A 55,228-nucleotide genomic window follows, 5' to 3' on the forward strand; every position below is an offset into this window, starting at 1 on the left:
TCCCGCGCGGTCCTGGCGGCAAAAGAGGCAGGAACTCGTAATTTTTTCTCTTGTCGAACATTCTCATGGCACTAACATGTTAGTCGAGCCGATGGGCGGACGCCAGAGCCCGTCGGGTTTCTCGGGCAGGTGAAAGCGCCTGCCGACACAATCCAACCGGCCGGAGAGAGCCGGACACATTGGGAGGAATGCCAGCATGTTCGCTGTGACACGCCGTCTCGCGCTCGGCCTTGCGGCCGCCGCTACGCTGACTCTTCCTGCGCTTCCCGCGAGCGCGCAGACGAAGCTGAAATGGGCCCATGTCTATGAGACCTCGGAGCCTTTCCACACCCAGTCCGTCTGGGCCGCGCAGGAAATCGCCAAGCGCACCAATAACCGCTACCAGATCGATGTCTATCCTGCCTCCCAGCTCGGCAAGGAGAGCGACATCAACCAGGGCCTGTCGCTTGGCACCGTGGACATGATCATTTCCGGGCCAAGCTTCGCCGCACGCAGCTATCCGCCGATCGGCATCGGCTATTATCCCTATATCTTCCGCGATGCCTCGCATCTCCTGGCTTTCGCGAAGAGCGACGTCTTCAAGGAGCTGGCCGCCGGGTACGGCGAGAAGACCGGGCACCAGATGGTCGCGCTGACCTATTACGGCATCAGGCATACGTCGACCAACAAGCCGTTCAAGACCTGCGCCGAGATGAAGGGCCTCAAGATCCGCGTGCCTGACGCGCCGGCCTATCTCGCCATGCCGCGTTCCTGCGGCGCGAACACGTCGCCGATCGCCTTCGCCGAGGTCTATCTTGCGCTTCAGAACGGCACCGTCGACGCGCAGGAGAATCCGCTGACGACGATCGAGGCCAAGAAGTTCTTCGAGGTTCAGAAGAACATCGTGCTCACGGGTCACATCGTCGATCATCTCGCCACGATCTTCTCGAAGCAGCTCTGGGCCAAGCTCTCCGACGAGGACAAGAAGATCTTCACGCAAGTCGCCCAGGAGGCTGCCACCCGCGCCTCGGCAGAGATCCTGTCCAAGGAGAAGGAACTCGTCGAAGCCTTCAAGCAGAAGGGACTGACGATCACCGAGGTGAACAAGGACGAGTTCAAGGATGCGGTGATGAAGAACGTCACCCTGGAATCTCTCGGCTATCGCAAGGCCGATTACGACAAGATCCAGGCGCTGAAGTCGGAAGGCCTCTAGCCCTCCATGCGGGGTCGTCGAGCGGCGACCCCGCCTCTTTTCGGCTCGGAGCCGATCCGAGACGCCGCCTCATGATGCCGAGGGGAGGGACATCGACCGATGGCGACTGAAATCCATACCCAAGTAACCGCCAAGGAGCTGGCGCAGACCTTCGAAGAGAACGAGCATGCGCCGGTCGATCTTTCGGAATACGCATTCGAGGACTGGCTGGCCCTCGCCCTGTTCTGGGCCATGGCGCTGGCGGTTTTCGTGCAGTTCTTCACCCGCTATGTCCTGAACGACTCCTTCGCCTGGACCGAGGAGATCGCCACTAACCTCAACGTGGCGCTCGTGTTCGTGGGTTCTGCCATGTGCGTTCGGCTGAACCGCCACATCCAGGTCGACTTCCTCTACCGGTACCTCCCACAGCGCGTCGCCCGGGTGCTTGCCACAGTGATCGACCTCGTTCGCGTCGCCTTCTTCGCCTATGCGGCGACCCTCGTCTGGCGCTTCATGGGCATCGTCGCCGACGAGCAGATGACGACCATCAACCTGCCGAAGAACCTCGCATACGCATTCGTGTTCATCGGCTTCGTCCTCATGTGCTTCCGCTCCGTTCAGGTCGCCGTCGCCAATTGGCGGCGCGGCTATTCCGTTCTCGAACGGCCCGAAGCTTTTGATGCACCTATAGTGGCAGAAACCTGATGTGGATTTTGATCGGTTCTTTTCTGGCCCTGATGATACTCGGGCTTCCGGTCGCCATCTCGATGGCGGTCGCCTCGCTTCTCTACATCCTCGCCACCGGGATGGTGCCGGACGTGATCGTCGCGCAGCGCATGATCGCCGGCGTCGAAAGCTTCCCGCTCCTGGCGGTTCCGTTCTTCATCCTCGCCGGCAACCTCATGAACATCGCTGGCGTGACGGGGCGGATCTATTCCTTCGCGGTCGCCCTTGTGGGCTGGATGAAGGGCGGGCTCGGCCAGGTGAACATCGTCGGTTCGGTCGTGTTCTCGGGCATGTCCGGCACGGCGATTGCAGATGCGGCCGGGCTGGGCACCATCGAGATCAAGGCCATGAAGGATCATGGCTACTCGACCGAGTTCTCCGTCGGCGTGACGGCGGCATCGGCGACCCTCGGGCCGATCATCCCGCCGTCGCTTCCCTTCGTCATCTACGGCATGATGGCGAACGTCTCGATCGGCGCGCTCTTTCTCGGCGGGCTGATCCCCGGCATCGTCATGACCCTGCTGATGATGGGTACGGTGGCCTATTTCGCATACAGGAACGGCTGGGGCTCAGACACGCCTTTTTCCTGGCGCCAGCTCGGCAATGCCAGCGTCGAGGTCGTCATCGTCCTCATGTTCCCTGTGGCGGTCTGGCTGATGACCCAGGCGGGCCTCAGCACCAACGTGGCGATCGGCATCGCTCTCGCGGTTCTGCTCGCCCTCGACTGGTACTTCGACTTCTCGGCCGTCATGGCCCTGATGGCCCCGGTCATCCTCATCGGCGGCATGACCCTCGGGCTGTTCACGCCGACCGAGGCGGCGGTCGCCGCAGTGATCTGGTCGCTGTTCCTGGGGTTGGTGCGCTACCGCTCGATGACGTTCAGGAGCCTTGCCAAGGCGACGTTCGACACCATCGAGACGACCGCGTCCGTGCTCTTCATCGTGACCGCGGCATCGATCTTCGCGTGGCTTCTGACCGTCAGTCAGGCTGCCCAGATCCTCTCGGACGCCATCCTCAGCTTCACCCAGAACAAATGGGTGTTCCTGCTGCTGGCCAACATCCTGATCCTGTTTGTCGGCTGCTTCATCGACACGATCGCGGCGATCACGATCCTGGTGCCGATCCTGTTGCCGATTGTGCTCAAGCTAGGGATCGACCCGGTCCATTTCGGGCTCATCATGACCCTCAACCTGATGATCGGCCTGCTCCACCCGCCGCTCGGCATGGTCCTGTTCGTGCTGGCGAGGGTCTCGAAGATGTCGGTCGAGCGCACCACGATGGCGATCCTGCCCTGGCTGGTGCCCTTGATGCTTGCCCTGATCGCCATCACCTATATTCCCGAACTGACCCTGTGGCTGCCGCGGCAGATGGGATTGGGGCGGTAACGATGATTGACCCGCTCGCGTGCGGCAGGTGCCGGATTTCGGACGAGATCCGGCATGGTTCGAACGATACAGACAGATGTGAGACACCATGACATCCCCGCGTACCATCCGCCTCTCCGCCGACGACAACATCGTCGTGGCCATCGATCTTGTGAACCAGGGAGATACGGTGTCCGGCCTCACCGCCCGGGAGCGCATCCTCCGCGGCCACAAGATGGCGGCACAGCCGATCCGCGAGGGAGAGCCGATCCGCAAGTTCGGCCAGATCATCGGCTTCGCGAAGCAGCACATCGCGCCCGGCGAATGGGTGCACGAGCACAATGTCGGATTGCACGATTTCGAGCGTGACTACTCTTTCTGTGTCGATGCCCATGACGACGGGCTGCTGCCGCCCGAGATGCGCGCCACGTTCCAGGGCTATCGCCGGGCTTCCGGGAGGACCGGGACCCGGAACTACATCGGCATCCTGACCTCGGTGAACTGCTCCGCTTCCGTAGCGCGTTTCGCGGCGGCCGAGGTGGAGCGCTCCGGGCTCCTGCGCGACCATCCGGGCATCGACGGCGTCGTGGCGATCGTCCACGGAACGGGCTGCGGCCATGCGGCCTATGGCGAGGGGTTCGACATCCTGCGGCGAACACAGTGGGGCTATGCGAGCCATCCCAACTTCGCCGGCATCGTGATGGTCGGCCTCGGCTGCGAGGTCTTCCAGATCGGCCGCATGAAGCAGGAATACGGTTTGGTCGAGACCAACACGTTCCGGACCCTGACGATCCAGGAAACCGGCGGCACCCGGAAGACCGTGGAGGCGATCGTCGACGCTGTGCGTGGCATGCTTCCGATCGCGGCGGCGGCCCGGCGCGAGACGCGGCCAGCCTCCGAGCTCGTGCTTGCGCTCCAATGCGGCGGCTCCGACGGATATTCGGCGCTCACGGCCAATCCGGCCCTCGGTGTCGCGTCCGACATTCTGGTGGGCAACGGCGGCACCTCGATTCTGTCGGAGACGCCGGAGATCTATGGTGCCGAGCACCTGCTCACCCGCCGGGCTGCGACCCGCGAGATCGGCGAAAAGCTCGTTTCACGCATCCGCTGGTGGGAGGACTACACCGCCCGCAATGGCGGCGAGATGAACAACAACCCATCCCCCGGCAACAAGGCCGGCGGCCTCACGACCATCCTCGAGAAGTCGCTCGGCGCTGCCGCGAAGGGAGGCCGGTCAACGCTGCGGGCCGTCTACGAGTACGCGGAACCCGTGCGCGAGCATGGCTTCGTCTATATGGACACGCCCGGCTACGATCCGGTCGCGGCCACCGGGCAGGTGGCGGGTGGCGCGAACCTCATCGCCTTCACCACGGGCCGGGGCTCCGCCTTCGGAGCCAAGCCCGTGCCGTCTCTCAAGCTCGCGACCAATTCCGACATTTACCGCCGCATGATCGACGACATGGACATCAATTGCGGCGACATTCTCGACGGCGTTTCCCTGGAGCAGAAGGGGCAGGAGATCTTTGACACGATCCTGCGCGTCGCCTCCGGCGAGCACACCAAATCGGAGGATCTCGGCTACGGCGACCTCGAGTTTGTGCCTTGGCAGGTTGGCGCGGTAATGTAGGCGGGGGCCAGCCTCGAGCCCACCAAGGGAGCAGCATGTCGATCGAAACTCTGAAGGCCGAGGTTGCGCGCCGGTTCGGCACGCCGGCCGTCGTCGTTGACCTGGACGTTGTCGAGCGCAACATCGCGCGGGTGCAGGCGCTCTGCGATGCCGCCGGCATCGCGAACCGCCCGCATATCAAGACGCATAAGAGCCCTGTCATCGCGGCGATGCAGCGAAAGGCGGGAGCCCGTGGGATCACCTGCCAGAAGCTCGGCGAAGCCGAGGTTATGGCGGACGCGGGCCACGACGACATCCTGATCGCCTACAATCTCCTCGGCGAGCAAAAGATCGACCGGCTCGGGGCTTTGCTGTCTCGCGTCGATGTCGCGGTTGCCGCCGACAATCCAGTCGTCGTCCAGGGACTTCCCCGTGCGGCAAAGATCGCGGGCAGGGATCTCGAAGTCCTTGTGGAATGCGATACGGGGCGCAAACGTGCCGGCGTCGCGACCGTTGCGGAGGCCATCGCCCTCGCCAAAGACATCGCGGAACGCCCCGGGCTGTCGTTCGCAGGCTTCATGTTCTATCCGCCTGAGAAATCGGCCGCGGAAACGCAGGCCTTCCTGGATGCTGCAAGAGCGGGCGTCCGTGAGGCAGGACTTGAGCCGCGCATCGTGTCGACGGGCGGAACCCCAAACTTGGTCAATCTCGGGAAGATCGATGGGGTCACCGAGCATCGGGCCGGGACCTCCGTGTTCAATGACCGCATGATGCTGGCAGCGGGCGTGGCAAGCCTGGATGACTGCGCCCTGACGGTCTATGCGACCGTGGTCAGCAGGGCCGAGGCGGATCGCGGCATTCTGGATTCAGGCTCGAAAACCCTGACGAGCGATACCGGCGGCGGGCTCGACGGCTACGGCCTGATTCTCGAGCATCCCCAGGCCAGAATTGCGCGCTTCGCGGAGGAGCACGGGTTCCTCGACCTCTCCGCCTGCAATGATCGGCCGAATATCGGCGACGTGGTGCGCATCATCCCCAATCACGTCTGCGTCGTGGTTAACATGGTCGACCGGCTAGTCACCGTCAGAAGCGGAGAGATCGTCGGCGAATTGCCGGTCGCGGCACGAGGCCATCTGACCTGACGGAGCAGGTGTCGCGATCTCCAAAATCCCGGTGGACATTCGCAACAATATGTAATTGACTGCGTCGACTTGCACTTCGGGCAACCGGTCTGCTCGCGGCGTCGCCGTCAAGGCCGGGTGACCCTGCTCGCCATAAGCAAGGTCCGCACCAGTCCACGACGTGAATATGCCGTGGTCTGATGCGACGAGGCGTGACGGATCCTTTCCGTAACGGTCGTGGTTGTCGATCCGAGTACCGCGCATAAAAGGACCTTCGATGATTTTGCCGTGGATGAAATTGGCCTCCGACACGTCCCTTCTCGCGATGGAATCGCAAGCCGTGATCTGGGCTCGAATGACGCAGATCGCTATGGGCCGGGGTACCCCGGCAGAGACGATGCTGATGGTGACGGAGAAGGTCAGCGCCTTTGCCGAGGCGGCGGCAACGATCGCGACGGGCGGCTCGGCCCATAAGGTCGTGAGGGGCTATCGCCGCCACGTCCGGGCGAACGTGCGACGGCTCAAGCGGAAGTGATGCGCCACGCTTCGACCGGCAGGGATCTCATCGGCACATCGACGTGAGGAGAGCCGAGGAAAGGAATCCTCAGCTGATGCCCTCCTGGCGCTTCTCGCAATCCCGTCTCGGGGCGGCCTGAGGGGGCGTCTGCTGCTGTTGCTGGGCGATCACGGTGGCATCGGGTGCGTCGGCGGCGACACCTGGGCCGGCTGCAACCATCAGGATGGCGAGGGAGAGCGCGCGAAGCATCGTCTGTCCTTCCAAGATGAATTCGCTCGATGCTAACGTCGTGCGGCCGGAATGGCCAGTGCGCCAATCCGCAATCCCAACCCCGAACGGGTGGGGCGTCGGGAACGGTGACGCTTCAGCCGGAGTTGATCCGGCATGGAGCCCTCCACAATCCCGAGAGGGCGGAGTCGATATGCCCATGCGCCGGAACCCGGCCCCCTTTGTCGTCGGAGGGCTGCTCAGCCTTGCACTCGCGGCTGCACAGGCCGCGGAGGACGTCGTTCCCCCGCTCCCGCCGCCGCGACCGGACAGGGCGGCGCCGTCTGCGGCCGAGCCCTCGAAGGACAAGCCCGCCGGGAGCGAGGCCCAGGCGAAGCCGGAGGAGACTTGTCCGGAGCGCCTGACCCGGCTGGGCGTCCGCTTCGAGACCCGTCCTCCGATCCAGGACAATGCCTGCGCTGTCCAGGACACGGTTCTCGTGTCCTCCCTGCCGGACGGATTCGAGGTTTCGCCCGCATCCCTCATGACATGCCCGCTGGCGGAAGGCCTCGTCCGATGGGCGCGCGAGGTGGTGGCGGTCGAGGCGGAACGTCACCTCCAGACCAAGCCGAAGAAACTTCTCATCGGAACCTCATACCAGTGCCGTGACCAGCGCTCCGGCGGAAAGCTGAGCGAACATGCCTTCGGTAACGCGGTCGACGTCATGGGGCTCGAGTTCGACAAGAAGGGGCCGTTGACGATCGGAACCCATGCGGAGGGCTCACCCGAGGCTGCCTTCCAGGATGCGGTCCGCAAGGGCGCCTGTCCGGTGTTCAACACCGTGCTGGGCCCAGGCTCGGATTCAGACCACGGCGATCATCTCCATCTCGACATGCGCGCCCGCAAGAACGATTACCGCATCTGCCAGTGACGCCTGCGGAACAGAGTGGCGCCTTCGGTCCTTGTCAGTTCGGTCGATCTGACAGGAGTACAGGATGAAGGCGGCAGTGGCGTTTCTCGGCATAGGTGTATTGCTCGGGTTGGCAGGGCCCGTCCATGCGCAGTCCCTCACACCCGAGGCGGTGAATGGAGCTGATCTGAAGGCGAAGGAGGAGAAAGGCGTCAGGCCGGCCATTCTGAAGGCGCAGGTTCTGCTCGATCGCGCCCGCTTCTCACCTGGAGCTATCGACGGGCACGACGGCGAGAACGTTCAGAACGCGATCAAGGCCTTCGAGAAGGCTCGCGACCTGAAGGTCGATGGAAAGCTGGACGAGGAGCTTTGGGCGAAGCTCAACGAGACTTCGTCCGATCCCGTGCTCATCGAATACAAGATCACTGAGGATGACGTAAAGGGGCCGTTCACGGAGAAGATCCCGCACAAGCTGGAGGAACAGGCGAAGCTGGATCGCCTCGGCTATACCAGCGCCGAGGAGCTTCTCGCGGAAAAATTCCACATGGACGAAGACCTCCTGAAGGCGCTCAATCCCGACAAGAGCTTCGACAAGGCCGGCACGTCGATTGTGGTCGCCAATGTGGACGTGGAAACGAGCGGGGAGCCTGAGAAGGTGGCCAAGATTGAGGTCGTGAAGAGCGAGCATGTCCTGCGGGCTCTGGCTCAGGACGGGTCTCTGATCGCGGTCTATCCGGCCTCCATCGGCAGCGAGGAGAAGCCTGCTCCCAGCGGCACCTACAAGGTCAAGGGAATCGCCAAAAATCCGACCTACACCTACAATCCCGAATACAAGTTCAAAGGTGTCGACGCGAAGGAGAAGTTCGTGGTGAAGCCCGGCCCGAACAACCCTGTCGGTTCGGTCTGGATCGACTTGTCGATCGAATCCTTCGGCATCCACGGCACGCCGGAGCCCACGAAGGTCGGCAAAACCTATTCCCAGGGCTGCGTCAGGCTGACGAACTGGGACGTCGAGGAACTCGCAAAGATGGTCAAGAAGGGCGCGGAGGTGACGTTCCTGGATTAGGCGCCGCATCCGCGCAGCGGAGATCAGCCGTCGTTCGAGGAGTTGAGCTCGTTCGGCTTCAGGCCTTCATCGACTTCGGTGTCGTGCATCCTGACGAGCCATTCCAGCTGCTCCTGCACGAAGTTGGGATCGCTATGGAAGCGCATCGCGCAGGCAACCAGGAAGATCGCAATTTCGGGCAGATCCTCGTCGCCGAGATCCGGCAGCACCAGCTCCAGCTCGGTCATGTTGCTTGCGGTGACGATGGCGGCCTCCGTCGGCGGAATGACCATCGCCGGGGCCTTCTGGTCTTCGGACATGTTCGGGTACCCTCACTCGTGACTCGGACAGATCGATCGCAAAGATAACGCGGACGCAGCGAAAATCGACGCTGCGTCCTCAATCTGCGGGCAGGTGACGGTTCAGCGGCCCGCGAGAAAGGCCGAGATCGCCCGAGCGACGTCGCGTGAACGCTCCACCGGCAGCATGTGCGTCTCATCCGCGAGCAGTTCGAGCCGGGCCGCAGGGATCAGTCCGGCGGCTTCCTCGAGAGCCTCCCTGTCGAAGAACACATCGCGTGCTCCCCCGACGATCAGGGTTCGGGCGCCGATGCGCCGGAGCCATGCCGGATCGGCCCCGAAATCTTCAGCCGCGACGGCGCTCAAGCCACGAACGATGACCATAGGGTCGTTCATCTTCTCGGCCATCCGGTTGCGCTCCATCCAGAGGCGCAGGCGCAGCAGCCAGTTGAACCAGGGGCGTCGGAAGATCATGCCGAACTCGGCGAGCAGGCCGGCGAAGTCGCCTGTCCGGGCACATTCGATCTGCCGCACGATGCTACGGCGGCCCTCCGGAGAGAAGCGGTGGGCGCTCACCAGCAGGATCAGCTCGCGCACGACATCAGGACGCTCGGCCGCGAGACGCGCGGCGACGAAGCCTCCGTAGGAAATGCCCACGACCGCAGCCGGGCCTATCTCGGTCCGGAGAATCTCGGCGCAATCCTGCACGATGGCATCGATGCTGTAATCGGCAGGCGGCGCAGGGTCGTATCCGACGACGTAAACCGGCCTTTCCGCCGGCATGAGGCGTGCGATTCGCTTGACGTCGCGGCGGGTCCGATCGGGGCTGGGGCGCCTCACGAAGGCCTGGCCGCCGTTGAGCACGACGATCGGGTTCGCGCCCGATCCGGCTTTGGCATAGGGAATTCTGTTCAGGAAGAGACCTGTTTCAAACGTCGTCATGATGGATCATCGCAAAAAGGCGGATGCGCCGGAGCCGGAAGATCGTGGCTCCTGTGGCGCATCGACGGGATTGGGGAGCCTGCTCTCCTGTCGACATGCGCTGGTCTGGCATCGACGCGGGAAAACGCCAGCCGCGTCGAGCGGCAGCGGTGCGGACGGGAGCAGGGATGAGGAGCCGACGGACGCGGAAGGGCGGCGGCGGCTGGGCCGGGCAAAGCTTCCTAGAAGGAGCGCCGGGTTAGGTCAACACCGAAGGCCAATCGAAGGCAGGCTTTCGTGCGAATCCCGTTCCTCGTCGCTCATTGGAGAGGGGTGGCTCCCAGAGAAACGGCAGGAAGATGCTCGATGGCGGGGAGGGCAAAGAGATAGCCCTGGAACAGACGGATTCCTGCACCCCGGAGTGTCGCGAGTTCCGCTTCGGTCTCGATGCCTTCCGCGATGACGGTGATGTCGAGGGTCTGCGCCATGTGCATGATGCCTGCAACGATCGCCTGCCGCGCGGCCGAGTCGGCGATGCCGCGGATGATCTCCATGTCGATCTTGATGATGTCGGGCTGGAAGCTCGCGAGAAGGTTGAGGCCGGCATGGCCGGCGCCGAAATCGTCGATGGCGGTGACGAAGCCGAGACGCTTGTACTCCGCGATGATCCGCCCGACATGGCCGGTATCCACCATCCGCTCGTTTTCGGTGAACTCGAACATGATGCGGCGCGGATTGAAGCCGACGCGCCGTGCGGTTTCGAGGGAGGTCCTGATGCAGGCCGATGGCTCATAGACTGCGTTCGGCATGAAGTTGATCGAGAGCCGGGTGTCCTCGTCCGGGCGGAAGAGCTGCCCCGCGAGCGTGATGGCCTTCACCCGGCAGTTCTGGTCGAACTTGTACCGGTTGGATTCGTCGACCTGGTCGAGGATGGCGAAAGCCGATTGTCCCTGCGTTCCGCGGACGAGGGCCTCGTAGCCCCAGACCGACATCCGCTCCACGTCGACGATCGGGTGAAACGCCATCGTGAACTCGAAGGGCAGCGGCTCGCTGCTTCGGCAGCCCTGACATTTGACGATAGCGTTCACGGTCGATCTCCGAGGACTGCGGTGACCATAGTGTATGGTTGCAAGCCGTCCCGCCAAGTCCCGTCTGGGACTATCGATGAGGTTTAGGTAAACGAGCCGGTGCCGCTCACATGGACGCCTCCTGTCGGGCCTCCTTCTTGTGCCTGTCCCACGGCCAGCGCCCCTCGATCTCGACCTCGAGAGAGAAGCTCAGGAAAGTCCGGATCAGGACGATGCCGGCGAGAACCACGATGCTCTGCAGCGACGGCTCGATCGCGACCGTGTTGATGATGTCCGCCGCCACGAGAAGCTCGAGGCCGAGCAGGATCGCGCGGCCGATATTCGACCGGTAGACGGAAAAGGCATCCCCCGGCGCCCGCCCGCTCGCGATCTGCCACAGGACGGCGATGGTCGAGCCGACGATGCCGAGGACGATGACGGCGATGCCGCCCACCTCGATGATGCGGATCGTCGCCGTCAGTGCCGGTAGATGCCAGTCGCTCATGAGCCCCCCTGTCGTCCGACATGTTAATTAGATCGCCGGCGGGCTCAGAAAAGCATCTTCGCACGGCGGCCTGGCCGGACGCCGCGCGAAGGCCGAGGAAGATCGTCAATAGGAAGAGACGCGGAACTCCTCCTGCATCGGGCTGCGCCCGTTCAGGACGACCACCGGCGAGCCGACGGGCACACGGTTGTAGAGGTCGATGATGTCATGGTTGAACATCCGGATGCAGCCCGAGGAGACGGCCTGGCCGATCGACCAGGGTTCGGAGGTGCCGTGGATGCGGTAGAGCGTGTCGCGGCCGTTGTCGTACAGATAGAGTGCCCGGGCGCCGAGCGGGTTCTCGAGGCCGCCGGCCATGCCGCCGGCCCAGCGCGCGTTCCGCTCGGGCTCGCGGCGGATCATGTCGGGCGTCGGGGTCCAACGGGGCCAGTTGGCCTTGCGGCCGACCCGGGCCCGGCCGCTCCAGGCCATGCCCTCGTTCCCGACGCCGATCCCGTAGCGGATGGCTCGACCGTTCTCGCGTACCAGGTAGAGGTAGCGCGCATCGGTGTCGACGACGATCGTGCCGGGCTCCTCGCGGCCGGTATAGGCCACCTCCCGCCGCAGATATCGCGTGTCGACCCCTTCCAGATCGAGCGCCGGAAGCGGGTGGGACTCGTCAGGCCTTGCCCCGTACATCGCCGCATACATGGGATCGAGGGTCGGGGCGGCGCTCTGCTGCGGAGCCTGGGAGGTGGAGACGCAGCCGGCCACCGCCATTGCGGCGACCACCGCACCCAGTCGGATCGCTTTGCGCAGGAGGGAGAAGCTCGGGGCCAGGGCAGTCAGGGACATCAGGAGGAACTCGCAGTTTCTGTTTTGGCTTGAATCTTCGGACGAAGATTGGGTGGGACGACTAAGGCCGGTCTGAAAGCTAGGCCGTGGCCGTATGTTGGATCGTCAATGGCCGAAATGTGGCAAGGTTCCGCCTGTGGCTTCCCGGTCACAGGCTTGTGACGCTTCACTTTCGTCGTCCGCTTGCGCTCTCGCTGTCAGAAAATTGCTTTACAAGCAGGCTAACGCTACCGAGCAGAGAATGCTGCTCATCTCTTTGTGAACGGACCGATTTTCCAATGAAGCCCTTGTCCATCTCGATGCTGACGATCTGCGGGATTTCCGAGCTGCCCGACGAGGGCCCGCGGTCGGCGACGCATGTGCTGTCGATCCTCGATCCCGATCACCCCGATCCGGAGGCGTTCGAGGCCTACGAGGCCGCGCACCGGACCGTGCTGCGCTTCCACGACATCATCGAGGCGCGTCCCGGCATGATCCTGCCGGAGCCCGATCACGTGCAGGCTGTGCTGGCATTCGGTGAAAAGCTGGCGGAGAGCCAGCAGGGCAGGGCCGAAGGCCACCTGCTCGTCCATTGCCACATGGGCATTTCCCGCTCTACGGCCGCCATGGTGACCCTGCTGGCTCAAACCCATCCGGAGGAGACTGAGGACCGACTGATGGAGCGCCTGGCGGAGATTCGCCCCCAGGCCTGGCCCAACTCCCGGATGATCCAGTTCGCGGACGAACTCCTGTCCCGCAACGGGCGCCTGACAGAGGCCCTGCGGCGCCACTACGGCCGCCAGATCGGCCGCGACCCGCGGTTCACGCAATGGATGCGCGACATCGGCCGCGGGCGCGAGGTCGATATGGCCGCCTGAGGCCCAGGCCTCAGGTTCTAGCTGCGGGCTTGGCGAGGGGGCCGAACCTCGACGCCGTTCGGCCGGGCGTGTCGATTTCCTCCGGGTTCGCGAGGGTCTCGATGATCGGACAGTCAGGCCGCCCGTCGCCGTGGCAGTGCCTTGCGAGATGCTTCAGGGTGCCGGCCATCTCCTGAAGCTCGGCGATCTTGCGCTCCAGTGTCTCGACATGCTCCAGCGCCACGCGCTTCACGTCCTTGCTCGCCCGGGCGCGATCCCGCCATAGGGAGACCAGATCGGCGATCTGCTCCACGGAGAAGCCGAGGTCTCGCGCACGGCGGATGAAGCGCAGGGTATGCACATCCTTGTCCGAATAGACTCGGTAGCCGGCTTCCGTTCGAACGGTCTTCGGGATCAGTCCGATCGACTCGTAGTAGCGGATCATCTTTGCCGAGACGCCGGACGCCTCGGCTGCCTGTCCGATGTTCATGCCAGCCCCTCCGCAGGTCGTGTGGTTTCTGCCGCCGCTGCCGATGCCTTGATCGGCGCCTCGACGCGCCGCAGCCGAAGCGCGTTCCCGACGACGAATACACTGGACAGAGCCATGGCGCTCGCCGCGAGGATCGGCGACAGAAGCGTTCCGTTGATCGGGTAAAGGATGCCGGCAGCGACCGGAATCAGCAACACGTTGTAGGCAAAGGCCCAGAACAGGTTCTGCCGGATGTTGCGGATCGTGGCCTTCGACAGCGCGATGGCGTTCACGACGCCCCGCACGTCTCCGGACATCAGCACCATGTCGGCGCTCTCGATGGCGATGTCGGTTCCCGTTCCGATGGCGATGCCGATGTCGGCCTCAGCTAGCGCGGGAGCGTCGTTGATCCCGTCGCCCACGAACGCGACCTTGCCACCGCCTTGCCGCAGGCGCTTCACCGCGTCGACCTTGCCGTCGGGCAGGATCTCGGCCTCGACTTCGTCGATGTCGATCTGGCGCGCGATGGCCATGGCCGTACGCCGGTTGTCGCCGGTGATCATCGCGACCCGCAAGCCCAGGGCGTGCAGGGCGGCGATCGCCTCCGGAGTCGAGGGCTTGATCGGGTCGGCGACCGCGATGATGGCCGCGAGGCGGCCGTCCACCGCCGCATAGAGCGGGCTCTTGCCCTCGCTGCCGAGGCGGTTCGCCGTGTCGGCGAATTCGGTAACGGCATGACCGAGCTGTGTCATGAAGCGGTCCGCGCCCACATCGACCTTGCGTCCGTCGATCATGGCCGAGACTCCGAAGCCTGGGAGCGCCTCGAAGCCTTCGGGCCTTGCAAGGGACAGGCCGCGGCGCTTCGCGCCCTCGACGATGGCCTGGGCGATCGGGTGCTCGGAATTCCCTTCCACCGATGCGACGAGGCGCAGGATGTCGTCCTCGGCGAAGCCGGGAGCCGTCACGAAGTCCGTCAGGTCCGGGCGGCCCTTGGTGAGGGTGCCGGTCTTGTCGAGGGCGACGACGCCGACCTCCTTCAGGCTCTGCAGCGCGTCTCCCTGGCGGAAGAGCACGCCGAGTTCCGCCGCCCGGCCGGTGCCGACCATGATCGAGGTCGGGGTCGCAAGACCCATCGCGCAGGGGCAGGCGATGATCAGCACGGCGACCGCGTTGACCAGCGCGAGGCTCAAGGCGGGTTCGGGCCCGAAAACGAGCCAGACCAGGAAGGTGAGGGCGGCCGCCGCCATGACGGCGGGCACGAACCAGCCCGTCACTCTGTCGACGAGGGCCTGGATCGGAAGCTTCGACCCCTGCGCCTGCTCGACCATGCGGATGATCTGGGCCAGAACGGTGTCGGCGCCGATCCGGGTCGCCCGGAACGTGAAGCTGCCGGTCTTGTTGATCGTCCCGCCCACCACTTCGGCACCCTCGGCCTTCTGGATGGGAACGGGCTCGCCCGTGATCATGGACTCGTCCACGAAGGACGAGCCCTCCATGACGGTTCCGTCGACCGGCACCCGTTCGCCGGGACGGACCTGGACGACGTCGCCCGCCAGAACCTGGTCGAGAGGGATCTCGACCGCCTGTCCGTCGCGGAGCACCCGCGCGGTCTTGGGCTGGAGGCCCAGCAGGCGCTTGATGGCCTCGGAGGTCCTGCCCTTGGCCTTGGCCTCGAGGAACCGTCCCAGGAGGATCAGCGTCACGATCACCGCGGCGGCCTCATAATAGACATTGGCTGTTCCCTGCGGCAGAAGCCCGGGGAAGAAGGTTGCCACGACAGAGTAGCCGTAAGCCGCGCTCGTCCCTAGGACGACGAGGGAGTCCATGTCCGGTGCGAGGCGCAGGAGGGCGGGGATGCCTTTCCGGAAGAAGCGCAGACCGGGGCCGAAAAGCACCAAGGTGGTCAGGGCGAATTGAAGGTACCAGCTCTCCCGGTGCCCGATGGTGTTCATGACCCAGTCATGGACCCCTGGGATGAAATGCGATCCCATCTCAAGCGCAAAGATCGGAAGAGTCAGGAGCCCGGCCAGGAGAAGCGATCTGCGCAGGCCCGCAAGCTCGGCCTCCCGGGCGGCCTGCTGGCGATCCGCCTGGTCCCCGCCGGTGCGGATTTCCCTGGCTTCATAGCCGGTCTGCTCGACCGCCGCGATCAGGCGGCCGATCATGTCGGGGCCACCGACGAAGTGGACGGAGGCGCGCTCCGTCGCGAGATTGACCGAGGCATCCAGCACGCCCGGAACGCGCTTGAGCGCCTTTTCGACGCGTCCGACGCAGGAGGCGCACGTCATGCCTTCCACGGCCAGCTCGACCTGGGAGCCCACAGGATCGTAGCCTACCGTCCGCACCGCTTCCGTGAGCGCCCTCGGATCGACGGAGGCAGATCCCAAGGCCACGGTCGCGCGTCCGGTCGCCAGATTGACGTTCGCGGACGAGACGCCTTCGACTGAGCGGAGCGCCTTCTCGACCCGGACGACGCAGGAGGCGCAGGTCATGCCCTCGATGGGGATCTCGAGAGTGCTGCCCGACGACAAAAGCTTGGCTTCAGCCATGACGAATCTCCTGGCACGACATCATTGGCTAATGCTGTGACCCTTCCCATGATGGGAAGGTCAAGGGGGCGATTCAAGGTTCAGGGACGAGGTGCGGCAATGCAGATCGCTTCCGGCACAGGATCATGCCCAAGCGGAGCCGCCTATCGGGTCGAGGACCAAGGCAACTGTTTTCTCAATCTAAAGTTGGGCAGCGGTTGTGTCGATGCGGCCGGTGGATTTGTTTGGTTGCAAGGAGAAAAGAGCGCTTGGACGCCCACGAGCCTTCAGTGCGATCGCAATGCCGTCACTTTCCCGACTCAAGGGAAGTGCGACTCCGGCACTGAGCCATGCAGGCTGGAACCTTGGCCGGTTCTGGTCCATTGATCACACATCGTCCCGTCGGCGGCCGGCGCGGGCATTTCGCTTGTGCCGGCGGGTGCCGCCGCATACCAGTCAACTTGATCAACGTCGGTACGGATCTTTGAAGCATAGCGAGAAACAGGGGCGGGTCGTCCGAATCCTGACCTACAATGTTCACCGGTGGCTCGGGACCGACCGGAAGATCGCTCCCGCGCGGATCGCGGAGGTGATCGCGTCCTGCGATCCCGACATCGTCGCCCTGCAGGAGGTTCGCGTCGGAAGGGTTCACACGGGAGCCTCCGATCAGGCGGCCAGTGTGGCAAGGCATCTCGGGATGGATCTGCATTTCCAGCCGACGATCAGGATCCTCGGCGAGCAGTATGGGATCGCGGTCCTGTCGCGCCACCCATCGAAGCTCGTGAAGTCGGGGCGCCTGCCCACTCTCTCGGCCAAACCTGCCTTCGAAAAGCGCTGCGCCCTCTGGGTCAGCGCGGACGTGGAGGGGCAGGAGGTGCAGGTGGTGAACGCGCACCTGTCGCTGCGGTCGGGGGAGCGCAGGACTCAGGCGGCGGCCCTGCTCGGTTCGGACTGGCTCGGCCACCCGGACTGCGCCGATCCGGCCATTCTGCTCGGCGATTTCAATGCGCCGCCCTATTCCCGCTCGTATCGGCTCCTAGCGGACCATCTGCGGGATGCACAGTTGTCGAATCCACTCGGCGAGCCCCAGCCGACCTTCCATACCCGCGCCCCGGTCCTGCGGCTCGATCATGTGTTCGTCACGAAATCCGTCGAGGTCGTGACGGCCGCACCGGTCCGGACGCCCTTGACCCGTGTCGCCTCCGATCATTTCCCGCTCCTGGCTGAGGTGCGCGTGCGAAGCCATGTGGGCCGCGACGGGGGTGCGAAGTCCTCGAAGGTCGAAAAGCAGCTCCTCTGAGCCTTTGCAGGATTGCAATTTCATAGCCCGATCATCTGCAATCAAGCGTTGCTGTTTTATTGGGATCATATTACATTGCTTTTCCTCCATGACATCTGGGGCAGGTCGCAGGGGAAGGCGGTCCGTGAAACTTTACTACACACCCGGCTCGTCCTCGCTTGCCTCGCGGATCGTCGCCTGCGAGGCTGGTCTGACCCTCGAATACGACAAGGTCGACCTGAAGAACCGCACGACCGCGTCGGGGCGCAACTACATCAAGATCAATCCGAAGGGATACGTGCCGGCGCTGGCCCTCGATGACGGCCAGGTGCTGACGGAGGTCCTAGTCGTGGTCCAGTTCCTCGCCGACCAGGCACCCCAGGCCGGCCTCATCCCGCAGGCAGGCACCCTGGATCGCTATAGAGTGCAGGAATGGCTCGGCTTCATCGGCATGGAGCTCCACAAGGGCTTTGCGCCGCTCTGGAACCCGTTGAGTTCCGATGACGCTCGGCGGATGGCGGTCGACCACCTGAAGAGGCGGTTCGGATTCGTGGACCGGCACCTCGAGCAGCGCGCCTACCTTGTGGGCGAACGCTTCACGGTCGCGGACGCCTACGGCTTCGCCATCCTGAACTGGACGTCGTTCCATAAGATCGACATGGCGGATCACCCCCATCTCGCGGGCTACATGAAGCGCATCGCCGAGCGCCCCAAGGTGAGGCAGGCCCTCCAGGCCGAAGGGCTGGTTCGCGCCTTGGCGGACCGCTGACCCTTGTCAGCGCCGCCATTGACGGCTAGGCAGCCCGCAATACGGCTTTTGTGTCATGCTTCCAGTTTCCGTCTTCATCATCGCCAAGAACGAGGCCGATCGCATCGGCGAGACGATCCGTGCGGTCCGCGACCTGACCGACGACCTGATCGTGGTCGATTCCGGCTCCACGGACGGCACCCAGGCCGTCGCCGAGGAGCTGGGGGCGCGCGTCATCTTCAATCCGTGGCCCGGCTATGGGCCCCAGAAGCGCTTTGCCGAGGAGCAGTGCCGGTATCCCTGGCTGCTGAACCTCGACGCCGACGAGGTGGTGCCGCCGAAGCTGCTCGCCGAGATCCGGGCACTCTTCGCCAAAGGGGAGCCCCCCTGCCAGGCCTACCGGATCGGCATCGCGGAGATCTTCCCGGGCGAGGCCGCGCCCCATCCCCTGGCCTACACGCTGACCCCGGTGCGGCTCTATCGCCTCGATCACGGCCGCTATTCGCCCTCCCTCGTCCATGACCGGGTCGATCTGGAACCCGGCACGAAGGTCGGGAAGCTGAAAGGCGTCATCCACCACTGGTCGGTGCGGTCGCTCGGCGACCAGCTCGCCAAGCTCAACCGCTACTCGGACCAGCAGGCGGTGGATCTCGAGATCAGGGGCGTGTCCATCCCGACCTGGCGGGTCTTCTTCGAGCTGCCCGCCGCCTTCATCAAGGCCTATATCGGCCGCCGCCATGCCCTACGGGGCACCTACGGCTTCCTCACGGCCATGAACTACGCCATATCGCGGCACCTGCGCCTCGCGAAGCACTACGAGAAGAGGCGCCTCAAGGTTCTCGGCAAGTCTCCATCCCAGACGGGCTGAGCCGCACGGCCCGGCCCGGCGTGCAGGGGGACTATCCGGCTTTGTCCAGGACGGGAGCCTCCGCACTCGCAGAGCGGTTCCGGCCGAGCTTCTTGGCGCGATAGAGCGCCTGATCCGCGGCTTGGATGAGCCGGTTGAAGTCGGGATGGCCGTCGAAGGTTGCGATTCCGATCGACGCCGTGACCGGCAGGGGGCTGTTGTCGGGAGCCAGGAAGGTGCGCCCTTCGACTGCCTTCCGGATCCTTTCCGCGGCCCGATAGGCGGCCTTGCCGTCGGTTTCGACCAGGGCGACGAGGAATTCCTCTCCGCCGTAACGGAAGACGAAATCACTCAGCCGGCAGGCGTCCAGGATCACCTCGGCCACCTGGCTGAGGACGGCATCGCCGGCAGGGTGGCCCCAGCTGTCGTTGATCTGCTTGAAGTGATCGACGTCGATCATGAGAAGCGAGAACGGCTTGTCGCTCTCGTTGGCGATGGCGATTTCGCGTCCGAGGATCGAGGGCAGGAAGCGCCGGTTCAGGGTCTTCGTCAGCGGGTCGCGGCCATTTTCCATGGCGGCCGCCGCCTGGAACATGTCCGACAGGAGGAACTTCATCTCGGAGATGATCGCCTGAAAGCGCTCCAGAAGCGTCGTCAGGCGCGCCGGGTCGGCGGCGCGAGCCTCCCGGAGTTGCGGCAGCAATTCCCCGTCGATCAGCCGCATCGAGCCCTCGATGCGAGCGAGGCCGGCCGATCCCTGAAAGAGAACGCTGGCCCTGTGGTGGAGCCAGAGGCCGAAATCGGACGCGGAGATCGGCGACAGCAGGACCTCGCGTTCGGCGGCGCAGATGGCGAAGAGCACGCTCTGGCTCCATTCCAGAAGCGCCGCGCGCTGGGTCTCCTTGTCCAGGCTGATGTCCTGGCCGAGGGAGAAGAGGCGATAGGCCTCGTCGGTCTCGACCCGGCTCGCCGTCCCGTTGACGAAGGCCTGGCTCATGATCTCGATCGCCAGATCCATCAGGCTGTTCGTGTAGACCACGGCGGCCCAGAGATCCGCGCGCGGGAGTGTCGTGTCCTTCAGGCGCCGGAAGATGCCGACCTTGAGGATGTTGGCCGCCTGCATGACGAGGTGGATCGGGATGCGCATGCGCGCGTGCACGTCCCCGATCATCTTCTGGCGCTCGATGAAGGCTTCGATGTCGGGCGTGCCGTTCCCGTAAAGGTCGTTCAGCCACCGCTTGAGCGACAGGCTGAGCCGCTCGTTCACGAGGTCGTGCGACAGGAAGCGGGAAGCCTCCTGGTCCACGATGAGGGTCGCATAGAACACCGCGACGAGATCGTCCTTATGCCCCTCGACGATGCCGGCGACGGCCGCGCGAACACCATCGCCGGTCGTGCTGATGATCTGCGCTGCCCGCGTCGGGGCGTCCAAGACCTTGATCGTCATATCCATGGGATTCTTCTTGTCAGAGAGCCGCAATCACGCGGATCTCGAGAGCGTAGTCCGGATCGGCGAGCCTGGATTCCACGCAGATGCGGGCCGGGGCGTGGCCCGGGACGACCCAGGCATCCCAGACTGCGTTCATGGCGTCGTAGGAGCCGATGTCGGAGAGCCAGATCATGGCCTGGAGCAGCCGGGACTTGTCGCTCCCGATCTCCTCCAGCGACTGCTCGATCTGCGTCAGGATATCCTGCGTCTGCTCGGCCACGGACCCGCCCGCGCTCGCCTCGGGAACGTAACCGGAAAAGTAGGCTCTATCGCCCAGGATCACGAGATCGCTGTATCGCGCGGCCACGCCGATGCGCCTGATCTCCGTCACGACAGCTCCTCCGATTGTGGTGGGGCTGCTCCTATCACAGCTCGTCCGCGATTGTAACGTGGCCGTTCAGGATCGAACGGCCGTCGTCCCTGAGGCGCCGGTGTCCTCCCGGTCCGCGCCGGTCAGTGCTCGGCGTGCCGGCACTGCCCGTGGTCGGCCAGAACCTCGATGATCCGGCATTCGGAAATCCGGCGGTGATCGCAGCCGACCATGGCTTCGAGCTCGTCGCGCAGGGCGGTCAGGCGGGCGATCTTGCTCTTCACCTCGTCCAGATGGGCTATGGTGATGTCATGCACTTCGCCGCATGCGCGGTCCGGCGCGCTCGCAAGGTCCAGGAGCTGCCGGATGGCGTCGACCTCGAACCCGAGTTCGCGGGCATGGCGGATGAAGTTGAGCCGGCGGACGTCTTCGGGCCCGTAGCGTCTCTGCTGGCCCTCCGTCCGGACCGGCTCCGACAACAGGCCGATCTGCTCGTAGTACCGGATCGTCGGCACCTTCACCTGTGCCTGTCGCGACAACTCGCCGATCGTCAGGGCCATCGAAGAAACCTCTTGAACCTCTAGTCACTGGAGGATGTAGGGTCTGCACGAATCGATGTGAAGAGGTTTTTGCGATGTGTGAGGCGTGCAACCTGCCCGGCACTTCTGAGGAGACTGCCGAGGCCGGCGCTCTGAACGGGCAACACACCCGCTTTCGGGTTTCCGGCATGGATTGCGCCTCCTGCGCGACCAAGATCGACAATGCCCTGCGGCGCGTGCCAGGCGTGGCCGAGGTGGGCGTTTCGGTTGCGGCCGGGACGATCACCGTCGCCCACGACGGCACGGTCGCACCTGCCATGCTAGCCAAGAGGATCGCGACGCTCGGATACAAGGTGACGGGACAAGGGCCGGCAGACGCAGGAGCGTCCGAGAAGGCCGATCACGACCACGACGATGGGCACGGCCCCGGCTGCGATCACGACCATGACCACGTAGGGCACGCCCACGACCATGAGCACAACCACGGTCACGATGCCGTGGCCTCCGCCGGCCTGCACGGGCACCTGCACGATCATGGACCGGGCGACGGCCCCTGGTGGAAGAGCCCGCGCGGCCTCCTGACCATCGCCTGCGGCCTTGCGCTCGTGGCAGCCTACATCGTTGGCCAGCTCCTGCCGCAGACCGGGCACTGGGCCTTCGTCCTCGCCATGGCGGTCGGCCTCGTGCCCATCGCCCGGCGCGCACTCGTCGCGGCCCGTTTCGGCACGCCCTTCTCCATCGAGATGCTGATGACCATCGCGGCCGTCGGCGCGGTGATCATCGGCGCCACCGAGGAGGCCGCAATGGTGGTCTTCCTGTTCCTGGTGGGCGAACTGCTCGAGGGCGTCGCCGCCGGCCGCGCCCGTGCGAGCATCCAGGGATTGACCAAGCTCGTGCCCAAGACCGCGCAGCTGGAGCGCGACGGCAGGGTCGAGGAGGTTCAGGCCGAAACCCTCGCGGTCGGATCCATCATCCTGGTCCGCCCCGGCGACCGCGTGCCTGCCGACGGCGAGATCGTCTCCGGCGAGAGCGCCGTCGACGAGGCACCGGTCACCGGCGAAAGCACGCCGAAGCGCAAAGGCGTGGACGATCCCATCTTCGCCGGCACCATCAACGGCGAGGGGGCGTTGCGCGTGCGCGTCACGGCAGCCGCGCAGGACAACACCATCGCGCGCATCGTGCGCCTCGTGGAGGAGGCGCAGGAGAGCAAGGCCCCGACCGAGCGCTTCATCGATCGCTTCTCCCGCTATTACACGCCTGCCGTCCTCGTCGTCGGCGCACTCGTCGCCGTCGTGCCGCCGCTGCTGGGCGCAGCCTGGAGCGAGTGGATCTACAAAGGCCTGGCCATCCTGCTGATCGGCTGCCCCTGCGCCCTCGTGATTTCGACGCCGGCGGCGATCGCCGCCGGCCTGGCGGCGGGCGCGCGCCGCGGCCTTCTCATGAAGGGCGGCGCCGTGCTGGAGACGCTGGGCACGATCACCATGGCGGCCCTCGATAAGACGGGCACCCTGACCGAAGGCAGGCCGAAGGTGACGGACATCGTCCCGGTCGCCCGCACGGAGCGCGAGGTTCTGTCCCTGGCGGCCGCTCTTGAGACGGGATCGAGCCATCCGCTCGCCACGGCGATCCTGGCGAGAGCGGCGGAAGCCGGCGTTCCGGTTCCTCCAGCCGCGAATGCCGGCGCCGTCGGCGGCAAGGGCGTCACCGGCAGCGTCGGCGGGGTGCCGCTCTTCCTCGGCTCGCCTAAGGCCGCGGCTGAGCAGGTGGCGCTCACGTCGGAACAGACGGCGCTAATCACCGGGCTGAACGACGAGGGCAAGTCCGTCTCGGTGCTGCTCGCGGGAGATCGGGTCGCCGGGGTCATTGCCATGCGGGACGAGCCGCGCCCCGACGCCAGGGAGGGGCTCGAGGCCCTGAAGAAGGCCGGCATCGACACGCTCATGGTCACCGGCGACAACCTGCGCACGGCCACCGCCATTGCGGCGGGGCTCGGCATCGAGCCCCGGGCCGATCTCCTGCCGCAGGACAAGCAGGCCATCGTCCGCGAGCTCCAGGCCAACGGTCACGTTGTGGCCAAGATTGGCGACGGAATCAACGACGCCCCGGGACTGGCGGCGGCGGATGTCGGCATCGCCATGGGCGGCGGCACGGACGTGGCCCTGGAGACCGCCGACGCGGCGGTCCTGCACGGACGCGTGCTCGACATCGCCCGCATGGTGCGCCTGTCGCGGGACACCATGGCCAACATCCGTCAGAACATCGCCATCGCGCTTGGCCTCAAGGCGGTGTTCCTGGTCACGACCATCCTGGGCATCACCGGCCTCTGGCCGGCCATCCTCGCCGATACCGGAGCGACCGTCCTGGTGACGGCCAACGCCATGCGCCTGCTCGGCGCGGGCGGCCGGGTGTGATGCCTCCGTCGTGCAACGACCGGCGGCTTGGGCCCTCAGGCCGCCCGATCGAGGATAGGCCTGAACCGGCCGTTCACCGCGCCTGCACCGGCGCCGGGCTGGTCCGGGCAGCCCGGCCCGATCCGGCGATCAGTTTCGCCAGGATCGCAAGCGCGGCCGCGAAGTAGACGCCGCCCATGGGGATCCACATGATCAGGCCCGCGAGACGCTGGTCGTCCAGGGCAGACAGCCCCCATGCCGCGCCCCGCTCTGCCAACAGGGGGTACCAGACATACGGCGACAGGGCGAGCAGGACCCCGAGCAGGGCGGTATGCAGGAACGTGAAGAAGAGGAGCGCCGCAGCCAGGCCGGATCCCGCTCCCGGCATCCTGTACGTCTCGATGATGCCGTGCCAGAACAGCAGGCTGGCGGCCAGCAGGACCGCATACATCAGGACGTGAAGGCCGGTATTCAGCAGCGCTCCCTGGTAGAGCGCGGGGATGTGCCAGAGCCAGATGTTGGCGCCGTAGAGCAGGAACCCGGCCAAGAGATAGGCATGGCTGCGGACGACAGGCGATCCGGGGGGCAGGGCCTCGATCCGTGCCCGCAGCAGCCCTGGCAGACCCTGGCGCAGCGCATCTCCCGGCCGGCTCAGCGCCAGCAGCAGCGGGGCTCCGGCCACGAGCAGGACGTGCTGGACCATGTGCGCCCAGGCAAGGGTAGCGGCCATGCGGCAGAGCGGCGATACCAGCGCCAGGATCAGGCAGGCCATGCCGGCCGCGAATTGAACTTGACGGGCGACGGCCGGTCGACCGTCAGCCCCTTTCTCCCTGATCCCCCGCATGTAAAGGATGCCGAAAAGAGCCAAGGGGAGCACGATCACCGGGGACAGGCTCCAGGACGTCCATACCTGTCCCGGCGTCGTTTCCGGCAGGGTTGCCAGGCAAAGGCTCAAGAGCGCGGCCGGACCATCCGGCTCCGCAGCCGCGGCACGTGCTGACCAGGGCGACAGGATCCCCATGAGTGCAATTCCTGCAGTCACGATCCCTGAAACTCTCGCCATCGGATCCAACCTTCCTCGCCGCGTCTAGCCTGACAACGACAGGAGCGAGGTCTTGTTCACGTGCGACGACGTTCAGGCGCGGGAGAGTGAGCTCGGAATGCTCGGAGCAGCGCTCCCCGAGCCCTGGCTGCCGTGAACCCGTTCAGCGGTGCCGGCGCAAGGCGAGGTCGTGATCGTTCAGGAAAGGGAAATGGCGGAGACGGAGGGATTCGAACCCTCGATACCCTTTTGGGGTATGCTCATTTAGCAAACGAGTGCCTTCAGCCGCTCGGCCACGTCTCCGGTGGCGCAGTAATTAGGCTGTCAGGGTTCAAGGGTCAATCCCGTTTTCGGTTCTGGTCAGGCCGAAAATGGGAGTGGATGAGAAGGAAATCATGACTCCCCAAGCGGGAGGGCGACTCGATTTTCCGGAGCTCTCCGCAGATCGCAGACGGCCAAGCCGGCGGACAGGCGGGGACTTGTCCTCAGCGGAGGTTGAAGCGGAGCGGCACCACGAAGGTGAGTTGCTGCTGCGGCACCGCATCCGGGGCCGCAGGCAGGCTGTTCCCCGGCGCAGCGGCCGCCAGCGCAGCCTCGTCCAGGAGGCCGTGGCCGGCGCTGCGCACGACGGTGGCGCTGAGGATCCGGCCCGAGCGCTGCATGGTAAACCGGACGGTCGTGACGCCGGTCAGCCCCTGTGACCGCGCCGCTTCCGGATAGCGGAGGCGGCCGCGCAGGGCCGCCGCTAGCTGGGCGGCATAGCGGTTGAAGGCGTTCGGGTCCGCCGCGGCCGCCGCGCCGCCGGTGTTCTCCCGCGACGAGGAGGCTTGGCCCTCCCGCGGAACGGACGGTGCGGAGCGCCGTTCCGCCACGGCCTCGCGCGGAACCGGGCGCGGCTTCGGAGGCGGCTTCTTGGGCGCGGCAGGCGGGGGCACGGGCTTGGGTGCGGGCTTTGCCTCCAGCTCCTTCGCGATGACCGTCTCCCGGGGAGGGGGCAGGGCGGCCACCACCTCGGGCTCGGCAGCGACAGGGGCTTCCGCCGGCACGGCATCGACCGGGACCGCCTCCGCCGTCTCGGCGTCCGCGACGGGCGCGACGGATTCCAGAGGCTCCGCCTCGAGGATCTCGGTCGCCTCTTCGGGAGGCGTCCTCTCGGTCACGACCAGCTCCGGCGGCTCGGCCTCCTCGGCCTCGGCCAGAACCTCGGCAGGCGCCGAGACCGCGGCGGCGGCAACCGCCTCGGCCTGCTCCATTGCCGGCGCAAGATCGATCGTGATCTCCTGCTCGCCAGGCGGGCTCCGGTCCTCCCGCGAAGGCCAGAAAGCGACCGCCGCCAGGGCGCCCACGTGCAGGGCGAGCGCAACCAGGAAAGCGGCGCCCAAACGGGCGTGCTCCTTCTCGGCATCGGGATGACGGATCGCGTTCAGCATGGAAGAACGCTATCGGGCCGGTGCGCCGCTCGGGGCCTGCGCGATCAGGGATACCTTGCCGAAGCCGGCGGCGCTGACCTGGCCCATGATCTCGATGACGCGGCCGTAGGGGACGCTCCGGTCGCCGCGCACGAGCACGACCTGGGTCGGATCCTGCGTGGCCAGCTCCTTGAGGCGCGGCACGATCGCGTCCTCGGACAGCGGCTCCTTGTCGAGGAAGGACTGGCCGCTCCCGTCGATGCTGACGACGATCGGCTGCTTGGGCTGTGTGACCTTCGGGGCGGCCGTCTTCGGCAGCTGCACCGGCACGCCGACGGTCATGAGGGGAGCCGCCACCATGAAGATGATGAGCAGCACCAGCATCACGTCCACCAGCGGCGTGACGTTGATCTCGGAAAGCGGCGCCGCGCCGAACTCGTCGTCCGGCTCGCCCGTGCGGATCGGACCCATGCCCATTATTCGGCGGCCTCCGCGCGGATGTGGGGCTTGCGATCGCGTGCAAGACGGTCGCCGAGCGCCGTGATTCCGGCCACGAAGGATTGCTGCACGCGGCCGAGATCGGTGGTCAGCTTGTTGTAGGCGATGACGGCCGGAATGGCCGCCACGAGACCGATTGCGGTGGCGAACAGCGCCTCGGCGATGCCGGGCGCCACGACCGAGAGGCTGGTGTCCTGGCTCTTCGCGATGGCCGAGAACGAGTTCATGATGCCCCACACGGTGCCGAAGAGGCCGATGAACGGCGCTGCCGATCCGATCGTGGCGAGGAACGGAAGGCCCGGCTGAAGCCGGCGCATGTCGACCGCGAGCGCGGCCCGCATGGCGCGCTCGATGCGCTCGCGCCGCTCCGCGCGGGTCTCGGAGGGATCCTGGTCGCGCCAGGCCTCGTGCCCGGCGCCCACGATCCGGCCGGTCGGCCCGGGCATCTGCGGATGCAGCCTCTCGCCGGACCGGGCGGTAGCCTCGAAGGCCCGCGCCTGCCGCCGAATGATCGCAAGGCGCAGGAGCTTGTCGACGATGATCGTCCAGCAACCGAGCGATGCCAGCACGAGCAGGATCATGACGCCTTTGACGATGGGGTCGGCCTGCAGGAAGAGACCCAGTAACGACATGTCGTGCGCGGCCGCGGGAGCGATCTCATTCATCGGTGATGCCTCACTTGGCAAAGGGGACGGTGGCGACCTTCGAGGCCGTCTCGATAGCGGACAGGCAGGCCTCGCGGGTATCGGCAGCGCCCTCGCAGGACATCACATCGTTGAGGAGCACCTGGCCCAGGCGCGGGCAGGCGAGGCCCGTGAAATCGAACAGCTTGATGAGGGTCTTCTTCTCCGGCACGGGACCCACCTCGACCGCCAGGCGCTTGGCGGCGACTCCATCCGTGTCGAGGGCGAAGAGGTCGAGCTTGAGGGAGCGCCAGGCCCGCCCCTTCTGGTTGTCGATCAGGAAATAAGCGCGGCAGTTCTCGCCGCTGCTCTCCAGGCGGTTCAGCTCCACGCGGAGCGGCTGCGGCGCGGCGGCCTCCTGCGCGAGGGCGGGTCCGGCGACCAGGAGGGAAACCGCGAAGAGGCCGCGAGAGAAGCGGCGGAATACGCCCGCGTTTCGGTGAGAAGCTCGCATGAGACCCGTCGTTCTCCCTGTTCTGTGACCCAGCCCGTCTTTGCCGCGGGGGGCGCGCCTGCCGTCCCGCGCGGCGCCGTCGCAAGGGCATGGCCGGCCGATGGCTCCGAGACGGAACACGCCCTGTGCCGCGAGGTCAGATATTCAGAAGAGGCTATTTCAATCAAGGGCTTAGGAGAAAATCAGAGCGGTTCTAAAACAGCCGCTAGACGGTTGAGATCGGGGCGAAATCGGCCTCTTTGAAATGCCTCCAAGGTGTTTTTTCTCGGCCCGGAGGCGGATTTCCCTTCCAGGAGCGAGCCCGTCCGAACCTTGGCCGGAACAGGCGCGGTCACATAGCGTTGCCCCTCCAAGGAGTGAGACATGCCGACACAATTGCCGAACGAGAGACCGCTTCGCGAGCCGGGAGCCATGGAGCTCGATCCCTCGGGCGAAGGCGTCGCCATCGACGAGACCCGCCGCCTCATCGCGTCGAGCAAGGTCGAGGGCACGCCGGTGTTCGACCGCGCCGGCGAGCAGCTCGGGACCGTTTACAACTTCATGGTCGACAAGGTCTCGGGCCAAGTTGCCTATGTGGTGATGAGCTTCGGCGGCTTCCTCGGCATCGGCGAGAGCTACCATCCGCTGCCGTGGCGGGCCCTGACCTACGACACGCGGCTCGGCGGCTACGTGGTCGACATCGACAAGGACCGACTCGCCGATGCGCCGCGCTACGGCGCCGACGAAGACCCCTTCATGGACGACGAGTACGTCGCGAAGGTCGACGCCTATTACAAGACCGTCCCGACCGCCTGACGCCGGGCCGCCTCTTCCCGGCGTGCCCGAATCGTGCTCCTGAAGCCGACGCGCGGCCGCGTGGCGGCCGAAGGTCATGAGGGAGGGCGGGATGAAGGCGCGGGTGAAATACGTCGACGGGATGATGTTCGTCGGCGAGTCCGGAAGCGGCCATGCTGTGGTAATGGACGGTGCGCCCGAATACGGCGGCCGCAATCTCGGCATCCGCCCCATGGAGATGCTGCTCATCGGGCTGGGCGGCTGTACCGCCTTCGACGTGGTCCAAATCCTGCGCAAGGGCAGGGAGGACGTGACCGACTGCGAGGTGGACGTGACCGCCGAGCGCGCCGAGACCGACCCGAAGGTCTTCACGAAGATCCACATCGACTACAAGGTCAGCGGCCGCAACCTCGCCCCGGCAAAGGTGGAGCGGGCGATCCAGCTCTCCAAGGAAAAGTACTGCTCCGCCTCGATCATGCTCGGCGCGGTGGCGACGATCACGCATGCGTGGACGGCGGTGGAGGAGGGGATTGCACCCTCAGAAGGATCGTAAATCGCTGCCGTACGATCCCAGTGGTCGAGTTGAATTCCTGCTCGACGTTGCAGTTCTGCAAATCGCCCGTTGCGGATCGACAAGCGGTGGCTCTCACCCAGCCCTCGGGGCGATAATTCCTCAGCTGAAAGAAGGCGCTGACATTTGCTCGCCTGAGATGTGTAAATCCCAAGAATTGCAATCAAGAAGGGCGGTCACGAAGCGATTCTGCTGGAAACTCAGCCTCCGTTCCCGTCACGGTGGAAATCTTCAATCGGCCCAAAAGCCGGGAGTTCGGAATTTTTATTTGGCCTATGACTTTCAGCCTAGGCCAAATGGACGCGGCCGTTCCGCAACGTAACTAAGTTGCGGATAGTTCTGGACCTGATACACCATAGCGCTTGCCCGGGACTCGTATGCCGGGTCGATGGCTTCGAGCCACGCGGGAGTGCGCCATGGCAGAGTCTCACGACGTGACATCTTTCGGTCTCGACGATCCTGCCCTTGCGGAGAGCGAGACGACGGCGCGGGCCGCCGCCGGCCTGAGCGCCATGGGGCTGGAGCCGTCTGGCGCTTCGATCTCGGCCGCAAGTATCGGAATGATCATCGAGTACGACGGTCTCACGACGATCCCGGAAATGCCGATCCACACGAGTAGGCTTGGCACCCTGAGCGTGTACGATCCTGAGGATCGGCTCTTCCGGGACTTCTACATCGGCGCTGCTTCCGTGGCGGGAGCCTTCGATATTCTCAGGGAGGAGACGGAATATGGCCCCGTATGGAGCCTGATCGTCAAGGATCCTAATCTCTTCGATTATGAGACTGCACACAACCATCAGATATGGGTGAAGGTTGTGGGACAGAACCGGGACGGGAGTTCGGCCGAGACAATCGTCACGCTCAACATGACCAACGTCGACGACCCGGGGAACGACGCGCCGGAAGGCATCACCCTATCAAATACAAGCATTGCTGAGAACAGCGGCCCCTCCACCGTAATCGGGAACCTCGGCGTTGTCGATATCGACAGCACGAGCATGTACGGCAACGACTCCTGGACCTTCGACTTGATCTTTGATCCCAGCGGGAAATTCGAACTCTGGTCGCTTTTCGGCACAGCCCAGTTGCGGCTGAAATCCGGAATGACCCTCAACTACGAAGAGAAGCAGTTCTATGCCGTCAAGATCCGCGTGACGGATTCCGGTGGGCTCTATTTCGAGAATTTCTTCACGATCAATGTGAACGATGTCGTCGACGAGCGGGCGACCAATCATGCGCCGATGTGGTTGAGGTTGTCGGGAGGCACCAACGTTCTGGCTGACGAGACCATCGGGGGCGGGGCGGTGGTCGGCACTGTGAGCGCGTTCGACCAGGACGGAGGCGACATCCTCGCCTATCAGATCGTCGACGATCCGGATGACAAGTTCTATCTCTACGGAAACGAGCTGCGCCTCAAGCCCACGGCGCATCTCGATGCCGAGACGGCCACAGCTCATTCCGTGTCCATCCGCGTGCGCGATCTCTATGACGCGACCTACACGGACTCGCTGACGGTCTATGTGAACGATGTAAACGAAAGGCCGGACGGAATCTCCCTGTCGAAGACGTCGATCAAGGAAAAAGGCGAGACGATCGTCGGCGATCTTACCGGCAGCGACCCCGATGGACCGGGAGAAACGCTCAGTTTCGCCATCGTCAGCGACCAGGACTCTAAATTTGCCATTGAAGGCAACCAGCTGAAGCTGAGAACGGGCGCCACTCTTGACGCCGAGAGGAAGACGTCACACTCCGTCACGATCTCCGTCACTGATCAGGGCGGCCTGACCTATACCAAGGCCTTCACCATCAATGTGGAGAATGTGCCGGAGGCGCCGACCGACATCCGTTTCTCGTCCGACTCGGTCTACGAGAACAGCGAGGGCGGCACGCGCATCGCTTATCTGACCGCAGTGGACGAAGACAGCACCGAGTTCGAGTATTCGCTAATTGCGGACCTAGACAACAAGTTCCAGATCGTCGGGAACGAGCTGCAGGTGCGGCCTGGCGCCGTTCTGAACTTCGAGAGCGCTCAGAAGAAGCATTCGGTCACCGTTCAGGCCAAGGACGAGTCTGGCAACGTCTTCACAAAGATAGTCTGGATCTATGTCCTCGACGCCAACGATGCACCGTTTGCCATGTCTCTCAGCCCGACCAGTCTCGCGGAAGGCCAGGGAGGCCGAAAGGTAGGTTTCCTCAGCACCAGCGACTACGATGCGGGGGTAGGAGACAACAACCACCTCTATACGATCCTCGCCGATGCCGACAGCAAGTTCGAGATCAGGGGCAAGGAGCTTTGGCTCAAGGAAGGCGCCGTCCTCGATTACGAGACCAAGAAGCAGCACTCCGTCACGATCCGCACGACCGACCGGGGCAATGCGTCGTTCGATAAGACCTTCAACATTGTCGTCACCAACGTCAACGAGACACCGAACGGTTTGATCCTCTCGAACGACACCGTTCCCGAGACGCTGACCGGGCTGCAGCAAATCGGCATTCTCCAAGGGTCGGACCCTGATGGAACAACTGACGTCAGCCGCCTGAAATACACGATCGTCAGCGATCAGGACCAAAAATTCTACATTGCGACCGGCACGAACGTTCTGCGGTTGCGGGATGGGGCGACGCTCAACTTTGATCAGCCGTCTCATCAAGTGACCGTGCGCACTACAGATCTCGGCGGCCTCTGGTTCGAACGGACGTTCACCATCCATGTTACTCGGCCTCAGCAGAACGCGCCGACGGACGTCATCCTGACCGGAAGCACCACCCTGAGGGAAGACATTGCGGCTGGATCTCAGATCGGCACGCTTGCCGGATCGGATCCGGATGCCGGCTCAACCTTCACCTATGCCATTACGAACGACGAGTCCGGCAAGTTCGAGATCCCGTTGAACTCGAACGTCTTGAAGCTGAAGGACGGTGTGTCGCTCAACTACGAGACGGGCCAGACGCACTACGTCACGATTCGTGTCACCGACCAGACGAACCTGAGCTATCTCAAAACCTTCACCTTCACGGTGACGGACGCCAACGAGAGGCCCTACGACATCGAGCTGTCGGGAACGCACGTTCTCGACGAGAACAATACGGCCGAAGTCGTCGTCGGCGATCTCCAGGCTTTCGATCCCGATCTCAACGATACGGCTTTCGAATATTCCATCGTCGGCAGCCAGCCGCAGTTCCGGATTTCGGGCAGGCAGCTCATCGCGAAGCCCGGCCTCGATCATGAGGGCGCCTCGTTCTACGACATCACGATCCGTGCGAGCGACAGGGCCACGGGCGGCCTGTCCTACGACAAGGTGTTCAGGATCACGGTCGCGGACCTGAACGATGCTCCGGACGGACTGACGCTTTCGGGCGACCACAAGGTGGAGGAGAACAGCGCCGGCGGCACGCTGATCGGCGTCCTCGAGGGTTCCGACCAAGACGGCGATGCGCTCACATACTCGCTGTACGACGATCCAGACCGAAAGTTCGAGGTCGTCGGCAACAAACTGCAGGTGCGCGAGGGAGCCGGGCTCGACTACAGGCCCGGGCAGACCCATCAGGTCACCGTCCAAGTGAGCGATGGGAACAAGACATATCGCAAAACCTTCACGATCACCGTAACCGACGTGCCGGACCCGGAGCCGAACCACGCCCCCACGAACCTCAAGCTGTCCAGCTCGACCGTCCAGGAGAACATCGATGCCGGCACGACCATCGCTCTCCTGACCGGTTACGACCAGGACGGTGGCGATGTTCTGACCTATTCGCTCGTGGGCGATCCCGATTCCAAATTCGCCCTCGTGGGCAATCGCCTTGTCCTGCGCGACGGAGCGACGATCAATTACGAGATCCCGAACCCCGCGCACGACGTCACGCTCCGGGTCACGGATCGCACCGGAGCGTTCTTCGAGAAAACCTTTACCTTAGCGGTGCTCGACGGCCCGGACGGCCCCAATGCGGCCCCGACGGGCCTAACCATCTCGCAGGATTGGGTCGATGAAAACAGTCCTGGCGGCACATTTATCGGCGCGCTGAATGCAACCGATTCGGACGGCAACCGGATCTACTACGCGATCGTCGACGATCCGGACCAGAAATTCGACGTGCTCGACGGAACCTTGGTCGTCCGAGAGGGAGCGGTGCTGGACTACGAGGCGACGGCGCAGCACCAGCACGAGGTCACCGTAAAGGCCTATGACCGCTTCGGGGCCTACACGACCCAAATTTTTACGATCCACGTCAAGAATGTGCCAGAGCCGAACCGGGCCCCGACGGCCCTCGACCTGTCCGACACCGAGATCGAGGAGAACAGCAGGCCCGGCACCGAGATCGGGACTTTGAGCGCCCAGGATCCGGACGTGCTGGATGACCTCCGTTACTTCATCGTCGAGGACCAGGATTCCAAGTTCGCCATCTCCGGCAACAAGCTCGTGCTGAGAGCCGGGGCGACCCTCAACCGCGAGGATAAGGAGACTCACAAGGTCACGATCGAAGTCAGGGATCAGGATGGGGCGTCGTTTCGGAAGGTCTTTGAGATCCATGTCGGCGATGTGCCGGATCCGGAGCCGAACCACGCGCCCTACGACCTTGCACTATCGAACGACAGCATGAATGAGTTCAGTGAATGGGGAACAGTCGTCGGATTGGTGGCGGGCTTCGACCAGGATGGCGGCGATACTCTGACCTATTCGGTCATCACCGGACCTGACGGCGTCCCGAGCAAGTTCCATATCATAAACGGAAATCAGCTGGCCCTGCGGGATGGGGCGGTGATAGATCACCAGACCGAGCCAACGGTGAACGTGATTATCCGTGCCACGGACCAGGCTGGCGAAACCTTCGACAAGACGTTCACGATCACGATCAACGACATCGACGAGAGCTCCAACGGCGCTCCGGTGGGTCTTACCCTGTCGAATTCGATCATTAGAGACGGCACCGTGGGCGGCATCGGCGGCACGCGGATCGGCACCTTGAGTGCAGTCGATCCCAACGGCGATCGGCTTCTCTATAGCATCGACTATCATGAGAAGTTTATCCTGGTCGGCGACGAGCTCCGGCTCAGAGAGGGGCAAACCGTAGACGATGCCGAGGCGCAGTCGTACCAAGTTGAAGCGTATGTTTATGATCGCTTCATGACTCTCGTTCACGAGACCTTCACCATCACGGTTCAGTCGAACCGCGCACCTTCCAACGTGACACTGTCCAACACGGTCGTGAACGAGGGCGCGGCGAACGGCTTGACCATCGGACGCCTCTCCGCAACCGATCTCGACCGCGATCCCGTGTCCTTCAGCCTCGTGGACGACGCCGGCGGCCGGTTTGTGCTGGCTCAGGAGGATGGGCACACGGTTCTCAAAGTGGCAAACGGGGTGAAGATCGATTACGAGCATCTGCCGACACTCTCGATCAAAGTGCGGGCTGACGACGGTCACCAGGGAGTCACCGATCAGGTGATCCAGATCAACATCCGTAACGTGCTGACCGAGAGCCTTCACGGAACCGAAGGGGCAGACCGGTTGCAGGGCGGCATCTCCTACGATGAGTTCTGGGGCATGGGCGGCAACGATACCCTGATCGGCGGCGCCGGAAACGATACTCTCTGGGGAGGCGAGGGGGAGGACACATTTGTGTTCCACCGCTTCGGCACGGGCAACAGCGACCTCATCAAGGACTTCGATGCGGCACAGGACGAGATCGTTCTGGTGCAAAGCAATGCAGCCACAGCCCTGAACGTAGGAGTCTTGTCGTCCGAAGCCTTCTGCTACGGTACCCAGGCGGCGGATGCCGATGACCGGATCATCTATGATCGGGAGACCGGTCGCTTGCTTTACGACAGCGACGGGAACGGCGGACGCGCGGCTTTCGAGGTTGCGATCTTCGAGAACAGGACCGTGCTCGACCACACCCACTTCGTCGTCTCGCAATTCTTGATCTGACTCCATCGCGCCGATGGGCCCGGGCGGCTATCGGGAAGCTGCCCCTGCTGCCCGTGGGTGGGGGTGGATCAAGGTCGTCCGGCGTTCTCGGGCGCTCGGCATCTCGTCTTGGGATTCACCCGCCCACCGCCCGCTCCCAATAGGCAAGGCTCTGCCGGTTGACCGGGGAGCCTGAGGCTTGCTGGCGGATCATGACGGCCTGGTGGAAAACCCTCGCATCGCTCTCTCCCGCCAGGAGCCTCAGGCTCTGGAGGATGCGGGTGATGCGCAGGTGGTTGTGGTCGTGCGGACTCAGCCAGTCATCGGTGCGTTCGTAGAACCGGCGCATCCGTTCCGCGGCCCGCCGGAGATTGGCGATCGCCTGCTCGTCCGCCCTGATGGAGGCGATCTCGTCGGGGGTGAGGACCGGCGCACCCGGCTGGGCCATGCTCCGGGTCGGGAGTGGGAAAAGCCATTGGATGTAGTCGTGGATCCGCTCCAGCGCCTCGTCGGGCAGGGCGAGGACGTCCTCGATGGTTCGGCCGCGGCCGTCGGATCCCTGGCCGGCCAGGTAGGCATGAAGCGGGGAGCGGTGCTGGCTGGCGTTCATTTGGGTTCCTCCTGGTCGAGCATTCGTCTCGTCTTCGAGCAGAAGCCCCGCGCAGGGGCGGGGCTTCGCGATCATGACCCGGATGCGGGCAGGAATTGCAGCGGGCTATTTGGCCGGCGCCGCTTCCCGCGAAGGAGCCGGGGCCGGGCTCTCCTTCGTGGCGCCCTCACGGGCGTCGCGGAGCAGGGTCTCGACCGTCTCCGTTCGTTTCGTCTCTTTCCGCTTGGATTGCTCCATATCGGCCGCCTTGCGGCTGTCGGATGCGAATGACCGTCTGTCGTAGCACATGGTGCCCTCCGTCATTGCCAAACAAGTCAACGCGGGATGGACGGGAGCCGTTCCGAAAGCGGCCGAGCGCGGCACGAATCCTGCGGCGGACCGGCTGATTGACAACTTGGCAGGCCGGGAGGATCATCATCCGGCGCCGTGCTGCAGGCTAAAGACGGCTGCGGCCTCAGCGCATGGTCTGTGTCGGACGAAGCCGGTCGTCAGGCGGCCGGTGCAGGAGGCGCTGTCATGGCCGGCCTTCTCAGGATCTGTCGCGGCGACAAGGATGGCTCCTCCGGAGTCCTCTTCACCCTCATGACGTGCAATGTGACGGACGCTGCCGCAGGGCAGGCGCTGGCGCTCGTGATCTGGCTGAGACGCCGCCCGACTGACCGCAGACCGGAAGAGGAGACGGAAACGCCTGAAGGACCCTGATCCGCCACCTCCAGAGGCAAGGATGACATGGGATGGCTGTCGCGCTCGCCTTGGTTCTGATCGCACTGGGCTCGGTGCTGTTTCACCTCCTGAGCCCCTGGTGGTGGACGCCGATCGCCTCGAACTGGAAATACATCGACGACACCATCATCGTCACCTTCTGGATCACCGGCGTCGTCTTCGTGGCCGTGGTCCTGTTCGTCGCCTATTGCATCTACCGCTTCCGCCACCAGCCGGGCCGGCAGGCCCATTACGAGCCTGAGAACACGCGGCTCGAGGTGGTGCTGACATCCGTGACGGGATTGGGCGTCATCGCCATGCTCACGCCTGGGCTGTTCGTCTGGAATCACTTCATCACTGTTCCGGAGGACGCCACCAACATCGAGATCGTGGGCCAGCAATGGCAGTGGAGCTACCGTCTCCCCGGGCCCGACGGGAAGCTCGGCTCCTCCGACACCCGCAACGTTACGCCTGACAATCCGCTCGGCATCAACAAGGACGATCCGGCAAGCCAGGACGACGTCGTCGTCGAGGGCGCGGAGCTGCGCCTGCCGGTCGGGAAGCCCGTGAAGGCGCTGCTGCGCTCCATCGACGTGCTGCACGATTTCTACGTGCCGGAGTTCCGCGCCAAGATGGATCTGGTGCCGGGGCAGGTCTCCTATTTCTGGCTCACGCCGACCCGGACCGGGACCTTCGAGATCCTATGCGCGGAGCTCTGCGGCGTCGGCCATCCGCAGATGCGCGGCACTGTGATGGTGCAGACGGAGGCAGATTACCAGGCATGGCTCGACGGGCAGTCGCACCGGAGCTTCGCGCGCCTGACGGCGCCGGGGAACTGACGGATCCAACCGTCAGGCGAAAGGACAGGAGGGGGCGAGGAGGGTCAGGCCGATGGTCGATGTCCCGCTGGGACCGGCCGGCGCCGTTCCGCCGGCAGACGTGGAGGACATGTCGCTCTATCACCCGCACAGCTGGGTGACGAAATATGTCTTCAGCCAGGACGCGAAGGTCATCGCGGTCCAGTACTCCATTACGGCCCTGAGCGTCGGGCTGATCGCGCTCGTGCTGTCGTGGCTGATGCGGCTCCAGCTCGGCTTCCCGGGCGTGTTCTCCTTCATCGATGCCAACGCCTATTACCAGTTCATCACCATGCACGGCATGATGATGGTGGTCTACGTGCTGACCGCGCTCTTCCTCGGCGGCTTCGGCAACTACCTCATCCCGCTCATGATCGGCGCGCGGGACATGGTGTTTCCCTATGCCAACATGCTGAGCTTCTGGTTCTACCTCCTGGCCGTGCTCGTGCTGGTCGCGAGCTTCTTCGCGCCCGGCGGTCCCACCGGCGCAGGCTGGACGCTCTATCCGCCGCAGGCCATCACGTCCGGCACGCCCGGCGGACAGGACTGGGGCATCATCCTCATGCTCGTGTCGCTGATGATTTTCATCATCGGCTTCACCATGGGCGGCCTCAACTACGTGGTCACGGTGCTGCAGGCGCGCACGAGGGGCATGACGCTGATGCGCATGCCGCTCACGGTCTGGGGCATCTTCACGGCGAGCTTCATGGCCCTTCTGGCCTTTCCGGCCCTGTTCGTCGGCTGCGTGATGATGCTGTTCGACCGGACGCTCGGCACCAGCTTCTTCGTGCCGGCCATCGTCGAGATGGGGCAGCCGCTGGAGCGCAGCGGCGGCTCGCCGCTGCTGTTCCAGCACCTGTTCTGGTTCTTCGGGCATCCGGAGGTCTACATTGTGGCTCTGCCGGCCTTCGGCATCGTGTCGGATATCATCAGCACCCATGCGCGGCGCAACATCTTCGGCTATCGCATGATGGTGTGGGCGCTCCTCGCCATCGGGGCGCTGAGCTTCGTGGTCTGGGCGCACCACATGTATGTGAGCGGCATGAACCCCTATTTCGGGTTCTTCTTCGCCACGACGACGCTCATCATCGCGATCCCGACCGCCATCAAGGTCTACAACTGGATCCTGACCCTCTGGCGCGGCAACATCCATCTCACGGTGCCGATGCTGTTCGCGCTCGCCTTCATTGTCACCTTCGTCAATGGCGGCCTCACGGGGCTCTTCCTCGGCAACGTGGTGGTGGACGTGCCGCTCTCCGACACCATGTTCGTGGTGGCGCATTTCCACATGGTGATGGGGGTGGCCCCGATCCTGGTGATCTTCGGGGCGATCTACCACTGGTACCCGAAGGTGACCGGGCGCATGCTGAACGACGCCCTGGGCAAGCTGCATTTCTGGGTCACGTTCCTCGGCGCCTATCTGATCTTCTTCCCCATGCACTATCTCGGGCTGATGGGGATGCCGCGCCGCTACTACGATTCGTCCGACATCGCCTTCGTGCCGTCCTCCGCCCACACGTTGAACGCCTTTATCACCATCGTGGCGCTGACCGTCGGAGCCGTTCAACTCGTCTTCGTGTTCAACCTGCTCTGGAGCCTGAGGCATGGCAGGAAGGCGGATGGCAATCCGTGGCGCGCCACGACGCTGGAGTGGCAGACGCCCGAGACCCCGCCGCCGCACGGCAACTGGGGCAAGGAGCAGCCGGTCGTCTATCGCTGGGCCTACGATTACAGCGTGCCCGGCGCCGCGCGGGACTTCATCCCGCAGAACGAGCCTCCGGTCGCGCGGCCGTCCCTGGAGACGGTCTCATGACGAGTATCATCCTGTTCCTGGCGGGACTCGCGGCGTTCGGCGGCTGGTGGCTGGCCAAGCAGCGGATCTCCGCCAAGCCCTGGCTCGAGGAGGGGCTAGCGGGGGAAATGCCTGGAACGGGTGCGCTCGCGATCCCGGCTGCAAAGGTCGGGCTCGGGGTCTTCCTCGCCGTCGTCGGCGCGCTCTTCGCCCTGTTCATCAGCGCCTATTCCATGCGCATGGGCATGAGCGACTGGCGTTCCGTCCCGATGCCTCGGCTGCTCTGGCCCAATACGGGGATGCTCGTCATGAGCAGTGTCGCGCTGCAATGGGCCGTCGTGGCCACACGCCGCGGAGACGAGGACGTGGTGCGGATCTCCCTTCTGGCGGGAGGCTTCTTCGCGGTCGCCTTCCTGGCCGGCCAGCTCTGGGTCTGGCGGCAGCTCGAGGAGAGCGGATACCTGCTTGCCGGCAACCCGGCCAACGCGTTCTTCTACCTAATGACCGGGCTGCACGGGCTGCACATGCTGGGCGGCCTCGTGGCCCTGGGGCGCACGACCGACCATGCCTGGCGCGGCGAGGCGCCTGCCGGAATCCGGCTCGGCGTGGAGCTCTGCGCCTCCTACTGGCATTTCCTGCTCCTCGTGTGGCTGGTTCTGCTGAACCTTCTCACCGGCTGGGCGGATAATGTCATCGATGTCTGTCGCGGGTTGCTGACCTGAGGAGGGATCGTCCCATGGCGGAAGCGGCACTGACGAGAACGAGCGTGGACAACCCCTATGCGCCGCAGCCTGGCCTCAGGGGCGTCGCGGCCGACTTCGCGTCCGACCAGAAGGCGTTCAAGAACGTCTCCTGGGGCAAGGCGATGATGTGGATCTTCCTCCTGAGCGACACCTTCGTGTTCAGCTGCTTCCTCATCGCCTACATGACGGCCCGCATGTCGACGACCGTGCCTTGGCCCAATCCGAGCGAGGTCTTCGCGCTCACCATCGGCGGCACGAGCCTTCCGCTCATCCTCATCGCGATCATGACCTTCGTGCTCATCTCGAGCAGCGGCACCATGGCGATGGCGGTGAACTTCGGCTACCGCCGCGACCGGAAGAAGACCGCGATCCTGATGCTGGTGACGGCGCTGCTGGGTGCCACCTTCGTGGGTATGCAGGCCTTCGAATGGACCAAGCTGATCCATGAGGGCGTGAGGCCCTGGGGCAATCCGTGGGGCGCGGCGCAGTTCGGCTCGTCCTTCTTCATGATCACCGGCTTCCACGGCACCCACGTGACCTTCGGGGTGATCTTCCTGCTCATCACCGCCCGCAAGGTCTGGCGCGGCGACTTCGACACGGGGCAGCAGGGATTCTTCACCAGCCGGCGAGGGCGCTACGAGGCGGTCGAGATCATGGGCCTCTACTGGCACTTCGTCGATCTGGTCTGGGTGTTCATCTTCGCGTTCTTCTATCTCTGGTGAGGCAAGCATCTCTGGTGAGGAAAGCCATGGCAGACGCATCGGCACACGCGACGGGGCATGCGCAGGGCCAGCAGCATCCGATCCGCCTCTATCTGGTCGTCTGGGGCTGGCTCTTCGTGCTCAGCACCTTCTCGTACCTGGTGGATTACTTTCACCTTCAGGGCGGGCTGCGCTACTCCCTGATCCTGCTGTTCATGATGCTCAAGGCGGGGCTGATCGTGGCCGTGTTCATGCACATGGCGTGGGAGCGGCTGGCGCTGGTCTACGCCATCCTGGTGCCGGTTGCGGCCGTGCTCGTCTTCGTGGCCATCATGGTGCTCGAGTCCGACTACACGCTTCTCTCGCGCATGACGTTCTTCCTGCCCGGAGCCTGATCGAGACCCCGCCCCGGGCAATTCAGATGGCAGTCCTTATGACCGCACTGGCGTTTCCTTCGCCGGCAGGACCTCTTGCGGGGGAGGCGGCTCGACGACGTGCCGGTAGAGGTGCCAGGTCGCGTGTCCGAGCACCGGCATCACCACCGCGAGCCCGACGAACAGGGGCAGCGAGCCGAGGAGCAGGCCGCCGGCCACGATCACGCCCCAGAGCGCCATGGTGAGGGGGTTGGCCGCCACGGCGCGGATCGAGGTGGTGACGGCCACGGCCGCGCCCACGTCCCGGTCGAGGAGCAGCGGGAAGGAGATCACGCTGATGCTCAGCACCACCGCGGCGAAGATAAAGCCGAGGATGTTGCCTAGCAGGATGAGCCGCATCCCCTGAGGCGTCGTGAGCACCTCGTTGACGAAGCGCGTATAGGAGTCCGGCGCCGCGTAGCCGAAGAGGGATTCGTAGAGCATACGCGCCGTGGTCATCCACGCGAAGAAGATCACGAGCAGCACGACGCCGAGCGCGATGATCGACGGGATCGACGGAGAGCGCAGCACCGCGAAGGCGTCCTGCCAGGTGGGCTCCAGTCCCATCTCCCGCCGCCGGCTGATCTCGTACAGCCCGATTGCCGCCAGAGGGCCGAGCAGCGCGAAGCCGGAGGCCAGCGGATAGAGCAGGGGCAGGGCGTTGTTGGTGAAGGTCAGGGCCGCGAGGCAGGCGCCGGCGATGGGATAGATGAGCGCCAGAAAGAGCAGATGAGAGGGCATCGCCCAGAAATCGTCGAACCCCCGGGAGAGGGCTTCCTTGAGATCGCTGGGGCCGATTTTACGTACGACAGGATGGGCCGGGATCTCGTCAGCGCCGGCGATCACATGGAAATGGGCCATGACCATTCCTCCATAACCGTTTTTGGAGCGGTCACAGGTCACGGAAGGCCGTGCCGAGGCGATAGGTCGGCACAACGCGACCTGCACTCTTGGAGGAGTATAGGGCGACGCAGCGGAAATGTCGCCCCCGGATGGCATCCAAAGGGGCACGAAGGCGAAGCGGGCCGAAATTCGCTGTCGATTTGTCGGTGGAGCCCGAAGCGGGAGGTTTGGTAAAACGTCACCATGACCACATCCCAGCTCCCTCCCGTCCCCGAAATGCTCCGCGCCATGCTGGCCAGCGACGCCGCCTATGAGGGCGTCTTCTACACGGCGGTGAAGACCACCGGGATCTTCTGCCGCCCGACCTGCACGGCCCGGAAGCCGAAACCTGAGAACGTGGTGTTCCACCGGACCGCCGAAGACGCCCTGACGGCGGGCTTCCGGCCCTGCAAGCGCTGCCGCCCGCTCGACGCGAAGGGCGCCGCGCCGGACTGGGTCGCGGCCCTCCTGAAAGACGTCGAGGCCTCTCCGGCGCGGCGGTGGACCGACGAGGATCTGGCGGCCCGCGCCATCGAGCCGGCGCGCCTCCGCCGCTGGTTCAAGGACAATTTCGGCATGACCTTCCATGCATGGCTGCGGACGCGCCGGCTCGGGCAGGCGCTCGGCAGCATCAGCGCGGGCGAGACCATCGATGCCGCGGCCTACGACAACGGCTACGAATCCCTGAGCGGCTTCCGCGAGGCCTTCCGCCAGACCATGGGCACGACGCCCGGGCGCAGCCGGACGGCGAGCCTCATGGTCTACCGGCGCATCCTCACGCCCCTGGGGCCGATGATCGCCATGGCGGAGGAGAGGGGGCTCTCCCTGCTCGAGTTCACCGACAGGCCGGCCCTTCCGGCCGAGATCGAGGAGCTGAAGGGCCGCTACGGCTACGCCATCGCGCCCGGCGGTAACGCCCATCTCGATCAGGTCGAACGGGAGCTGGAGGCGTATTTCGCCGGCCGCCTGACGGCCTTCTCGGTCCCGCTCCTGCTGCCGGGCACCCCGTTCCAGCAGGAGGTCTGGTCAGCCCTGCAGCGGATCCCCTTCGGCGAGACCCGGTCCTACGGCGAACTGGCCTCGATCCTGGGCCGCCCCGGCGCCAGCCGCGCGGTCGGGCGCGCCAACGGGCAGAACAGGGTCTCGATCGTGGTACCCTGCCACCGCATCATCGGCGCGGACGGCTCGCTCACCGGCTATGGCGGCGGGCAGCCGCGCAAGGATTTCTTGCTGAAGCTCGAGCGGCGCGTCCGCTTCCCGGAGGGGCAAGGAGCCGCTGCCACGACCAGGGAGGTCCAGGCCAGCCTGTTCTGACGCGGCGCGCTCATGCGAGCCATGCCCTGAAAGCCGTTTACGCTGCGCAGGCATTGACGCAGCATGCATCTCCGTCGAATCCGTTCGAGCCTGATGGAGATCTTGAGTTGAGCGCGCAAACCTCGTCGTACCGGGACAGCCGGGAGCCTGCCTCCGACCTTGCCGACTGGACCGCGTCCGAGATGCTGGAGGCCTATGGCCGCAAGGACGTCTCGCCGGTCGAGGTGACGCAGGCGGTGATCCGAAGGATCGAAGCCTGCGAGCCCAAGCTCCAGGCCCTTTATGCCTTTGATCCCGAGGCGGCCCTGCGCGATGCGAAGGAATCCGAGGCGCGATGGAGCCGCGGCGATGCGCTCCCTCTCGACGGCGTTCCGGCGACCATCAAGGAGAACATCGCCACCAAGGGCACCCCTGTTCCCTTGGGGACCGCGGCGCGCCCGCTCACGCCCGCGGCAGAGGATGCGCCGCCCGCCGCGCGCCTCCGCGAGGACGGTGTGGTGATCCTCGCCAAGACCACCATGCCCGACTACGGCATGCTGTCGTCGGGCCTTTCCAGCTTCCATCCCCTGGCGCGCAATCCGTGGGACGTGACGAAGAATCCGGGCGGCAGCTCGGCGGGCGCGGGAGCCGCCGCGGCCGCGGGTTACGGCCCCCTCCATATCGGCACAGATATCGGGGGCTCGATCCGGCTGCCGGCGGGCTGGTGCGGCGTGTTCGGCCTCAAGCCCAGCTTCGGCCGCATCCCGATCGATCCGGCCTATTACGGCCGCGTGGCGGGGCCGATGACCCGGACCGTCAAGGATGCTGCACTCATGATGCGCAGCCTGTCCCGGCCAGACGCCCGCGACGCCATGAGCCTGCCGTACCAGGACCTGCCCTGGCTCGATCTCGACATCGACATCAGGAGCTTGAAGATCGGCGTGATGATGGAGGCCGGCATCGGCATCCCGCTCGATCCGGAGGTGCGCGCCTGCGTGGAGCAGGCCGTGAGGCTGTTCGCGGAGGCGGGCGCCGAGATCGAGGAGGTTCCGCCCTTCGTCACCCGCGAGATGCTCGACGGGCTCGACGATTTCTGGCGTCAGCGCGCCTGGATGGACATCGGCTCCCTGGGCGAGGAGGAGCAGTCCCGCGTTCTGCCCTATATCCGCCAGTGGGCCGAGGGCGGGAAGTCGCTCACCGGCGCCGAGGTCTATCACGGCATGAACCAGATGCTGGTGATGCGCAATGCGGCCGTCGCGGCGACCCACCGCTTCGACTTCGTGCTCTCGCCCGTCGCGCCCATCGCGGCCTATCCGGCCGAGCTCGCGTCCCCGATCCATAACCCGGAAGAGCCGTTCGAGCACATCGGCTACACGGTCGCCTTCAACATGTCGGACCAGCCCTCGGCCTCCGTCAATGCGGGCTTCACGGCGGCGGGCCTGCCGATCGGCCTGCAGGTCACCGGCCGTCGCTTCGACGATGTGGGCGTGCTGCGCCTGAGCCGCGCCTGGGAGACGATGTGCCCGGCGAAGCGTCCGTGGCCGAAATTCTAGCGCGGCGCGGACGCCGGTGACGGCGCGGCGCTCGACACCGTGGAGCCGGTGGTCTCCACGGTAACCGCCTTGCGCAGCTGGTTGACGAAGGCGTTCAGGCTGTCGGCGTCGTCCGGATCGTCGTCGATCTGCGCCAGCGTGCTGCTGTCGAAGGGCTCCTCGCGGATCGAGCCGTCGCTCATGACCGTGGTCTTGATGCCGGAGGCGACATCGAACGAGACGGTCTTGATGGTCGGTGTCGTGCCCTCCGGCTGCCTGGCGGCCACCGCGACAGGAGGCGCTTCCGGCGCCGTCGGGGCAGGGGCTTGCGCGGTCGCGGCCGGTTGAGTGGGCTGGTCCGCGCCGGCGCTCTGCTCAGGCTGCTCCTTGGACGCGGCCTCGGCAGCACTCTCCGCGGCGGGGCTGTCGTCGGCGTTTTCCTGAGCCTGCTTGCGGCGCTGCTCGTCCCGTGCGGCCCGCTGGCGCTTCAGGGCGGCGTCCGCCTGCGCCTGCTCGGCGAGCACCTGGTCGAGTCGCGCCTTGGCCTGCTGGGCCTCGCGCTGGGCCTGCGATCCGAACGTCGCCGCGAGAGGATTCTGGACACGCTCCGCATCCGCCTTGGCCTTCGCGGCATCGGCCGCATTGGCGGCCTCGATGCGCTTGCGGGCGATCTCGACCTGCGCCGGGTCGTTCGTGTCGTAGGTGAAGCGCTGGCCGTTGATGTCGTATGACACCTTCTTGGCTTCTGCCCCACCGATGGCTGCCCCGATCATGAAGGACGATGCTGCGACGATCCTGAGTGTCTTGTTCATTGTCGTGCTCAAGTCTCCTGATCATTAAGAGTCATTTAATGAATATGGCGGTCATATGACGTAACGATATCAAGAGGCAATTCTTTGTGAATAGGAGATGAATTCTTGGTGGCTTGCGGGAGCATCCAGGAGGCCATGGTAGAATACTGTCCTGCGCCGAGTCCTGGGCGGCAGTCGGCGCGAAAGCGCTATGTCGCGGCACCGTACGGGTTTTCCGGCTCCCGTTCGGCTGCTAAAGCACCCCGATGACCTACAAAGTTGCTGCTCTCTATCAATTTGTTCCGCTGCCGGATTTCCGCGATCTCCGAGAGCCGATGCGCGCCCTCTGCACCGGCCTCGACCTGAAGGGCACGCTGCTGCTGGCTTCCGAGGGAATCAACGGCACGGTCGCCGGACGGGCCGAAGCGATCGATGCGCTCGTGGCGGAGCTGCGGCAGGGCGTCCTGTTCCAAGGCCGCCTCGACAATCTCGAGCTGAAGTTCTCCACCGCGGCCGAGATGCCGTTCCGGCGCATGAAGGTGCGGCTCAAGAAGGAGATCGTCACCCTCGGCAGCCCGGAGGCCGACCCTGTAGCCCGCGTCGGCACCTATGTGTCCGCCCGCGACTGGAACAGGCTCCTGGAGGATTCCGACATCGTGCTCATCGACACCCGCAACGACTTCGAGGTCGCGATGGGCACCTTCGAGGGTGCCGTCGATCCCCGCATCAAGAGCTTCAGCGAGTTCCGCGACTTCGTCGCGAAGGACCTCGATCCGGCGAAGCACAGGAAGGTCGCCATGTTCTGCACCGGCGGCATCCGCTGCGAGAAGGCGAGCGCCTACATGCTCGCAAAGGGCTTCGAGGAGGTCTACCACCTCAAGGGCGGCATTCTTCAATATCTCGAGGACGTGCCGGAGGCCGAGAGCCGCTGGCAGGGCGGATGCTTCGTGTTCGACGAGCGCATCGCCCTCGGGCATGGCCTGTTGGAGCTTCCCGCCGCTGCGCGACAGATGGAGGACGACGCGTCCCATGAGTGACCATGACGCCTTGAGCGCCCGCATCGACGCGCTGGAGATCCGCATCGCCTATCAGGACGAGACCATCGAGGATCTCAACCAGACCATCGTGGCGCAGTGGAAGCAGATCGATCTCCTGACCCGGCAGATCGCCAATCTCACCGACCGCATCCAGGAGGCGGAGCACAAGGCCGGCGGCCCATCCGCTCCCGAGCCACCGCCGCCGCACTACTGATCGCCTCGTCCCGAAGGACAGCCTCCATGCCGCGCCACCTCCGTCTCGCGTTTGCCCTTGCGCCGCTCGCCATTGCAGCTCCGGCTCTGGCGCAACAGAAGCCGCAAGCCGCCGCGCAGGTGCAGCCGCTCAAGCAGTTCAAGGACTGGACCGTCGGCTGCGACAACGCCCGGACCTGCACGGCGCTCGGGCTCGCACCGGACGACGGAACGATGGGACCCTATGTCAGGATCAGCCGGGGCGGCACCGCCGACGCCGCGCCCACGATCAGCTTCGCGATGGTGCTCGACGATGGGGTGCAGGTTGCCTCTCCCGGCCTGAAGCTCACCCTGGACGGCAAGGACATCCCAGGACTCCCGGCCCAGCCCCTGAAGGCGGGCATCGACGACGACGTGGTGCGTGCGGAGCTCCCCGCAGGGCAGGCAGAAGCATTCGTCGCAGCCCTGCGCAACGGCACGCGCCTCAACGTGCAGCTCCTCGACGGATCGAAGGAAGCGGCCAGCGGAGCGATCTCGCTCGCCGGCTCCGCCGCGGCGCTGCTCTACATGGACGACCAGCAGAAGCGCGTCGGTACCGTCACGGCGCTCGCGCGCAAGGGCGACGCGCCGGCATCGGCCATCCCTCCCGTCCCCGAACTGCCGGTGGTCGCCGCCAAGCGCATGACCGATCTGTCGAAGGCCAAACAGCCGCGGCCGGCCGGAATCGCGCGTCCGAAGGGCGAGTTCTGCAAGGAATACCCGGACATGGTGATCGGGCTTTCGGCGGGCCAGACGCTGTGGGGACTGTGCTCAGATGCCGCCGCCTACAACTTCGATTACAGGTTCTTCGTGGCCGGGCAGGGGCGGCCGAAGCCGGCTGCCTTCATGGCCCCGGGACTGGTGCAGGAGCGGGACGCAGGCGTCCTGACCTCGCCGGCGCTTTCCGACGACGGGATGACGCTCGGCTCCTTTGCCAAGGGCAGGGGCCTCGGCGATTGCGGCGTGCTGGCCGAATGGGCCTGGGACGGCGCGGCCTTCAGGCTGATGCGCGCGACCATGATGGATTCCTGCCGCGGCGTCTTGGCCGACGATTGGCCCGTGCTCTTCCAGGCCAGGCGCGGGTGAAGCGGGCTATTGCAGCCGGTACTCCCCGTCGATGGTCCGCATCTGGGCCGGCTTGATGAGCCGCGCATGGGCGACGGTCACCGAGTGCAGCGGCCCGTCGAGCTTCTCCTCCCAGAAGGTCAGGAACTTGGTCAGGGCCGGGAATTTCGGGAAGAGGTCGTAGTCCTGCCAGATGTATTCCTGGACGAGGGAGCGATGGTCCGGGATCCGGTAAAGGATCTGCGCCGTGGTGAGGCCGTAGCCCCGGAGTTGGCGGACGAAATCCGGTGACACCTGCATCAAGGGTGCTCCTTGCCTTTATCCCAACAGGGAAAGTGGAGCAGAAGACCGGTTCGGCGGCAAGTATGTCGGCATAAAACTTTAGTGAAATCAATATGTTGGCAGCACGGTCACGACGCTGCTAACAGCCGAGGTGGCACTCGGTTCCATGGAGTGCCAAAAAATTTTTCGACTCCCTCTTGAACGGTGAAGCTTCTCCAACCAAATCAACGCCGCGCGGGGGCCAAAGGGGACCCGTGCACGTGGTTAAACCATTGATATATCTGGAGGAAGCTTCATGAAGTTCCGTCCTTTGCATGATCGCGTCGTGGTTAAGCGCATCGACGCCGAGGAGAAGACGGCGGGCGGGATCATCATCCCCGACACCGCCAAGGAAAAGCCTCAGCAGGGCGAGGTCATCGCGGTCGGCCCCGGCGCCCGGAACGAAGCGGGTCAGGTCGTCGCCCTGGACGTGAAGGTCGGCGACATCGTGCTGTTCGGCAAGTGGTCCGGCACCGAGGTGAAGATCGGTGGCGAGGATCTCCTGATCATGAAGGAGTCCGACATCATGGGCGTGGTCGAGCAGACCGCCGCGCAGAAGAAGGCCGCTTAAGGCCGATCCCAAAAACCAGAGTCACACATCGTTACGTCTCAAGGAGTGACGAAATATGGCTGCTAAAGAAGTCAAGTTTTCCGCCGACGCACGCGAGAAGATGCTCAAGGGCGTCGACATTCTCGCCGATGCCGTGAAGGTCACGCTGGGCCCGAAGGGCCGCAACGTGGTGATCGAGAAGAGCTTCGGGGCTCCCCGGATCACCAAGGACGGCGTCACCGTCGCCAAGGAGATCGAGCTTTCCGACAAGTTCGAGAACATGGGCGCCCAGATGGTGCGTGAGGTCGCCAGCAAGCAGAACGATCTGGCGGGCGACGGCACGACCACGGCGACCGTTCTCGCGCAATCTATCGTGAAGGAAGGCGCCAAGGCGGTTGCGGCCGGCATGAACCCGATGGACCTCAAGCGCGGTATCGACATGGCCGTCGAGGCCGTGGTGGCGGATCTGAAGAAGAACGCCAAGAAGGTCACGTCCAACGACGAGATCGCCCAGGTCGGCACGATCTCGGCCAACGGCGACACCGAGATCGGCCGCATGATCGCCGAGGCCATGCAGAAAGTCGGCAACGAGGGCGTCATCACCGTCGAGGAGGCGAAGTCGCTGGAGACCGAGCTGGACGTGGTCGAGGGCATGCAGTTCGACCGCGGCTATCTCTCGCCGTACTTCATCACCAATGCCGAGAAGATGCGCGTGGAGCTCGAGGATCCCTACATCCTCATCCACGAGAAGAAGCTGTCCAACCTGCAGTCCATGCTCCCCGTGCTCGAAGCCGTGGTGCAGACCGGCAAGCCGCTGCTCATCGTGGCGGAGGACGTGGAAGGCGAGGCGCTCGCCACCCTCGTGGTCAACAAGCTGCGCGGCGGCCTGAAGATCGCCGCCGTGAAGGCTCCGGGCTTCGGCGACCGCCGCAAGGCCATGCTCGAGGACATCGCGATCCTCACCGGCGGCACTGCCGTGTCCGAGGATCTCGGCATCAAGCTCGAGAACGTGACGCTGAACATGCTCGGCCGCGCCCGCAAGGTCGTGATCGAGAAGGAGAACACCACCATTGTGGATGGTGCGGGTTCCAAGAAGGACATCGAGGCTCGCGTGGGCCAGATCAAGGCGCAGATCGAGGAGACCACCTCGGACTACGACCGTGAGAAGCTCCAGGAGCGTCTCGCCAAGCTGGCTGGCGGCGTGGCCGTCATCCGCGTCGGCGGCGCGACCGAGGTCGAGGTCAAGGAGAAGAAGGACCGCGTCGACGACGCCATGCACGCCACCAAGGCGGCGGTCGAGGAGGGCATTCTGCCCGGCGGCGGCGTCGCACTCCTGCGCGCCCTGAGGGCTCTCGAAGGTCTCAACCCCGAGAACCCCGACCAGAAGACCGGCGTCGACATCGTGCGCCGCGCGATCCAGACCCCGGCCCGGCAGATCGCCGTCAACGCGGGCGCCGACGGCTCCATCGTGGTCGGCAAGGTGCTGGAGCAGAAAGACTACGCCACCGGCTGGAACGCCCAGACCGGCGAGTACGGCGACCTCTACAAGCTCGGCATCATCGACCCGGCGAAGGTCGTGCGCGCCGCGCTTCAGGACGCTGCATCGGTGGCCGGCCTGCTCGTCACCACCGAGGCCCTGATCGCCGAGAAGCCCAAGAAGGAAGCCGCTCCGGCGATGCCGGGCGGCGGCATGGGCGGCATGGACTTCTAAGAAGTCTGATCGAGTGAAAACCTACACGGCGTCGCGCTCGCGCGGCGCCGTTCTTTTTGGGCCGTAGAAGATCACCCAGGTCTTGAAGTCGTCGGAAAAAGTCTCGAACCGGTGCGGCACGTGGGCCGGGACATAGAGCAGGTCGCCCGGGCCGAAGGGGACACGTTCGTCGCCGCGGCTGAAGGTGCCGTGGCCGGATGCGACGATGTAGAGTTCGTCGCGCTCGTGCGGCATCTGGTTGTCCCGGCCGACCGGCGCGTAGAGCTCGACGCTGATGTCGTCGCCGCGGTCGAACACGATGTTGAACGGGTGCTGCGCCGTGAGGGCTGCTGCCGCCTGGGCGAGCGTGACCTGGATATCGCTCGCGCGGGACTGCTCGTCGGATGCCATCAGGGTCTCCATGCTGCCGTGGTCATGCGGTTGTGCTGCGTCCGCGCAGGGTGGGGTCGAGCGCGTCGCGCAGGCCGTCGCCGAGCAGGTTGAGGCCCAGCACCGAGAGCGCGATGGCGATGCCGGGCGCGATGGCGAGGTGAGGGGCCCGGGACAGGTAGGTCTGCGCGTCGCTGAGCATGCGGCCCCAGCTCGGATTGGGCGGTCGCACGCCGAGGCCGAGATAGCTCAGGCCCGCCTCCGTGAGGATCGCGAGCGCGAGCTGGATCGTCACCTGTACGATAAGGGCGCCGGCGATGTTCGGCATTACGTCCTCCCAGGTGATGCGCAGGGGATGCTTCCCGAGAGCACGCGCGGCCGCGATGTAGTCGAGGGTCCAGACCTGAAGCGCGACGCCGCGGGTGACGCGGGCGAAGACCGGGATGTTGAACACCGCGATGGCGAGGATCGCCGCAAGCGGGCCGGAGCCCACGAGCGCGCCGATCATGATGGCCGAGAGCACGGCCGGGAAGGCGAAGACCACGTCGGAGACGCGCATGGCGATCTCGTCGGCGATGCCCTTCCAGGCGGCGGCCGCGCAGCCGATGGCGGTGCCGATCGCGGCGCCGAGCAGCACGGCGGGCCACGCGATGGCCAGCGAGTTCCACGCACCGACCATGAGGAGCGAGGTGACGTCCCGGCCGAAATGATCGGTGCCGAGAAGGCCTGCTTCCAAAGGAGCCTTGAGGCGCAGCGCGATGCGCACGCGCGTCGGCACCTCGGGAGTCCACACGAGTGAGAGCAGGGCCGTCGCGATCAGGATGGCGGTGAGGATCCCTCCGACGATAAGGGCGGAGTTCCAGCGCAGGCGCATCAGCCGTCTCATGCGCGGCTCCTCAGGCGCGGGTCGAGGATCGCGTAGCCGATGTCGACGAGGAAGTTCACCACGATCACCAGTCCGGAAAAGATCAGCACGATGTCCTTGATCACCACGAGGTCGCGCTGGTTCAGGGCCTGATAGGCGAGACGACCGAGGCCCGGCAGGTTGAACACGTTCTCCACCAGGATGGCGCCGCCGAAGAAGAAGGAGAGCTGGAGGCCGAGGATCGTGGTCACGGGGATGAGGGCGTTCGGCACCACGTGACGGCGTAGGGTCGCGCTCCGGTCGACGCCTTTCGCCCGCGCGGTGCGCACGAAGTCGGCGCCGATCACTTCGAGCGTCGCCGAGCGCGTGACGCGCGTCAGCACGGCAGCTTGCGGCAGAGCGAGCGCGACGGCCGGCAGCAGGAGCGCCTGGAGCGCGGGCGCGACGCCGTTCTCCCAGCCGGGAAAGCCGCCGGCCGGAAACCAGCCGAGCCAGGTAGAGAAGAACAGGATGAAGATGAGGCCGATCCAAAAATTCGGCACCGCGACGCCGAGCTGGCTGAAGACCAGAACGGCCCGGTCCACCGCGCCGTCACGACGTGCGGCGGCGGCGACGCCAAGCGGAAGGGCGAGGAGGGTGGAGATGAGGATCGCCAGGAGGCTCAGGGGCAGCGTCACGGCCATGCGCTCGGCGACGAGCGTGGAAACCGGCATCTTGTAGGTGATCGACGTGCCGAGGTCCCCGTGAAGGATGCCGCCGATCCATTCGAGATAACGCAGGAGCGCCGGCTGATCGAGGCCGAGTTCCTGCCGCAGCGCCGCGAGCGTGTCCTCGCGCGCGGCGGTGCCGAGCATGATCGCGGCCGGATCACCGGGCAGGACTTCCAGGATCAGGAAAATTGCCAGCGACACGAAGAGCAGGGTCACTGCCAGCGAGACGAGGCGCGAGAGGACGAGACGCAGCATCGGACGAGGATAACCTCTTTTCACTCCGTGGTACGGGAGCGGCAGGAATGGTACGCCGCGCCTGCGCCGATCACCTCTCCTAGGGGGAGAGGTCGACGCGCGTCGGCGCGGCGGGTGAGGGGATGCGCCGTTTCCGGATAGACCTGTAACCCCTCACCCGGACCAGACGGTCCGACCTCTCCAACTGGGAGAGGTAAAGGGCGATGTCCTTACTCCGTCCAGGACACTTCCGTCACGTCGTTGGCCGGAACGGGCGAGTTCTCCCACATGCCTTTCAGCTTGGCGTTCCACACGCCGAGCTTCGGCAGCTGGAACAGGAAGAGGGCCGGCACGTCCTCGGCCAGGATCTTCTGGGCCTCGGCGTATTTCGCGTAGCGGGCCTTCTCGTCCGTGGTTTTGGCGGCTTCGGCGATCAGCGCCTTGAACTTGTCGTTCTTGTAATTGAAGTAGTAGTTGTCGCGGGCGAAGATGTCGATGTCGAGGGGCTCGGTGTGGGCCACGATGGTGACGTCGTAATCCTTGTTCTTGAAGACCTCCTCGATCCACTTCGCCGGGAACTCCGTCGGGATGATCTTCATGTCGACCCCGACCTCCGACAGCATGGCGGCGATCAGCTCCGCCGAGCGGCTCGCATAGGCCATCTGCGGGCTCTTGATCGTGATCGACAGGCCGTTGCCGTAGCCTGCCTCCGCCAGCAGCGCCTTCGCCTTCGCGGTGTCGTAGGGGATGACGCTGGTCATGTCCACGAAGGCCGGGTTGTTGGGCGAGAAGAAGCTGCCGATCGGCTGGCCGAAGCCCGAATAGGCGCCTTCGATCAGCGCCTTGCGGTCGATGGCGTGCATGAGCGCGCGGCGCACGCGCACGTCGTCGAAGGGCTTCTTGGCATTGTTCATGCCGGCGACGATCTCGCCCTCGGTGTTGCCGGCCACCGCGCTGAAGCGCTTGTCCTTCTGGAACTCGGTGAAGAGCTCCGGCGCTCCGAGGTTGGGGAACGCATCCACGTCGCCAGCGCGCAGGGCTGCGACCTGCGCCTGCGCGTCGCTGATGAACCGGAACGTGACGCTGTCGAGCTTGATCTTGTCTTTCTGCCAGTAATCGGGGTTGCGAGTGAGCTCCACCCGGTCGCCGCGGGTCCAGGACTTGAATTTGAACGGGCCGGTGCCGACCGGGTTGGCCTTGTTGTTCTCCGCGGTCTCGGGCGCGACGATCACCGCATCGCCCCAACCGAGATAATAGAGGAAGTTGCCCGAGGTCTCCTTCAGCTTGATCACGACCGTCTGCGGATCGGGCGTCTCGATGGCGTCGATCGGCGCGAAGATCTGCTTCTGGGCGTTGGTGGAGGTCGGCGCGCGGGCGCGGTCGAAGGCGAACTTCACGTCGGCGGAATCGAACGTGGTGCCGTCATGGAACTTCACGCCCTCCTGGAGCCGGAACGTGTAGGTGAGGCCGTCCGGCGAGATCTCCCAGCTCTTGGCGAGCAGCGGCTGCACCTTGCCGTTGCGGTCGATGCGGACGAGGCCTTCGTAGAGGTTCGCCCAAGTCACCTCGCGGATGGCGACCGGCGCCGCGACCGTCGGGTCGAGACCCGGCGGCTCGATCGGCATGCCGACCACGAGCGAGGTCTTGGCCGCGTAGGCGGGAGCAAAGCTGACGGAGAGGAGGAGGGCGGCAGCCAGGAAGCGCTTCGACATGAATTCCATCCGGTACGTGCGGGTGACCCCGATCGGGCTCCAGCTTACGCACCCGGGCGCGGGATGGAAGATGCTAGTTGAGGCAATCCTGCTATTAAAGTCCTGGCGGATCGTCACCCGTTCCGCTGGGACGGGACGATGCATATCAGTGCGGCGGATAAGGGGAACGCCCTCCACCCGTCATTCCGGGGCCGCGCAGCGGAGCCCGGAACCCATAAACACAATCGTTCCAAGAAGAGGCTATCAGCGCTCCGCCTGATCCTGCGCCGTCAGCGGTCATGGGTTCCGGGCCCGGCCTGCGGCCGTCCCGGAATGACGGTGGGAGAGATTGCCAATGGATCTTCACCTCCCCCTGCAAGGGAGAGGTGAAAGCACCCGCTGCGATCAGATGCAGCGTCCGCCATCGACCTCCAGCACGACGCCGGTGATCATGCTGGCTTCGTCGGAAGCGAGGTAGAGCGCCGCGTTGGCGATGTCCTGCGGGGTCGAGAAGCGGCCGAGCGGGATCGAGTTCACGAAGGCCTGGCGTCGCTCGGGGGTGTCCTCGCCCATGAAGGTCGCGAGCAGCGGCGTCTCGCCGGCCACCGGCGCGAGCGCGCAGACGCGGATGCGGTCGGGGGCGAGCTCGACGGCCATGGACTTCGTCATGGTGTGCACCGCGCCCTTGGTGCTGTTGTACCAGGTAAGGCCGGGGCGCGGGCGCAGGCCGGCGGTCGAGCCGACGTTGATGAACACGCCGCCGCCTTGGGCACGCATCTGCGGCACGGCGGCCCTGGCGAAGTGGTAGATCGACTTCACGTTCACGGCGAAGATGCGGTCGAACTCCTCCTCGTCGACCTCCAACATCGAGCGGTTGCGGTGGGTGATGCCGGCATTGTTCACCACGATGTCGAGGCGGCCGAACGCGTCGAGAGTCTTCTTCACGGCCGCCTGAACATCGGCGGCCTTCGAGACGTCGCAGGCGAGGCCGAGGGCGGAGGCACCGATATTCGCGGCGGCGGATTCTGCCGCCTCCTGCTTGATGTCGACGATGACGACCTTG

56 protein-coding genes and 1 tRNA gene (2 of these 57 running past the window's edge) are annotated in these 55,228 nt (G+C 65.0%); 29 read left to right on the forward strand and 28 right to left on the reverse strand.

Annotation, left to right across the window (positions count from 1 at the left end):
• Window positions 1-61: the beginning of a GntR family transcriptional regulator gene (locus DES45_RS15130; protein WP_170151519.1), read on the reverse strand. It extends 650 nt beyond the left edge of the window; 61 of the gene's 711 nt are visible here — the first part of the coding sequence; its start codon is at window positions 59-61; its stop codon lies off the left edge, out of view.
• Window positions 62-205: 144 nt separating this feature from the next.
• On the opposite strand from DES45_RS15130, the gene DES45_RS15135 reads away from it, so the two are divergent.
• From DES45_RS15135 to DES45_RS15160, 6 genes are all read left to right on the forward strand, one after another.
• Entirely contained in the window at window positions 206-1,192 is a 987-nt protein-coding gene (locus tag DES45_RS15135; RefSeq protein WP_170151525.1) for a sialic acid TRAP transporter substrate-binding protein SiaP, read from the forward strand.
• 99 nt (window positions 1,193-1,291) lie between these two features.
• A complete protein-coding gene (locus DES45_RS15140) occupies window positions 1,292-1,876 on the forward strand; it encodes a TRAP transporter small permease (protein ID WP_114770838.1) in 585 nt (194 codons plus the stop codon).
• Complete coding sequence (locus DES45_RS15145) at window positions 1,876-3,282, forward strand: TRAP transporter large permease (RefSeq protein WP_114770839.1); 1,407 nt, start codon at window positions 1,876-1,878, stop codon at window positions 3,280-3,282. The genes DES45_RS15140 and DES45_RS15145 overlap by 1 nt, the downstream gene beginning before the upstream one ends.
• 88 nt (window positions 3,283-3,370) lie before the next feature.
• The gene (locus DES45_RS15150; RefSeq protein WP_114770840.1) at window positions 3,371-4,888 is read left to right on the forward strand and encodes a UxaA family hydrolase; all 1,518 of its coding nucleotides are present in this window, start codon (window positions 3,371-3,373) and stop codon (window positions 4,886-4,888) included.
• A 35-nt stretch (window positions 4,889-4,923) separates the two neighbouring features.
• Window positions 4,924-6,009 carry a D-TA family PLP-dependent enzyme gene (locus DES45_RS15155; protein ID WP_114770841.1) on the forward strand — a complete coding sequence of 362 codons (1,086 nt, stop codon included), beginning with the start codon at window positions 4,924-4,926 and terminating at the stop codon, window positions 6,007-6,009.
• 271 nt (window positions 6,010-6,280) lie between these two features.
• Window positions 6,281-6,523: a hypothetical protein gene (locus tag DES45_RS15160; protein ID WP_342633531.1), complete on the forward strand. Its 243-nt coding sequence runs from the start codon at window positions 6,281-6,283 to the stop codon at window positions 6,521-6,523.
• Between the two features lie 69 nt (window positions 6,524-6,592).
• Here DES45_RS15160 and DES45_RS25190 read toward each other — a convergent pair whose 3' ends face one another.
• Window positions 6,593-6,754, reverse strand: coding sequence for a hypothetical protein (locus DES45_RS25190; RefSeq protein ID WP_170151520.1), 162 nt, complete (start codon window positions 6,752-6,754; stop codon window positions 6,593-6,595).
• Window positions 6,755-6,926: 172 nt separating this feature from the next.
• Between DES45_RS25190 and DES45_RS15165 the strand changes: the two genes are divergently transcribed.
• Together DES45_RS15165 and DES45_RS15170 are read left to right on the forward strand one after the other, a co-directional pair.
• A complete protein-coding gene (locus DES45_RS15165; protein ID WP_245571733.1) occupies window positions 6,927-7,643 on the forward strand; it encodes an extensin-like domain-containing protein in 717 nt (238 codons plus the stop codon).
• 64 nt (window positions 7,644-7,707) lie between these two features.
• Window positions 7,708-8,688, forward strand: coding sequence for a L,D-transpeptidase family protein (locus DES45_RS15170; protein ID WP_114770843.1), 981 nt, complete (start codon window positions 7,708-7,710; stop codon window positions 8,686-8,688).
• A gap of 23 nt (window positions 8,689-8,711) precedes the next feature.
• On the opposite strand, the gene DES45_RS15175 is transcribed toward DES45_RS15170, so the two are convergent.
• From DES45_RS15175 to DES45_RS15195, 5 genes are all read right to left on the reverse strand, one after another.
• The gene (locus DES45_RS15175) at window positions 8,712-8,987 is read right to left on the reverse strand and encodes a hypothetical protein (protein ID WP_114770844.1); all 276 of its coding nucleotides are present in this window, start codon (window positions 8,985-8,987) and stop codon (window positions 8,712-8,714) included.
• Window positions 8,988-9,089: 102 nt separating this feature from the next.
• Window positions 9,090-9,908, reverse strand: coding sequence for an alpha/beta fold hydrolase (locus tag DES45_RS15180; protein ID WP_114770845.1), 819 nt, complete (start codon window positions 9,906-9,908; stop codon window positions 9,090-9,092).
• Window positions 9,909-10,207: 299 nt separating this feature from the next.
• Window positions 10,208-10,912 carry an EAL domain-containing protein gene (locus DES45_RS15185; protein WP_114770933.1) on the reverse strand — a complete coding sequence of 235 codons (705 nt, stop codon included), beginning with the start codon at window positions 10,910-10,912 and terminating at the stop codon, window positions 10,208-10,210.
• Window positions 10,913-11,081: 169 nt separating this feature from the next.
• Entirely contained in the window at window positions 11,082-11,459 is a 378-nt protein-coding gene (locus DES45_RS15190) for a DUF1622 domain-containing protein (RefSeq protein WP_114770846.1), read from the reverse strand.
• Window positions 11,460-11,564: 105 nt separating this feature from the next.
• Entirely contained in the window at window positions 11,565-12,293 is a 729-nt protein-coding gene (locus DES45_RS15195) for a L,D-transpeptidase (RefSeq protein ID WP_114770847.1), read from the reverse strand.
• Window positions 12,294-12,571: 278 nt separating this feature from the next.
• Here DES45_RS15195 and DES45_RS15200 point away from each other — a divergent pair, with 278 nt between their 5' ends.
• Window positions 12,572-13,150, forward strand: a complete 579-nt coding sequence (locus tag DES45_RS15200) for a tyrosine phosphatase family protein (protein WP_114770848.1) — start codon at window positions 12,572-12,574, stop codon at window positions 13,148-13,150.
• A 10-nt stretch (window positions 13,151-13,160) separates the two neighbouring features.
• Here DES45_RS15200 and cueR read toward each other — a convergent pair whose 3' ends face one another.
• Both cueR and DES45_RS15210 read right to left on the reverse strand, forming a co-directional pair.
• Complete coding sequence (cueR, locus tag DES45_RS15205; RefSeq protein WP_114770849.1) at window positions 13,161-13,619, reverse strand: Cu(I)-responsive transcriptional regulator; 459 nt, start codon at window positions 13,617-13,619, stop codon at window positions 13,161-13,163.
• Window positions 13,616-16,147 (reverse strand): heavy metal translocating P-type ATPase, encoded by a 2,532-nt coding sequence (locus DES45_RS15210; protein WP_114770850.1) that lies wholly within the window; start codon window positions 16,145-16,147, stop codon window positions 13,616-13,618. The genes cueR and DES45_RS15210 overlap by 4 nt, the downstream gene beginning before the upstream one ends.
• 463 nt (window positions 16,148-16,610) lie before the next feature.
• Between DES45_RS15210 and DES45_RS15215 the strand changes: the two genes are divergently transcribed.
• The 3 genes from DES45_RS15215 (at window position 16,611) to DES45_RS15225 (ending at window position 19,021) form a co-directional block, all read left to right on the forward strand.
• Complete coding sequence (locus DES45_RS15215; protein ID WP_114770851.1) at window positions 16,611-17,426, forward strand: endonuclease/exonuclease/phosphatase family protein; 816 nt, start codon at window positions 16,611-16,613, stop codon at window positions 17,424-17,426.
• Between the two features lie 124 nt (window positions 17,427-17,550).
• Complete coding sequence (gene gstA, locus DES45_RS15220; RefSeq protein WP_173946847.1) at window positions 17,551-18,174, forward strand: glutathione transferase GstA; 624 nt, start codon at window positions 17,551-17,553, stop codon at window positions 18,172-18,174.
• Between the two features lie 55 nt (window positions 18,175-18,229).
• Window positions 18,230-19,021: a glycosyltransferase family 2 protein gene (locus tag DES45_RS15225; protein ID WP_114770853.1), complete on the forward strand. Its 792-nt coding sequence runs from the start codon at window positions 18,230-18,232 to the stop codon at window positions 19,019-19,021.
• A gap of 31 nt (window positions 19,022-19,052) precedes the next feature.
• Here DES45_RS15225 and DES45_RS15230 read toward each other — a convergent pair whose 3' ends face one another.
• The 3 genes from DES45_RS15230 to DES45_RS15240 form a co-directional block, all read right to left on the reverse strand.
• The gene (locus DES45_RS15230) at window positions 19,053-20,453 is read right to left on the reverse strand and encodes a diguanylate cyclase (protein ID WP_114770854.1); all 1,401 of its coding nucleotides are present in this window, start codon (window positions 20,451-20,453) and stop codon (window positions 19,053-19,055) included.
• Window positions 20,454-20,466: 13 nt separating this feature from the next.
• Window positions 20,467-20,820 (reverse strand): RidA family protein, encoded by a 354-nt coding sequence (locus DES45_RS15235; protein ID WP_114770855.1) that lies wholly within the window; start codon window positions 20,818-20,820, stop codon window positions 20,467-20,469.
• A gap of 122 nt (window positions 20,821-20,942) precedes the next feature.
• Window positions 20,943-21,359: a MerR family transcriptional regulator gene (locus DES45_RS15240; protein WP_114770856.1), complete on the reverse strand. Its 417-nt coding sequence runs from the start codon at window positions 21,357-21,359 to the stop codon at window positions 20,943-20,945.
• A 74-nt stretch (window positions 21,360-21,433) separates the two neighbouring features.
• Here DES45_RS15240 and DES45_RS15245 point away from each other — a divergent pair, with 74 nt between their 5' ends.
• Window positions 21,434-23,749: a heavy metal translocating P-type ATPase gene (locus tag DES45_RS15245; protein WP_114770857.1), complete on the forward strand. Its 2,316-nt coding sequence runs from the start codon at window positions 21,434-21,436 to the stop codon at window positions 23,747-23,749.
• 73 nt (window positions 23,750-23,822) lie between these two features.
• Here DES45_RS15245 and DES45_RS15250 read toward each other — a convergent pair whose 3' ends face one another.
• The 6 genes from DES45_RS15250 to DES45_RS15275 all read right to left on the reverse strand — a co-directional run bounded on the left by DES45_RS15250 (window position 23,823) and on the right by DES45_RS15275 (window position 27,814).
• Window positions 23,823-24,791, reverse strand: a complete 969-nt coding sequence (locus tag DES45_RS15250; protein ID WP_114770858.1) for a cytochrome c oxidase assembly protein — start codon at window positions 24,789-24,791, stop codon at window positions 23,823-23,825.
• A gap of 191 nt (window positions 24,792-24,982) precedes the next feature.
• Window positions 24,983-25,073 (reverse strand) — tRNA-Ser (locus DES45_RS15255).
• A gap of 182 nt (window positions 25,074-25,255) precedes the next feature.
• The gene (locus DES45_RS26080) at window positions 25,256-26,200 is read right to left on the reverse strand and encodes a TonB family protein (protein WP_114770859.1); all 945 of its coding nucleotides are present in this window, start codon (window positions 26,198-26,200) and stop codon (window positions 25,256-25,258) included.
• Window positions 26,201-26,209: 9 nt separating this feature from the next.
• A complete protein-coding gene (tolR, locus tag DES45_RS15265) occupies window positions 26,210-26,656 on the reverse strand; it encodes a protein TolR (protein ID WP_114770860.1) in 447 nt (148 codons plus the stop codon).
• On the reverse strand, window positions 26,656-27,342 hold the full coding sequence (locus DES45_RS15270; protein ID WP_114770861.1) for a MotA/TolQ/ExbB proton channel family protein: 687 nt from the start codon (window positions 27,340-27,342) through the stop codon (window positions 26,656-26,658). Before DES45_RS15270 ends, tolR begins: the two co-directional genes overlap by 1 nt.
• Window positions 27,343-27,352: 10 nt before the next feature.
• Entirely contained in the window at window positions 27,353-27,814 is a 462-nt protein-coding gene (locus DES45_RS15275) for a Tat pathway signal protein (protein ID WP_114770862.1), read from the reverse strand.
• Between the two features lie 363 nt (window positions 27,815-28,177).
• Here DES45_RS15275 and DES45_RS15280 point away from each other — a divergent pair, with 363 nt between their 5' ends.
• The 3 genes from DES45_RS15280 (at window position 28,178) to DES45_RS15290 (ending at window position 35,086) form a co-directional block, all read left to right on the forward strand.
• Complete coding sequence (locus tag DES45_RS15280; protein WP_114770863.1) at window positions 28,178-28,609, forward strand: PRC-barrel domain-containing protein; 432 nt, start codon at window positions 28,178-28,180, stop codon at window positions 28,607-28,609.
• Window positions 28,610-28,700: 91 nt separating this feature from the next.
• Window positions 28,701-29,141 carry an OsmC family protein gene (locus DES45_RS15285; protein ID WP_114770864.1) on the forward strand — a complete coding sequence of 147 codons (441 nt, stop codon included), beginning with the start codon at window positions 28,701-28,703 and terminating at the stop codon, window positions 29,139-29,141.
• A gap of 434 nt (window positions 29,142-29,575) precedes the next feature.
• On the forward strand, window positions 29,576-35,086 hold the full coding sequence (locus DES45_RS15290; RefSeq protein ID WP_170151521.1) for a cadherin domain-containing protein: 5,511 nt from the start codon (window positions 29,576-29,578) through the stop codon (window positions 35,084-35,086).
• A gap of 115 nt (window positions 35,087-35,201) precedes the next feature.
• On the opposite strand, the gene DES45_RS15295 is transcribed toward DES45_RS15290, so the two are convergent.
• Together DES45_RS15295 and DES45_RS15300 are read right to left on the reverse strand one after the other, a co-directional pair.
• Window positions 35,202-35,675, reverse strand: a complete 474-nt coding sequence (locus tag DES45_RS15295) for an opioid growth factor receptor-related protein (protein WP_114770866.1) — start codon at window positions 35,673-35,675, stop codon at window positions 35,202-35,204.
• Between the two features lie 105 nt (window positions 35,676-35,780).
• Entirely contained in the window at window positions 35,781-35,963 is a 183-nt protein-coding gene (locus DES45_RS15300; RefSeq protein ID WP_147282417.1) for a hypothetical protein, read from the reverse strand.
• Between the two features lie 228 nt (window positions 35,964-36,191).
• On the opposite strand from DES45_RS15300, the gene DES45_RS15305 reads away from it, so the two are divergent.
• From DES45_RS15305 to DES45_RS15330, 6 genes are read left to right on the forward strand one after another with little or no spacing between them, the layout of a single operon-like run.
• A complete protein-coding gene (locus DES45_RS15305) occupies window positions 36,192-36,377 on the forward strand; it encodes a hypothetical protein (protein WP_114770868.1) in 186 nt (61 codons plus the stop codon).
• Between the two features lie 32 nt (window positions 36,378-36,409).
• Window positions 36,410-37,216: a cytochrome c oxidase subunit II gene (locus DES45_RS15310; RefSeq protein ID WP_114770869.1), complete on the forward strand. Its 807-nt coding sequence runs from the start codon at window positions 36,410-36,412 to the stop codon at window positions 37,214-37,216.
• Between the two features lie 52 nt (window positions 37,217-37,268).
• On the forward strand, window positions 37,269-39,047 hold the full coding sequence (ctaD, locus tag DES45_RS15315; RefSeq protein ID WP_114770870.1) for a cytochrome c oxidase subunit I: 1,779 nt from the start codon (window positions 37,269-37,271) through the stop codon (window positions 39,045-39,047).
• Window positions 39,044-39,748, forward strand: a complete 705-nt coding sequence (locus tag DES45_RS15320) for a cytochrome c oxidase subunit 3 (protein WP_114770871.1) — start codon at window positions 39,044-39,046, stop codon at window positions 39,746-39,748. The genes ctaD and DES45_RS15320 overlap by 4 nt, the downstream gene beginning before the upstream one ends.
• A gap of 14 nt (window positions 39,749-39,762) precedes the next feature.
• A complete protein-coding gene (locus tag DES45_RS15325) occupies window positions 39,763-40,491 on the forward strand; it encodes a heme-copper oxidase subunit III family protein (RefSeq protein WP_114770872.1) in 729 nt (242 codons plus the stop codon).
• Window positions 40,492-40,517: 26 nt separating this feature from the next.
• Window positions 40,518-40,865 (forward strand): cytochrome C oxidase subunit IV family protein, encoded by a 348-nt coding sequence (locus DES45_RS15330; RefSeq protein WP_114770873.1) that lies wholly within the window; start codon window positions 40,518-40,520, stop codon window positions 40,863-40,865.
• A gap of 36 nt (window positions 40,866-40,901) precedes the next feature.
• Here the strand turns inward: DES45_RS15330 and DES45_RS15335 are convergent, their stop codons facing one another.
• Complete coding sequence (locus tag DES45_RS15335) at window positions 40,902-41,744, reverse strand: DUF2189 domain-containing protein (RefSeq protein WP_114770874.1); 843 nt, start codon at window positions 41,742-41,744, stop codon at window positions 40,902-40,904.
• 225 nt (window positions 41,745-41,969) lie between these two features.
• Here DES45_RS15335 and DES45_RS15340 point away from each other — a divergent pair, with 225 nt between their 5' ends.
• Together DES45_RS15340 and DES45_RS15345 are read left to right on the forward strand one after the other, a co-directional pair.
• Entirely contained in the window at window positions 41,970-43,079 is a 1,110-nt protein-coding gene (locus DES45_RS15340) for a bifunctional transcriptional activator/DNA repair enzyme AdaA (RefSeq protein ID WP_245571735.1), read from the forward strand.
• 107 nt (window positions 43,080-43,186) lie between these two features.
• Entirely contained in the window at window positions 43,187-44,611 is a 1,425-nt protein-coding gene (locus DES45_RS15345) for an amidase (protein ID WP_281024090.1), read from the forward strand.
• On the opposite strand, the gene DES45_RS15350 is transcribed toward DES45_RS15345, so the two are convergent.
• Entirely contained in the window at window positions 44,608-45,402 is a 795-nt protein-coding gene (locus DES45_RS15350) for a hypothetical protein (protein ID WP_114770875.1), read from the reverse strand. The two genes, DES45_RS15345 and DES45_RS15350, sit on opposite strands and share 4 nt — an antisense overlap.
• 245 nt (window positions 45,403-45,647) lie before the next feature.
• Between DES45_RS15350 and trhO the strand changes: the two genes are divergently transcribed.
• The 3 genes from trhO to DES45_RS15365 are packed head-to-tail and all read left to right on the forward strand — an operon-like array spanning window position 45,648 to window position 47,735.
• Window positions 45,648-46,418 (forward strand): oxygen-dependent tRNA uridine(34) hydroxylase TrhO, encoded by a 771-nt coding sequence (gene trhO / locus DES45_RS15355; protein WP_114770876.1) that lies wholly within the window; start codon window positions 45,648-45,650, stop codon window positions 46,416-46,418.
• Complete coding sequence (locus tag DES45_RS15360) at window positions 46,411-46,632, forward strand: SlyX family protein (RefSeq protein WP_114770877.1); 222 nt, start codon at window positions 46,411-46,413, stop codon at window positions 46,630-46,632. The genes trhO and DES45_RS15360 overlap by 8 nt, the downstream gene beginning before the upstream one ends.
• Window positions 46,633-46,658: 26 nt before the next feature.
• Window positions 46,659-47,735: a DUF1176 domain-containing protein gene (locus DES45_RS15365; RefSeq protein ID WP_114770878.1), complete on the forward strand. Its 1,077-nt coding sequence runs from the start codon at window positions 46,659-46,661 to the stop codon at window positions 47,733-47,735.
• A gap of 6 nt (window positions 47,736-47,741) precedes the next feature.
• Here the strand turns inward: DES45_RS15365 and DES45_RS15370 are convergent, their stop codons facing one another.
• Window positions 47,742-48,014 carry an usg protein gene (locus DES45_RS15370; protein WP_114770879.1) on the reverse strand — a complete coding sequence of 91 codons (273 nt, stop codon included), beginning with the start codon at window positions 48,012-48,014 and terminating at the stop codon, window positions 47,742-47,744.
• Between the two features lie 277 nt (window positions 48,015-48,291).
• Between DES45_RS15370 and groES the strand changes: the two genes are divergently transcribed.
• On the forward strand, window positions 48,292-48,606 hold the full coding sequence (groES, locus tag DES45_RS15375) for a co-chaperone GroES (protein ID WP_114770880.1): 315 nt from the start codon (window positions 48,292-48,294) through the stop codon (window positions 48,604-48,606).
• 55 nt (window positions 48,607-48,661) lie between these two features.
• Window positions 48,662-50,296 carry a chaperonin GroEL gene (groL, locus tag DES45_RS15380; protein ID WP_114770881.1) on the forward strand — a complete coding sequence of 545 codons (1,635 nt, stop codon included), beginning with the start codon at window positions 48,662-48,664 and terminating at the stop codon, window positions 50,294-50,296.
• 21 nt (window positions 50,297-50,317) lie between these two features.
• Here the strand turns inward: groL and DES45_RS15385 are convergent, their stop codons facing one another.
• From DES45_RS15385 to DES45_RS15405, 5 genes are all read right to left on the reverse strand, one after another.
• Complete coding sequence (locus tag DES45_RS15385; protein WP_114770936.1) at window positions 50,318-50,686, reverse strand: cupin domain-containing protein; 369 nt, start codon at window positions 50,684-50,686, stop codon at window positions 50,318-50,320.
• A gap of 22 nt (window positions 50,687-50,708) precedes the next feature.
• On the reverse strand, window positions 50,709-51,551 hold the full coding sequence (locus DES45_RS15390) for an ABC transporter permease (RefSeq protein ID WP_114770882.1): 843 nt from the start codon (window positions 51,549-51,551) through the stop codon (window positions 50,709-50,711).
• Entirely contained in the window at window positions 51,548-52,495 is a 948-nt protein-coding gene (locus DES45_RS15395) for an ABC transporter permease (RefSeq protein ID WP_114770883.1), read from the reverse strand. Before DES45_RS15395 ends, DES45_RS15390 begins: the two co-directional genes overlap by 4 nt.
• 209 nt (window positions 52,496-52,704) lie before the next feature.
• A complete protein-coding gene (locus tag DES45_RS15400; RefSeq protein ID WP_114770937.1) occupies window positions 52,705-54,186 on the reverse strand; it encodes an ABC transporter substrate-binding protein in 1,482 nt (493 codons plus the stop codon).
• Between the two features lie 384 nt (window positions 54,187-54,570).
• On the reverse strand, window positions 54,571-55,228 hold the 3' portion of the coding sequence (locus DES45_RS15405) for an SDR family oxidoreductase (protein ID WP_114770884.1). 92 nt of this gene lie beyond the right edge of the window; the window shows 658 of its 750 coding nt (coding positions 93-750); the start codon falls outside the window, past its right edge — the gene reads right to left on this strand; it ends in the stop codon at window positions 54,571-54,573.

This window comes from Microvirga subterranea (assembly GCF_003350535.1).
Taxonomy (GTDB): domain Bacteria; phylum Pseudomonadota; class Alphaproteobacteria; order Rhizobiales; family Beijerinckiaceae; genus Microvirga; species Microvirga subterranea.

Excerpts from the sequence above, each read along its gene's own strand:
- DES45_RS15225 (WP_114770853.1), top strand. The coding sequence starts at position 18,230 with ATGCTTCCAGTTTCCGTCTTCATCATCGCCAAGAACGAGGCCGATCGC.
- DES45_RS15230 (WP_114770854.1), bottom strand. The coding sequence starts at position 20,453 with ATGGATATGACGATCAAGGTCTTGGACGCCCCGACGCGGGCAGCGCAG.
- DES45_RS15250 (WP_114770858.1), bottom strand. The coding sequence starts at position 24,791 with ATGGCGAGAGTTTCAGGGATCGTGACTGCAGGAATTGCACTCATGGGG.
- DES45_RS15310 (WP_114770869.1), top strand. The coding sequence starts at position 36,410 with ATGGCTGTCGCGCTCGCCTTGGTTCTGATCGCACTGGGCTCGGTGCTG.
- cueR (WP_114770849.1), bottom strand. The coding sequence starts at position 13,619 with ATGAACATCGGACAGGCAGCCGAGGCGTCCGGCGTCTCGGCAAAGATG.
- DES45_RS15195 (WP_114770847.1), bottom strand. The coding sequence starts at position 12,293 with ATGTCCCTGACTGCCCTGGCCCCGAGCTTCTCCCTCCTGCGCAAAGCG.
- DES45_RS15290 (WP_170151521.1), top strand. The coding sequence starts at position 29,576 with ATGGCAGAGTCTCACGACGTGACATCTTTCGGTCTCGACGATCCTGCC.
- DES45_RS15395 (WP_114770883.1), bottom strand. The coding sequence starts at position 52,495 with ATGCTGCGTCTCGTCCTCTCGCGCCTCGTCTCGCTGGCAGTGACCCTG.
- DES45_RS15340 (WP_245571735.1), top strand. The coding sequence starts at position 41,970 with ATGACCACATCCCAGCTCCCTCCCGTCCCCGAAATGCTCCGCGCCATG.
- DES45_RS15180 (WP_114770845.1), bottom strand. The coding sequence starts at position 9,908 with ATGACGACGTTTGAAACAGGTCTCTTCCTGAACAGAATTCCCTATGCC.
- DES45_RS26080 (WP_114770859.1), bottom strand. The coding sequence starts at position 26,200 with ATGCTGAACGCGATCCGTCATCCCGATGCCGAGAAGGAGCACGCCCGT.
- DES45_RS15285 (WP_114770864.1), top strand. The coding sequence starts at position 28,701 with ATGAAGGCGCGGGTGAAATACGTCGACGGGATGATGTTCGTCGGCGAG.
- DES45_RS15270 (WP_114770861.1), bottom strand. The coding sequence starts at position 27,342 with ATGAATGAGATCGCTCCCGCGGCCGCGCACGACATGTCGTTACTGGGT.
- DES45_RS15175 (WP_114770844.1), bottom strand. The coding sequence starts at position 8,987 with ATGTCCGAAGACCAGAAGGCCCCGGCGATGGTCATTCCGCCGACGGAG.
- DES45_RS15155 (WP_114770841.1), top strand. The coding sequence starts at position 4,924 with ATGTCGATCGAAACTCTGAAGGCCGAGGTTGCGCGCCGGTTCGGCACG.
- DES45_RS15170 (WP_114770843.1), top strand. The coding sequence starts at position 7,708 with ATGAAGGCGGCAGTGGCGTTTCTCGGCATAGGTGTATTGCTCGGGTTG.
- tolR (WP_114770860.1), bottom strand. The coding sequence starts at position 26,656 with ATGGGCATGGGTCCGATCCGCACGGGCGAGCCGGACGACGAGTTCGGC.
- DES45_RS15150 (WP_114770840.1), top strand. The coding sequence starts at position 3,371 with ATGACATCCCCGCGTACCATCCGCCTCTCCGCCGACGACAACATCGTC.
- DES45_RS15350 (WP_114770875.1), bottom strand. The coding sequence starts at position 45,402 with ATGAACAAGACACTCAGGATCGTCGCAGCATCGTCCTTCATGATCGGG.
- DES45_RS15240 (WP_114770856.1), bottom strand. The coding sequence starts at position 21,359 with ATGGCCCTGACGATCGGCGAGTTGTCGCGACAGGCACAGGTGAAGGTG.
- DES45_RS15360 (WP_114770877.1), top strand. The coding sequence starts at position 46,411 with ATGAGTGACCATGACGCCTTGAGCGCCCGCATCGACGCGCTGGAGATC.
- DES45_RS15295 (WP_114770866.1), bottom strand. The coding sequence starts at position 35,675 with ATGAACGCCAGCCAGCACCGCTCCCCGCTTCATGCCTACCTGGCCGGC.
- DES45_RS15305 (WP_114770868.1), top strand. The coding sequence starts at position 36,192 with ATGGCCGGCCTTCTCAGGATCTGTCGCGGCGACAAGGATGGCTCCTCC.
- DES45_RS15325 (WP_114770872.1), top strand. The coding sequence starts at position 39,763 with ATGGCGGAAGCGGCACTGACGAGAACGAGCGTGGACAACCCCTATGCG.
- DES45_RS15390 (WP_114770882.1), bottom strand. The coding sequence starts at position 51,551 with ATGAGACGGCTGATGCGCCTGCGCTGGAACTCCGCCCTTATCGTCGGA.
- DES45_RS15210 (WP_114770850.1), bottom strand. The coding sequence starts at position 16,147 with ATGGCTGAAGCCAAGCTTTTGTCGTCGGGCAGCACTCTCGAGATCCCC.
- DES45_RS15190 (WP_114770846.1), bottom strand. The coding sequence starts at position 11,459 with ATGAGCGACTGGCATCTACCGGCACTGACGGCGACGATCCGCATCATC.
- DES45_RS15200 (WP_114770848.1), top strand. The coding sequence starts at position 12,572 with ATGAAGCCCTTGTCCATCTCGATGCTGACGATCTGCGGGATTTCCGAG.
- groL (WP_114770881.1), top strand. The coding sequence starts at position 48,662 with ATGGCTGCTAAAGAAGTCAAGTTTTCCGCCGACGCACGCGAGAAGATG.
- DES45_RS15370 (WP_114770879.1), bottom strand. The coding sequence starts at position 48,014 with ATGCAGGTGTCACCGGATTTCGTCCGCCAACTCCGGGGCTACGGCCTC.
- ctaD (WP_114770870.1), top strand. The coding sequence starts at position 37,269 with ATGGTCGATGTCCCGCTGGGACCGGCCGGCGCCGTTCCGCCGGCAGAC.
- groES (WP_114770880.1), top strand. The coding sequence starts at position 48,292 with ATGAAGTTCCGTCCTTTGCATGATCGCGTCGTGGTTAAGCGCATCGAC.
- DES45_RS15140 (WP_114770838.1), top strand. The coding sequence starts at position 1,292 with ATGGCGACTGAAATCCATACCCAAGTAACCGCCAAGGAGCTGGCGCAG.
- DES45_RS15145 (WP_114770839.1), top strand. The coding sequence starts at position 1,876 with ATGTGGATTTTGATCGGTTCTTTTCTGGCCCTGATGATACTCGGGCTT.
- DES45_RS15185 (WP_114770933.1), bottom strand. The coding sequence starts at position 10,912 with ATGGCGTTTCACCCGATCGTCGACGTGGAGCGGATGTCGGTCTGGGGC.
- DES45_RS15280 (WP_114770863.1), top strand. The coding sequence starts at position 28,178 with ATGCCGACACAATTGCCGAACGAGAGACCGCTTCGCGAGCCGGGAGCC.
- DES45_RS15275 (WP_114770862.1), bottom strand. The coding sequence starts at position 27,814 with ATGCGAGCTTCTCACCGAAACGCGGGCGTATTCCGCCGCTTCTCTCGC.
- DES45_RS25190 (WP_170151520.1), bottom strand. The coding sequence starts at position 6,754 with ATGCTTCGCGCGCTCTCCCTCGCCATCCTGATGGTTGCAGCCGGCCCA.
- DES45_RS15330 (WP_114770873.1), top strand. The coding sequence starts at position 40,518 with ATGGCAGACGCATCGGCACACGCGACGGGGCATGCGCAGGGCCAGCAG.
- DES45_RS15335 (WP_114770874.1), bottom strand. The coding sequence starts at position 41,744 with ATGGCCCATTTCCATGTGATCGCCGGCGCTGACGAGATCCCGGCCCAT.
- DES45_RS15365 (WP_114770878.1), top strand. The coding sequence starts at position 46,659 with ATGCCGCGCCACCTCCGTCTCGCGTTTGCCCTTGCGCCGCTCGCCATT.
- DES45_RS15160 (WP_342633531.1), top strand. The coding sequence starts at position 6,281 with ATGAAATTGGCCTCCGACACGTCCCTTCTCGCGATGGAATCGCAAGCC.
- DES45_RS15400 (WP_114770937.1), bottom strand. The coding sequence starts at position 54,186 with ATGTCGAAGCGCTTCCTGGCTGCCGCCCTCCTCCTCTCCGTCAGCTTT.
- DES45_RS15320 (WP_114770871.1), top strand. The coding sequence starts at position 39,044 with ATGACGAGTATCATCCTGTTCCTGGCGGGACTCGCGGCGTTCGGCGGC.
- DES45_RS15385 (WP_114770936.1), bottom strand. The coding sequence starts at position 50,686 with ATGGCATCCGACGAGCAGTCCCGCGCGAGCGATATCCAGGTCACGCTC.
- DES45_RS15165 (WP_245571733.1), top strand. The coding sequence starts at position 6,927 with ATGCCCATGCGCCGGAACCCGGCCCCCTTTGTCGTCGGAGGGCTGCTC.
- trhO (WP_114770876.1), top strand. The coding sequence starts at position 45,648 with ATGACCTACAAAGTTGCTGCTCTCTATCAATTTGTTCCGCTGCCGGAT.
- DES45_RS15300 (WP_147282417.1), bottom strand. The coding sequence starts at position 35,963 with ATGTGCTACGACAGACGGTCATTCGCATCCGACAGCCGCAAGGCGGCC.
- DES45_RS15245 (WP_114770857.1), top strand. The coding sequence starts at position 21,434 with ATGTGTGAGGCGTGCAACCTGCCCGGCACTTCTGAGGAGACTGCCGAG.